Source organism: Sanguibacter sp. TS_SC_8 (genome assembly GCF_055361235.1).
This window is the reverse complement of sequence record NZ_CM143955.1, coordinates 3,603,707-3,661,377: the sequence shown is the minus strand read 5'-3', so window position 1 is coordinate 3,661,377 and position 57,671 is coordinate 3,603,707. Positions and strand designations below refer to the sequence as shown.

General features: G+C 72.3%; 44 protein-coding genes and 1 tRNA gene (2 of these 45 running past the window's edge). 26 read left to right on the top strand and 19 right to left on the bottom strand.

Annotated features, from left to right (window positions below):
- Positions 1–504, bottom strand: partial view of an ABC transporter substrate-binding protein gene (locus ACWA15_RS16445; protein WP_464056584.1) — the 5' portion only. 477 nt of this gene lie to the left of the window's left edge; only the first 504 of its 981 coding nucleotides appear in the window; the start codon lies at positions 502–504; its stop codon lies off the left edge, out of view.
- A gap of 360 nt (positions 505–864) precedes the next feature.
- Here ACWA15_RS16445 and ACWA15_RS16440 point away from each other — a divergent pair, with 360 nt between their 5' ends.
- The gene (locus ACWA15_RS16440; protein WP_464056583.1) at positions 865–1,839 is read left to right on the top strand and encodes a matrixin family metalloprotease; all 975 of its coding nucleotides are present in this window, start codon (positions 865–867) and stop codon (positions 1,837–1,839) included.
- 173 nt (positions 1,840–2,012) lie between these two features.
- On the opposite strand, the gene ACWA15_RS16435 is transcribed toward ACWA15_RS16440, so the two are convergent.
- Complete coding sequence (locus tag ACWA15_RS16435) at positions 2,013–4,622, bottom strand: DEAD/DEAH box helicase (protein ID WP_464056581.1); 2,610 nt, start codon at positions 4,620–4,622, stop codon at positions 2,013–2,015.
- 157 nt (positions 4,623–4,779) lie between these two features.
- Positions 4,780–5,967 carry an ROK family transcriptional regulator gene (locus ACWA15_RS16430; RefSeq protein WP_464056580.1) on the bottom strand — a complete coding sequence of 396 codons (1,188 nt, stop codon included), beginning with the start codon at positions 5,965–5,967 and terminating at the stop codon, positions 4,780–4,782.
- 203 nt (positions 5,968–6,170) lie between these two features.
- Here ACWA15_RS16430 and ACWA15_RS16425 point away from each other — a divergent pair, with 203 nt between their 5' ends.
- From ACWA15_RS16425 to ACWA15_RS16405, 5 genes are all read left to right on the top strand, one after another.
- Positions 6,171–8,360, top strand: coding sequence for an alpha-galactosidase (locus tag ACWA15_RS16425; protein WP_464056579.1), 2,190 nt, complete (start codon positions 6,171–6,173; stop codon positions 8,358–8,360).
- A 96-nt stretch (positions 8,361–8,456) separates the two neighbouring features.
- On the top strand, positions 8,457–9,758 hold the full coding sequence (gene galT / locus ACWA15_RS16420; protein WP_464056578.1) for a galactose-1-phosphate uridylyltransferase: 1,302 nt from the start codon (positions 8,457–8,459) through the stop codon (positions 9,756–9,758).
- Positions 9,755–10,993 carry a galactokinase gene (gene galK, locus ACWA15_RS16415; protein WP_464056577.1) on the top strand — a complete coding sequence of 413 codons (1,239 nt, stop codon included), beginning with the start codon at positions 9,755–9,757 and terminating at the stop codon, positions 10,991–10,993. The genes galT and galK overlap by 4 nt, the downstream gene beginning before the upstream one ends.
- 229 nt (positions 10,994–11,222) lie before the next feature.
- Positions 11,223–13,073, top strand: coding sequence for a ribonucleoside triphosphate reductase (locus ACWA15_RS16410; RefSeq protein ID WP_464056576.1), 1,851 nt, complete (start codon positions 11,223–11,225; stop codon positions 13,071–13,073).
- The gene (locus ACWA15_RS16405) at positions 13,070–13,858 is read left to right on the top strand and encodes an anaerobic ribonucleoside-triphosphate reductase activating protein (protein WP_464056575.1); all 789 of its coding nucleotides are present in this window, start codon (positions 13,070–13,072) and stop codon (positions 13,856–13,858) included. Before ACWA15_RS16410 ends, ACWA15_RS16405 begins: the two co-directional genes overlap by 4 nt.
- A 1,541-nt stretch (positions 13,859–15,399) precedes the next feature.
- On the opposite strand, the gene ACWA15_RS16400 is transcribed toward ACWA15_RS16405, so the two are convergent.
- Positions 15,400–16,038 (bottom strand): RNA polymerase sigma factor, encoded by a 639-nt coding sequence (locus tag ACWA15_RS16400; RefSeq protein WP_464056574.1) that lies wholly within the window; start codon positions 16,036–16,038, stop codon positions 15,400–15,402.
- A gap of 206 nt (positions 16,039–16,244) precedes the next feature.
- Between ACWA15_RS16400 and ACWA15_RS16395 the strand changes: the two genes are divergently transcribed.
- The 4 genes from ACWA15_RS16395 (at position 16,245) to ACWA15_RS16380 (ending at position 20,335) form a co-directional block, all read left to right on the top strand.
- Positions 16,245–18,617: a sodium-translocating pyrophosphatase gene (locus ACWA15_RS16395; RefSeq protein ID WP_464056573.1), complete on the top strand. Its 2,373-nt coding sequence runs from the start codon at positions 16,245–16,247 to the stop codon at positions 18,615–18,617.
- A gap of 49 nt (positions 18,618–18,666) precedes the next feature.
- Entirely contained in the window at positions 18,667–19,122 is a 456-nt protein-coding gene (locus ACWA15_RS16390) for a hypothetical protein (protein ID WP_464056571.1), read from the top strand.
- Positions 19,123–19,836 (top strand): endonuclease/exonuclease/phosphatase family protein, encoded by a 714-nt coding sequence (locus tag ACWA15_RS16385; RefSeq protein ID WP_464056569.1) that lies wholly within the window; start codon positions 19,123–19,125, stop codon positions 19,834–19,836.
- 79 nt (positions 19,837–19,915) lie between these two features.
- Positions 19,916–20,335, top strand: coding sequence for a hypothetical protein (locus tag ACWA15_RS16380; protein ID WP_464056568.1), 420 nt, complete (start codon positions 19,916–19,918; stop codon positions 20,333–20,335).
- 88 nt (positions 20,336–20,423) lie between these two features.
- On the opposite strand, the gene ACWA15_RS16375 is transcribed toward ACWA15_RS16380, so the two are convergent.
- From ACWA15_RS16375 to ACWA15_RS16360, 4 genes are all read right to left on the bottom strand, one after another.
- The gene (locus ACWA15_RS16375) at positions 20,424–21,347 is read right to left on the bottom strand and encodes an energy-coupling factor transporter transmembrane component T family protein (RefSeq protein ID WP_464056567.1); all 924 of its coding nucleotides are present in this window, start codon (positions 21,345–21,347) and stop codon (positions 20,424–20,426) included.
- A complete protein-coding gene (locus ACWA15_RS16370; protein WP_464056566.1) occupies positions 21,344–23,146 on the bottom strand; it encodes an ABC transporter ATP-binding protein in 1,803 nt (600 codons plus the stop codon). The genes ACWA15_RS16375 and ACWA15_RS16370 overlap by 4 nt, the downstream gene beginning before the upstream one ends.
- Positions 23,146–24,153, bottom strand: a complete 1,008-nt coding sequence (locus tag ACWA15_RS16365; RefSeq protein ID WP_464056565.1) for a DUF8171 family membrane protein — start codon at positions 24,151–24,153, stop codon at positions 23,146–23,148. Before ACWA15_RS16365 ends, ACWA15_RS16370 begins: the two co-directional genes overlap by 1 nt.
- Before the next feature lie 94 nt (positions 24,154–24,247).
- Positions 24,248–26,020, bottom strand: a complete 1,773-nt coding sequence (locus ACWA15_RS16360; protein WP_464059546.1) for an HAD family hydrolase — start codon at positions 26,018–26,020, stop codon at positions 24,248–24,250.
- 146 nt (positions 26,021–26,166) lie between these two features.
- Here ACWA15_RS16360 and ACWA15_RS16355 point away from each other — a divergent pair, with 146 nt between their 5' ends.
- A complete protein-coding gene (locus ACWA15_RS16355; RefSeq protein ID WP_464056564.1) occupies positions 26,167–27,135 on the top strand; it encodes a LacI family DNA-binding transcriptional regulator in 969 nt (322 codons plus the stop codon).
- A 12-nt stretch (positions 27,136–27,147) separates the two neighbouring features.
- Positions 27,148–28,725, top strand: coding sequence for a DUF7059 domain-containing protein (locus ACWA15_RS16350; RefSeq protein ID WP_464056563.1), 1,578 nt, complete (start codon positions 27,148–27,150; stop codon positions 28,723–28,725).
- A gap of 87 nt (positions 28,726–28,812) precedes the next feature.
- Here the strand turns inward: ACWA15_RS16350 and ACWA15_RS16345 are convergent, their stop codons facing one another.
- Entirely contained in the window at positions 28,813–30,441 is a 1,629-nt protein-coding gene (locus tag ACWA15_RS16345; protein ID WP_464056562.1) for a sensor histidine kinase, read from the bottom strand.
- Entirely contained in the window at positions 30,438–31,229 is a 792-nt protein-coding gene (locus tag ACWA15_RS16340) for a response regulator transcription factor (RefSeq protein WP_464056560.1), read from the bottom strand. Before ACWA15_RS16340 ends, ACWA15_RS16345 begins: the two co-directional genes overlap by 4 nt.
- Positions 31,230–31,364: 135 nt before the next feature.
- On the opposite strand from ACWA15_RS16340, the gene ACWA15_RS16335 reads away from it, so the two are divergent.
- The 4 genes from ACWA15_RS16335 to ACWA15_RS16320 all read left to right on the top strand — a co-directional run bounded on the left by ACWA15_RS16335 (position 31,365) and on the right by ACWA15_RS16320 (position 37,594).
- Positions 31,365–32,396, top strand: coding sequence for a phosphatase PAP2 family protein (locus ACWA15_RS16335; protein ID WP_464056559.1), 1,032 nt, complete (start codon positions 31,365–31,367; stop codon positions 32,394–32,396).
- Positions 32,397–32,511: 115 nt separating this feature from the next.
- Positions 32,512–35,421, top strand: coding sequence for a type I DNA topoisomerase (gene topA, locus ACWA15_RS16330; protein WP_464056557.1), 2,910 nt, complete (start codon positions 32,512–32,514; stop codon positions 35,419–35,421).
- A 62-nt stretch (positions 35,422–35,483) separates the two neighbouring features.
- Positions 35,484–36,545 (top strand): Gfo/Idh/MocA family protein, encoded by a 1,062-nt coding sequence (locus tag ACWA15_RS16325; RefSeq protein ID WP_464056555.1) that lies wholly within the window; start codon positions 35,484–35,486, stop codon positions 36,543–36,545.
- The gene (locus ACWA15_RS16320) at positions 36,542–37,594 is read left to right on the top strand and encodes a Gfo/Idh/MocA family protein (protein WP_464056553.1); all 1,053 of its coding nucleotides are present in this window, start codon (positions 36,542–36,544) and stop codon (positions 37,592–37,594) included. The genes ACWA15_RS16325 and ACWA15_RS16320 overlap by 4 nt, the downstream gene beginning before the upstream one ends.
- 6 nt (positions 37,595–37,600) lie before the next feature.
- Here ACWA15_RS16320 and ACWA15_RS16315 read toward each other — a convergent pair whose 3' ends face one another.
- Complete coding sequence (locus ACWA15_RS16315; protein WP_464056552.1) at positions 37,601–37,867, bottom strand: hypothetical protein; 267 nt, start codon at positions 37,865–37,867, stop codon at positions 37,601–37,603.
- Between the two features lie 74 nt (positions 37,868–37,941).
- Here ACWA15_RS16315 and ACWA15_RS16310 point away from each other — a divergent pair, with 74 nt between their 5' ends.
- Entirely contained in the window at positions 37,942–38,538 is a 597-nt protein-coding gene (locus ACWA15_RS16310; protein ID WP_464056550.1) for a MarR family winged helix-turn-helix transcriptional regulator, read from the top strand.
- A gap of 317 nt (positions 38,539–38,855) precedes the next feature.
- On the opposite strand, the gene ACWA15_RS16305 is transcribed toward ACWA15_RS16310, so the two are convergent.
- Positions 38,856–39,521, bottom strand: a complete 666-nt coding sequence (locus ACWA15_RS16305; protein WP_464056548.1) for an HAD-IA family hydrolase — start codon at positions 39,519–39,521, stop codon at positions 38,856–38,858.
- Between the two features lie 80 nt (positions 39,522–39,601).
- On the opposite strand from ACWA15_RS16305, the gene tmk reads away from it, so the two are divergent.
- From tmk to ACWA15_RS16265, 8 genes are all read left to right on the top strand, one after another.
- Entirely contained in the window at positions 39,602–40,267 is a 666-nt protein-coding gene (gene tmk / locus ACWA15_RS16300; protein ID WP_464056547.1) for a dTMP kinase, read from the top strand.
- Between the two features lies 1 nt (position 40,268).
- Positions 40,269–41,405, top strand: coding sequence for a DNA polymerase III subunit delta' (locus tag ACWA15_RS16295; protein WP_464056545.1), 1,137 nt, complete (start codon positions 40,269–40,271; stop codon positions 41,403–41,405).
- Between the two features lie 244 nt (positions 41,406–41,649).
- Positions 41,650–43,173 (top strand): alpha/beta hydrolase, encoded by a 1,524-nt coding sequence (locus ACWA15_RS16290; protein WP_464056543.1) that lies wholly within the window; start codon positions 41,650–41,652, stop codon positions 43,171–43,173.
- 108 nt (positions 43,174–43,281) lie between these two features.
- Positions 43,282–43,357, top strand: a tRNA-Thr gene (locus tag ACWA15_RS16285).
- Positions 43,358–43,708: 351 nt separating this feature from the next.
- On the top strand, positions 43,709–45,013 hold the full coding sequence (locus ACWA15_RS16280; RefSeq protein WP_464056542.1) for an ABC transporter substrate-binding protein: 1,305 nt from the start codon (positions 43,709–43,711) through the stop codon (positions 45,011–45,013).
- Positions 45,014–45,122: 109 nt separating this feature from the next.
- A complete protein-coding gene (locus ACWA15_RS16275) occupies positions 45,123–46,058 on the top strand; it encodes a carbohydrate ABC transporter permease (protein WP_464056540.1) in 936 nt (311 codons plus the stop codon).
- Positions 46,055–46,873: a carbohydrate ABC transporter permease gene (locus tag ACWA15_RS16270; protein ID WP_464056539.1), complete on the top strand. Its 819-nt coding sequence runs from the start codon at positions 46,055–46,057 to the stop codon at positions 46,871–46,873. The genes ACWA15_RS16275 and ACWA15_RS16270 overlap by 4 nt, the downstream gene beginning before the upstream one ends.
- A 12-nt stretch (positions 46,874–46,885) precedes the next feature.
- Complete coding sequence (locus tag ACWA15_RS16265) at positions 46,886–48,559, top strand: hypothetical protein (protein ID WP_464056538.1); 1,674 nt, start codon at positions 46,886–46,888, stop codon at positions 48,557–48,559.
- A gap of 37 nt (positions 48,560–48,596) precedes the next feature.
- Here the strand turns inward: ACWA15_RS16265 and ACWA15_RS16260 are convergent, their stop codons facing one another.
- From ACWA15_RS16260 to iolC, 7 genes are all read right to left on the bottom strand, one after another.
- Complete coding sequence (locus ACWA15_RS16260; RefSeq protein WP_464056537.1) at positions 48,597–49,457, bottom strand: TIM barrel protein; 861 nt, start codon at positions 49,455–49,457, stop codon at positions 48,597–48,599.
- Positions 49,458–49,521: 64 nt separating this feature from the next.
- Positions 49,522–50,511, bottom strand: coding sequence for an inositol 2-dehydrogenase (gene iolG, locus ACWA15_RS16255; RefSeq protein ID WP_464056536.1), 990 nt, complete (start codon positions 50,509–50,511; stop codon positions 49,522–49,524).
- A 37-nt stretch (positions 50,512–50,548) separates the two neighbouring features.
- On the bottom strand, positions 50,549–52,054 hold the full coding sequence (locus tag ACWA15_RS16250; RefSeq protein ID WP_464056535.1) for a CoA-acylating methylmalonate-semialdehyde dehydrogenase: 1,506 nt from the start codon (positions 52,052–52,054) through the stop codon (positions 50,549–50,551).
- Positions 52,055–52,110: 56 nt separating this feature from the next.
- Positions 52,111–54,036 (bottom strand): 3D-(3,5/4)-trihydroxycyclohexane-1,2-dione acylhydrolase (decyclizing), encoded by a 1,926-nt coding sequence (iolD, locus tag ACWA15_RS16245; RefSeq protein WP_464056533.1) that lies wholly within the window; start codon positions 54,034–54,036, stop codon positions 52,111–52,113.
- On the bottom strand, positions 54,033–54,980 hold the full coding sequence (iolB, locus tag ACWA15_RS16240; protein ID WP_464056532.1) for a 5-deoxy-glucuronate isomerase: 948 nt from the start codon (positions 54,978–54,980) through the stop codon (positions 54,033–54,035). The genes iolD and iolB overlap by 4 nt, the downstream gene beginning before the upstream one ends.
- Positions 54,981–55,045: 65 nt before the next feature.
- Positions 55,046–55,957: a Cgl0159 family (beta/alpha)8-fold protein gene (locus ACWA15_RS16235; protein ID WP_464056530.1), complete on the bottom strand. Its 912-nt coding sequence runs from the start codon at positions 55,955–55,957 to the stop codon at positions 55,046–55,048.
- Positions 55,957–56,937 carry a 5-dehydro-2-deoxygluconokinase gene (iolC, locus tag ACWA15_RS16230; protein ID WP_464056529.1) on the bottom strand — a complete coding sequence of 327 codons (981 nt, stop codon included), beginning with the start codon at positions 56,935–56,937 and terminating at the stop codon, positions 55,957–55,959. The genes ACWA15_RS16235 and iolC overlap by 1 nt, the downstream gene beginning before the upstream one ends.
- Positions 56,938–57,070: 133 nt before the next feature.
- Here iolC and ACWA15_RS16225 point away from each other — a divergent pair, with 133 nt between their 5' ends.
- Positions 57,071–57,671, top strand: partial view of a GntR family transcriptional regulator gene (locus ACWA15_RS16225; protein WP_464056527.1) — the 5' portion only. The gene runs 137 nt beyond the window's last position; only the first 601 of its 738 coding nucleotides appear in the window; it begins with the start codon at positions 57,071–57,073; the stop codon falls past the right edge of the window.

The window sequence follows — 57,671 nt, the reverse complement described above, 5'->3', positions numbered from 1 at the left end:
GGTGGTGGTCTGCGCCTGGAGGGAGGCGACGTAGCCGCCGGTGGCCTCGTCGGACCCGGCGATGTCGATGGTCTGCGCGATCGACTCGAGGTCCTTCTGCACCTCGGCGAAGCGGTACCCGCCGAGGATGAGGTCGGGGTCGGCCTCCGAGACGAGCTCGAGGTTCGGCTCGCGGTGGGTGCCGATGTCCAGGATGGACTCGTCGGCGATCCAGTCCTCGAAGCCGGTGCCGGGCAGCAGGCCCTTGGGCACGGCGACCGGCGTGATGCCCCAGTCGCGCAGCGTCTCGAAGGAGGTGTTGTCGAGGGCGACGACGCGGACCGGGTTGACCGGGACCTCGACGGTCCCGAGGTTGGACTCGACGGACACGGTGGACGGTGCAGCAGAGGTCGCCGGCGTGGTCGCGGCGGCGTCGTTGGCGCTGGCGCCGCAGCCGGTCAGGAGCAGTGCTCCGGCCAGGAGGGTTGCCGCTCCGACGAAGGTCTTCGTGCTGTGCAGGGTCATGGTGTCTGGAGTCTCCGTTGCCTGAGGTCGATGACGTGGCCTCCGCCGCTCGGAGGACCACCATAGGTGCGCCTAACTAAAGTAAGGCATGCCTTTGTCATGGCGAGCACTTCTCCGCCGGCTGTAACGAGAGTCACACCCCGCCCTGCCCCCTCTCGCCCCCTCCTGCCCGCCCGCCTCCCGCCCGCCTCCCGCCCGCCCTCGCTCCCGCTGAGTGCGCTCGATCGGCTGGACAAATCGCCCGCCGGGCAGCCGTTCGGCCGCACTCAGCGGGGGTGGCGGCTCACGGGGGTGGGGGTTTGTGCCGATGTGGTGGGTGTGATCCCACCCGACGACCTGCCACGTTCTCCGACCGGGCGCGTGCCGCAATGGATCCGTGACGAGATCGCCGGTGTGTCGCCCGTCGCGACCGAATGGCGGACGACGTCGGGCGGACCGGTCTGGGACGGGCGCGGCCGGCGCACCCGGGGCACCCGGGGCGGCCGCCAGCGGCCTCGCAACCGGCGCCCGCGGTGGCTTGCCGTGCTCGGAGTGCTGCTCGTGGTGGGCGCTGGATGGTGGGGGTGGTCCCCCGAGAACCGCCAGACGGCGCGTGAGGTCCTGGCTGAGATGAGAGCGGGCGGTGGGACGGTCGGCGGCCTGCCGCGCACGGCGGCCGACGGCAGCCATCTCCCGCCGGCGGGGCTCGAGGAGGCATCGTCCCGGATCGCCCCGGTGGTCGTGCCGGAGATGTTCAGCGAGCAGTATCTCTTCAAGACTCCCAGCGCCTCTCCCGCCAGCCCGTACGGCTGGTCCCCGTGCCGGCCGATCCACTTCGTCATCGACCCCACCGGCGCCCCGGCCGGCTTCGGTGAGACGGTCCGGGCCTCGATCGCCGAGATCGGTGCGGTCACAGGCCTCACCTTCACCGATGACGGCGACGTCGTCGAGGCCGCCGTCGAGGACCGGGCGGCGCACCTGCCCGAGGTGTACGGCGACCGATGGGCCCCCGTGCTCATCCGCTTCGCCGACGACGTGTCCGTCCCCCGGCTGGCCGGGGACACGGTGGGCCTGGCCAGCAGCACCGGCATCACCAGCCGCACGACGGCGGTCACCCACTACGTCAGCGGCACGGTCTACCTCGACGTCGACCTGCTGCGCATCCCCGGGCAGGGCGACGTGCCCGCGTACCTGCCGGTGCTGCGGCACGAGCTGGGTCATCTGGTCGGTCTGGACCACATCGATGACCCGACCCAGCTCATGTATCCCGCGACCGGGTACGTCTCCACCTTCCAGTCCGGCGACCTCACCGGCCTGTCCCTGCTGGGCCAGGCGCCCTGCGCCCCCGACCTCTGACCGAGCCCCACCCGACTCGACCTGACTCGACTCGGTTCCGCGGGTGCGCGTTTCCCGCCCCGTTTTCGCCGAGAAGGGGGCGGGAAACGTACACCCGCGGGGCTGGGCGGGCTGGGCTGGCCGGGGCCGCGGGTCCGCGGGGCCGCGGGGCCGCGGGGCCGCGGGGCCGCGTCTCAGGGGGACGGAGCGTGGGTGAGCAGGGCGTCGAGGACGCGCACCGCGGCGGCCTTGTCGAGAGGGTGGTTGCCGTTGCCGCACTTGGGGGACTGGACGCAGCCGGGGCAGCCATCGGTGCAGGCGCAGCGGGCGATCGCCTCCCGGGTCGCGAGCAGCCACGCCCGCGCCAGGTGGAACCCGCGCTCGGCGAAGCCCGCGCCGCCCGCGAAGGCGTCGTAGACGAAGACCGTGGCGCGCTCGGTGTCGATGTGCACGTCGGTCGAGACCCCGCCCAGGTCCCACCGGTCGCACGTGGCCAGCAGCGGGAGCAGGCCGATCGAGGCGTGCTCGGCGGCGTGCAGTGCGCCGGGGACGGCGTCGGCCTCCACCCCCGCAGCCTCGAGCACCTCAGCCGAGACCGTCCACCACACCGCCGACGTGCGCAGCGTCCGCACCGGCAGGTCCAGCGCCTCGGTGCCCAGGACATCCTGGGCGGGCAGCCTGCGCCGCTGGAAGCTCACCACCTGGGTCGACACCTCGACCGTCCCGAGCCCCCACTCGACCGGTGAGCGGGTCTCATCTCCGGCGGCGACCCCCCAGTCCGCGCGCTGCTTCTCCTCCACGACCGCGATCGAGGTCACGTCCCGGGACCAGGTGCCGTAGCCCACGTCCTTGCGGGACACGAGCGCGACCGAGCCGACGAGGTCGTAGCTCTCCACGACGAAGCTCTCGCCCTGGTGGACGTACACCGCCCCGGCGTGCACGGAGCCGTCCGCGGAGGACCCGTCGACCGTGCCGAGCAGCCGACCGGTCGCGGACTCCACGACCGAGACCGGGGTGCCGCCCTCTCCGCGGATGTTGGTGAAGCCGGCCGCCGGCTGGTGATGGGTCCAGTACCAGCCCGAGCTCCGACGCCGCAGCGTGCCGCGCTCGGTGAGCTGGTCGAGCAGCACCCGGGCGCCGTCCCCGCCGAACAGCGGCAGGTCCTCGACCTTGAGCGGCAGCTCGGCCGCTGCCGCGCACAGGTGACCGGCCAGCACGTAGGGGTTGGTGGGGTCGAAGACGGTCGCCTCGATCGGGGTGTCGAAGATCGCGGCCGGGTTGTGCACGAGGTAGGTGTCGAGGGGGTCCTCCCGGGCGATGAACGTCACCAGCCCGTCCGACCCGGCGCGCCCGGCCCGCCCGGCCTGCTGCCAGAGCGAGACACGGGTCCCCGGCCAACCGATGATGAGCACCGCGTCCAGCCCGGAGATGTCGACGCCGAGCTCGAGCGCGTTGGTCGTGGCGAGCGCGCGGATCGCCCCTGAGCGGACGGCTCCCTCCAGGGCCCGGCGCTCCTCGGGCAGGTACCCGCCGCGGTAGGCGGCCACCGCGCGCCCCAGCGCCGGGTCGACGGCGCGCAGGTGGTCCGCGGTCGTGGACGCCACGGACTCCGCACCGCGGCGTGAGCGGGTGAAGGCCAGCGTCCGGGCGCCGTGCACGGTGAGGTCGGCGAGCAGGTCGGCCGCCTCCGCCGTGGCGGACCGGCGCGGGCGGGGGCCGTCGCCGCCGGTGTCGACCGGGTCGGCGTCGTCCACCAGGCCCAGATCGTCCAGGCCGGCCGCAGAGCCCGCCGCAGCCCCGGCCCCGCCCGTCCCGCCGGGACCACCCGCACCGACCGACCACGCGTCGTCGGTGAGCGCCGCGACCGCGGCGTCGCCGGCCAGCCGCGAGAAGCCAGCCGTCCCAGGCATCGGCGGCAGCTCGGGCGGCTCCCACAGCGCGAAGGTCTTGCGCCCGGCCGGGGAGGCGTCCTGGGTCACCGCGACCACCTCGGACGGGTCGACGCCGATCAGCCGGGCCGCGCTCGCGGCCGGGTCGGCGGTGGTCGCCGAGGCGACGACGAAGGTCGGCCCGAACCCGCCACCAGGGCGTCCACCCGCGGGCCCGGTCGGTGCGTAGTGCACGGCCAGGCGCTGCAGCCGGCGCAGCACGAGGGAGACGTGCGCCCCGAACACCCCGCGGAAGGCGTGCCCTTCGTCGACCACGACGTAGCGCAGCGAGCGGAGGAACCGGGCCCAGCGGGCGTGGTTGGCGAGCAGGGAGAAGTGCAGGTAGTCGGGGTTGGTGAGCACGACGTCGGCGTGGTCCTGGATCCACCGGCGGGCGGCGAAGGGGGTGTCGCCGTCGCAGGTGTCGACCTGCACGTCGCGGGCGCCGCTCGCGCGCAGCAGGCCGCTGACGGCGTTGAGCTGGTCGGCGGCGAGGGCCTTGGTGGGGCTGAGATAGAGGACCGACCCGCGGTCGCGGGCGGACTCGATGCGGCCCGGGTTGAAGACCTGCCCGGCGCGGTCGGTGCGCACGCCGGTGAGGGCGGGGAGCCAGAAGGCGAGGGACTTGCCCGAGCCGGTCGAGGTGGCCAGCACGGTGTGCTGGCCACGCCACGCGGCCTCGGCGGCCTCGATCTGGTGCAACCACGGCCGCTCGACGCCCATCGACCGGTACCCGGCCACGAGGGCGGGGTCGGCCCAGGTGGGCCAGTCGCCCTGGGTGCCGGAGCGCGCGGGCAGGTGCTCGACGTGCGTGAGCCGGTCCGAGCGACGCCCGCCCGCGAGCAGGACGTCGAGGAGCTCATCTACGCGGGACACGGGGACGATTCTCCCACCCGTCACCTGCCCCGAGCGCCTCCGGCGCCCCCCGCCAGCCCGCTGAGTGCGGCCGAACGGCTGGACAAATCACCCGGGAGGCAGCCGTTCGACCGCACTCAGCGGACGGGGAGGGGGAGGTCGCGTGTGCAGGGCGGCGTCAGCGGCCCAGGATGAGGGACTGGATCGCGGCGACGGCCGCGCCGCGGGCCCAGCGGGCGAGCTCGGGGCTCTGCAGGGCAAGCTCGGGGTCGTGGGTGCGCGGGTTGCGGTCGGCGTGCAGGCCCTCGGCGACGGCGCTCGCGGCGACCTCGGCCAGGCGCACGCCCTCCCCGCCGAGCACGATCCGCTCGGGCATGGTGAAGTTCGCGATCGCGGCGAGCGTCCGCCCGAGCGCCCGGCCGGCGCGCTGCACGACGGCGCCGGCGTCCGGGTCGCCGGCCGCGGCGAGGTCGAGCAGCTGGTCGTAGGTGACCGGACGGCCGAGCCGGTGCGAGGCCTGGGTGACGAGGGCGTCGATGGTGAGCATCGCCGTCGCGCAGCCGGTGTGACCGCAGCTGCCGACCGGTCCCGCAGGGTCGAGGGGCAGGTGGGAGAGCAGGCTCAGGCCAGCCTCGGGGCTGGACACGGCCCGCCCGTGGACGACGAGCCCGTAGCCGATCCCCGCCCCGATCGTGAAGAGCGCAAACCGGTCGCAGCCGTGCCCCTCGCCGAACCAGTGGGTGGCCTCGGTGACCGCGACGATGTCGTTCTCGACGACGGTCCGCAGCCCGGTGCGCTCGGTGAGCAGGGCGGCGAGAGGGACGTCCTGCCACCCGAGGTGGTCGGCCAGGGTCACCCGGGAGCGGCCCTCGACGTGCCCGCCGAGGCTGATCCCGAGCCCGGTGACCCGCGCCCCGGGGAGGTGCTCGGCCAGCCGGGCGACGAGCCGGTCGGTGAGCAGCGCGACGATGTCGAGCGCGTCGTCGAGGGCGTGGGAGGGGAGCGGGGCGTCGTCGGCGGCGATGACGTCCGCGCGCAGGTCGGTGAGCGCGGCGTAGGCGTGGTCGCCGGTGAGCTTGATGCCGATGACGTGGTGGGAGGAGGCGACGACGACGAGCGGCTGGGCGGGGCGCCCCAGCCGGGCGCTCCGCCCGGGTGCGGGTGCGTTCTCGGGGGCGGCCTCGGCGAGCAGGCCGGAGTCGAGCAGCGGCTTGGTGAGACGGGTGAGGCTCCCGGGAGACAGGCCGATCCGCTGCGCGAGGTCGCTGCGCGAGAGCGGGCCGTCGAGCAGCACCGCGAGGGCGATCTGCCGGGTCGGCCCGGACAGGGGCGTCCAGGCGACGGGGACGGGAGCCAGAAGGTTCATGGTGTGAGCGAGTTTATTCCATCTGTCAACTAAGGTGCCCACCCGCACGGCGCCCGATCGCGTGTCCTCCAGGAATCGTTCGGATCTGCCCTGAAAATCGACTCCGATCATTGACACCCCACTAAGTTTCAGCGTAGAACTAAAGCGTTGACAGTGCCGGGGGTGACAGCCCGGAGCGAGCCCAAGACGAAGGAGTCACGCCCGTGATCACCCCAGCACCCGACCTGCTCCACCTGCGCGCGGCGGGGGTGAGCCTCGTCCTGGACTGCGCGGGGCCGCTGCTTCCCCGCGTCCTGCACTGGGGTGCAGACCTCGGCGAGGTCTCCGCCGCCGAGCTCGAGGCCCTGCGGCGCACGAGCATCCCCCAGATCGCGGGCGCGAGCGTCGACCTGCCCGTCCCGCTCTCGGTCGTCCCGGAGCAGTCGGTCGGCTGGCTGGGCACCCCCGGAGTGACCGGCCACCGCCACGGCGCGAGCTTCTCGACAGCGTTCCGCACCGAGCCCGGCGCCGTCACTCTCGGCGCCGGCGAGCACCCCGGCTCCCAGCGGGTCAGCGTCACCGCGACCGACGCCGACGCCGCGCTCTCCCTGGTCCTGGACCTCGAGCTCACCGCGAGCGGCCTGGTGAGGACCCGGGTCGCCGTGACGAGCACCGCGGGCGACGACGTCCCCGAGTTCATGCTGTCCTCCCTCGACCTCTCGCTGCCGGTCCCCACCGAGGCCGACGAGATCCTCGACTTCACCGGCCGCTGGATCCGCGAGCGCGCCGCCCAGCGCAAGCCCTTCACCTTCGGTACGCACCTGCGCGAGGTCCGCAAGGGCCGCGGCCACGACGCGACGCTCATCGTCGCGGCGGGCCGGGCCGGCTTCGGCTACCGCTCCGGGGAGGTCTGGGGCGTGCACGTGGCGTGGTCGGGCAACTCTCGGATCCTCGCCGAGAAGATCCAGGGCGGCGCCCGCCACCTGGCCGCTGGGGAGCTGCTGCTGGCCGGGGAGATCATCCTCGGCGCCGGGCAGACGTACACCTCCCCGTGGGTGTTCGGCTCCTACGGGGAGGGCCTGGACGACATGTCCGCCCGCTTCCACACCTACCTGCGCGCGCGCCCCCAGCACCCGAGCGTGGCCAACGGGCGCCCCGAGCGCCCGGTGCTGATCAACGTGTGGGAGGCGGTCTACTTCGACCACCGCCTCGACAAGCTCGTCGCGCTCGCCGACGAGGCCGCCGCGATCGGCGTCGAGCGCTACGTGCTCGACGACGGCTGGTTCCGCCACCGCCGCGACGACCGCGCCGGCCTCGGCGACTGGTTCGTCGACGAGGACGTCTGGCCCGACGGCCTGAGCCCGCTCATCGACCACGTGCGCGGCCTGGGCATGCAGTTCGGCCTGTGGTTCGAGCCCGAGATGATCAACCCCGACTCCGACCTGGCCCGCGCCCACCCCGAGTGGATCCTCGCGACCGGGAACCGGATGCCGGTCGAGGCCCGCACCCAGCAGGTCCTCGACCTGGGCCACGCCGGCGCCTTCGACTACGTGCTCGAGCGGATCGACGCGATCCTCACCGAGTACCCGATCGACTACATCAAGTGGGACCACAACCGCGACCTCATCGACGCCGGGCACTCCCCGACCGGTCAGGCCGGTGTCCACAACCAGGCCGCAGCGCTGTACCGGCTGATCGACGCCCTCCGCGCCCGCCACCCGCGCCTGGAGATCGAGAGCTGCTCGGGCGGCGGTGGCCGGGCGGACCTGGGCATCCTCGACCGCACCGACCGGATCTGGGCCTCGGACTGCATCGACGCCCTCGAGCGGCAGAGCATCGAGGCCGGCACCGGGCTGCTCGTGCCGCCGGAGATGATGGGCTCCCACATCGGCTCCCCGCACTGCCACACCACCGGGCGCCGCCACGACCTGAGCTTCCGCGCCGGGACGGCGTTCTTCAGCCACCTGGGCATCGAGTGGGACCTCACGAGCGCGAGCGAGACCGACAAGGCCGAGCTGGCCGGGTGGATCGCCCTGCACAAGACGCACCGCCCCCTGCTCCACACCGGCACGGTCGTGCGGGCCGACCACCCCGAGCCCACGAACTGGGTGCACGGGGTCGTGGCGACGGACCTCTCCGAGGCGATCTTCGCCGTCGTACAGCTGTCCTCCGGGCCCAACCAGGCCCCCGGCCGGGTGCGGCTGCCCGGCCTCGACCCCACGCGCCGCTACCACGTCCAGGTCATCGACCCGGCGCTCGCGCAGTCCACGCGGACCGGCGCGGACCGCGTGGAATGGTGGGACGAGGGCGTCCAGCTCTCCGGCCGCACCCTGGACCGGGTGGGGGTGCAGACCCCGATGCAGAACCCCGAGCACCTGGTGCTCCTGCACCTGACGGCTGTCCAGGACGCGTGACCCCGGACGCGTGAGACTGAGATGACGGACGTGACGACGGTGACCCCGGCCGTGACCACTGAGACTGACCACCCGACGACGAATGAGAGCGGCACCATGAGCACCGAGAGCCCGAGCGTCGAGACGCCGAGCACCCCCGCAGTCCGGCGCACCCACGCGAGGCTGGCCGACGGCCGCGACCTCTACTACTTCGACGACTCCGAGCCCTACGTCTCCGGGGCGGCCACCCGCCGCCTGGACGACCCGCGCCCGCTGCCCCCCCGCTTCGACCCGATCACCTCGACCGGGCCCGACGGCGAGACCGTCGTCGCACCCGTCACCGGCCCGACGATGCGCCTGGACGTGCTCACCGGCGAGTGGATCCCGCACGCCGCGCACCGCATGAACCGCACGCACCTGCCCGCAGCGGACTCCAACCCGCTCGCCCCGGCCAAGCCCGGCGCGGCCTACTCCGACGGCGAGATCCCCGCCGAGGACTACGACGTCGTCGTCTTCGAGAACCGGTTCCCCTCCCTCATGCGCGTCCCCGGGACGGTCGACGAGGTGAGCGACCTCGAAGGTGAGGCGCTGTGGAAGGTGCGCCCCGCCGTCGGGCGCTGCGAGGTCATCTGCTTCTCCCCGGACTCCGACAAGTCCCTCGCCCAGGTCAGCCCCACCCGGATGCGCACCATCATCGAGGCATGGGCGGACCGCACGACCGCGCTCGGCGAGGTCGACGGCGTCGAGCAGGTGTTCTGCTTCGAGAACCGCGGCAAGGAGATCGGGGTGACGCTCAGCCACCCGCACGGGCAGATATACGCCTACCCCTACCTCATGCCCAAGACCGACGTCATGCTGCGCCAGGCCCGTGCGCACCGCGCCGCGACCGGGCGCAACCTGCTCCGCGACGTGCTCGACGCCGAGCTGCGCTCGGGTCGGCGGATCATCGCCGAGTCCGCGCACTGGGTGGCCTACGTGCCCGCGGCCGCCCGCTGGCCCGTCGAGGTGCACCTCGCCCCGCGCCGCGACGCGGCCGACCTGCCGGCGCTGACCGACGCCGAGCGCACCGACCTCGCCGCCGTCTACCTCGAGCTGCTGGGCCGGATGGACCGGTTCTTCCCGGCCGCCGAGGACGGCACTCCGACCCAGGCGCCGTACATCGCCGCCTGGCACCAGGCCCCGGTCCGGGAGGGCCGCGACGACCTGCGCCTGCACCTGCAGCTCTTCTCGATCCTGCGCGCGCCGGGCAAGCTCAAGTACCTCGCCGGCTCCGAGTCCGGCGGCGGTGCGTGGATCTCGGACACGACGCCGGAGCGCATCGCCGACCGCCTGGTCGAGGTCGCGTCGGCGGACTGGGCCGATGTGGCCGGCGCTGGCGCCGAGTCCGACGCCGGCCAGGCAACCGGTGGCCACGCATGAACGCGCTCGACGTGGAGTGGCTCGACGCCTGGTCGGTCGAGGAGGGGTCCGCGCGCGCCGCGGCGCTCTTCGAGGTGACCTTCGGCGAGGCCCCGGCCGGGGTGTGGTCCGCGCCCGGGCGCGGCAACCTCATCGGTGAGCACACCGACTACAACGGTGGGCTGGTGCTGCCCTTCGCGCTGCCGCACCGCACCTACGCGGCCATGCGGGCGCGCGCCGACGGTCAGGTCCGCCTGGTCTCCGCGCAGGAGTCCGGCCTGGTCCGGGAGATCGCCCTGGCCGACGTCGCCCCCGGCGCGGTCGAGGGCTGGATCGGCTACGTCGTCGGCGTCGCCTGGGCCCTCGCCCAGGAAGGACTGACCCTCGGCGGCTTCGACGTGGCCATCACGTCCTGCGTGCCCTACGGCGCGGGCCTGTCCTCCTCGGCCGCGCTCGAAGGCTCGGTCGCGATGGGCCTGGACGCCCTGTACTCCCTCGGGCTCGGCAGCGACGACGCCGGGCGACAGCGCCTGGTCGCGGCGTGCATCCGAGCCGAGAACCAGATCGCCGGCGCACCCACCGGTGGCATGGACCAGGCCGCCGCGCTGCGCACCCAGGCGGGCCACGCCCTGCTGCTCGACTGCGCCAGCCTCGAGGTGCGTCAGATCCCCTTCGACCTGGCGGCCGACGGGCTCGCGCTGCTCGTCATCGACACCCGGGCCGAGCACCAGCTCGTCGACGGCCAGTACGCCGCGCGGCGCACGACCTGCGAGGCCGCCGCGGCCGTGCTGGGCGTGGGGACGCTGCGCGAGGTGACTGACCTCGCCGCCGCGCTGAGCACGCTCAGCGGACCCGACGCCGTCGCGGCGCTCGTGGCCGCAGGGCAGGACCCGCAGGTGACCGCCCGCCGGGTGCGCCACGTCGTCACCGAGATCGCCCGCGTCGAGGAGGTCGAGCGGCTGCTCGACGCCGGCCGGACGGCCGAGGTGGGTCCGGTGCTCACGGCCGCCCACGCCTCGTTGCGCGACGACTACGAGGTGAGCTGCCACGAGCTCGACGTCGCCGTGGGCGCGGCGATCGCCTCGGGCGCGCTCGGCGGCCGGATGATCGGGGGCGGCTTCGGCGGGTCCGCGATCGCCCTGGTGCGCGCCGAGGACGTCGAGCAGGTCGCCGGGGAGGTCGCCGCCGCGTTCAGCGCGGAAGGCCTCACCCCGCCGGCCTTCCTCGTCGCGGTCGCCTCCGCCCCGGCCGCCTGACGGTCGCCGCTGCCGGCTGGCCCTACGGGGCGTGCTCTTGACGACAGGGCGTGCCGTCAACAGCACGCTCCGTCGTCAACAGCACGCCCCGTACCGCTGAGCGCTCCCCGCCGGCGGGGACGAAGGTCCCCGGAAGAACCCCGACCTGGCGGGAAGGATTGACGTCTGGTGAATCCACCCAGCTGGCCACCTACCAGCCGGCCAACTAGACGTATCGGATCAAGTCCCCATGGTGACCATTGACGTCAGCAGCACGATGCAGGAATACCTGGACCGCACCGACTGGCGGGTCAACGCCAACGCGAACCAGGGGTACTCCTTGGGTGGGCTGATCCTCAACACCGCGGGCAAGGTCACCGCCAACTACTGGCTCTCCGAGGTCTACCCCGAGGCGGTCGGCGCCGCGCACCGCTCCGGTGACCTGCACATCCACGACCTCGACGTGTTCGGCGGGTACTGCGCCGGGTGGTCGCTGCGGATGCTGCTCACCCAGGGCTTCAACGGCGTCCCGGGCCGGGTCGAGTCCAACCCGCCCAAGCACCTGTCCTCGGCGATGGGGCAGATCGTCAACTTCCTCGGCACCATGCAGAACGAGTGGGCCGGCGCGCAGGCGTTCAGCTCCTTCGACACGTACATGGCCGCCTTCGTCCGCAAGGACGACGTGCCCTACGAGGACGTCAAGCAGGCCGTCCAGGAGCTCGTCTACAACCTCAACGTGCCGTCCCGCTGGGGCACCCAGACCCCGTTCACCAACCTCACCTTCGACTGGACCTGCCCGGCCGACCTCGCCGACGAGGTCCCGTTCATCGGTGACCAGGTCATGGACTTCACCTACGGTGACCTCCAGATCGAGATGGACATGATCAACCAGGCCTTCATCGAGGTGATGACCGAGGGCGACGCCTCCGGGCGGGTGTTCACCTTCCCCATCCCCACGTACAACATCACCGAGGACTTCCCCTGGGAGTCCCCGAACGCGACCCGCCTCTTCGAGATGACCGCGAAGTACGGGCTGCCCTACTTCCAGAACTTCCTCAGCTCCGAGCTCGAGCCCGGCATGGTCCGGTCCATGTGCTGCCGCCTCCAGCTCGACCTGCGCGAGCTGCTCAAGCGCGGCAACGGACTCTTCGGCTCGGCCGAGCAGACCGGTTCGATCGGCGTCGTGACGATCAACTGCGCCCGCCTGGGCTACCTGCACAAGGGCGACGAGCCCGCGCTGCTCACCGCCCTGGACACCCTGCTGGACCTCGCCAAGGACTCCCTGGAGATCAAGCGCGAGGTGGTCCAGCACTACATCGACGCGGGACTGTTCCCCTACACCCGTCGCTACCTGGGCACCCTGGACAACCACTTCTCGACCATCGGCGTCAACGGCATCAACGAGATGATCCGCAACTTCACCGCCGACCCGTGCAACCGCGACTGCAACCACGCCGACGACGACGTCACGACCGAGGCGGGGCACGCCATGGCCGTGCGCCTGCTCGACCACGTCCGCACCCGCATGGTCGAGTTCCAGGAGGCCACCGGCCACCTCTACAACCTCGAGGCCACCCCCGCGGAGGGCACCACGTACCGCTTCGCCAAGGAGGACCGCGCCCGCTTCCCCGGGATCCTGCAGGCCGGCACGGAGGACAACCCGTACTACACGAACTCCTCCCAGCTTCCGGTCGGCTTCACCGCCGACCCCTACGAGGCGCTCATGCGCCAGGAGGAGCTGCAGAGCAAGTACACCGGCGGGACGGTGCTGCACCTGTACATGTCGGAGCGGATCTCGACCGCGCAGGCCTGCAAGGAGCTCGTCAAGCGGTCGCTGAGCTCCTTCCGCCTGCCCTACATCACGATCACCCCGACCTTCTCGATCTGCCCCAGCCACGGATACCTCCAGGGTGAGCAGCCCACCTGCCCGCGCTGCGCCCTCGAGCGCCCGGGCGCCGAGCCGACGGTCTGCGAGGTCTGGACCCGGGTCATGGGCTACCACCGCCCCGTGAGCTCCTTCAACATCGGCAAGAAGGGCGAGCACGCCGAGCGGCTGATGTTCCAGGAGGCGCGGGCACGCACCTCCCGCGTCCTGGCATGACCGTGCCCGGCGCTGACGACCTCGCGATCGCCGGCGTCGAGCCCTTCTCTGCGTGCGACTGGCCGGGCCACCTCTCGGCCGTGGTGTTCCTGCAGGGCTGCCCGTGGCGGTGCACCTACTGCCACAACGCCTCGATCCTCGATCCCCGTGCCCCCGGGCAGGTCACGTGGGACTCAGTCCGGGAGCTGCTCTCCTCCCGCCGGGGCCTGCTCGACGCCGTGGTGTTCTCCGGCGGGGAACCCACCCGCCAGGGCGGCCTGGCCGACGCGATGCGTGAGGTCCGGGGGATGGGATTCGGCGTCGGGCTGCACACCGGCGGGGTCTACCCGCGCCGCCTCGCCGAGGTGCTGCCGCTCGTGGACTGGGTCGGCCTGGACATCAAGGCGCCAGTCGGCAAGTACGCCGCGATCACCGGCGTCGCCCACAGCGCCGACTCGGCCTTCGGCTCCCTGCAACGGGTGCTCGACGCCGGCGTCGCCGTCCAGGTGCGCACCACCCTCGACCCGATGGTCCTCGACGCCGACGACGTGGCCCAGATCCGCGAGACCGTCACGTCCCTGGGCGTCACCGACTTCGTCGTCCAGGAGGTGCGCACCGACGGCGCGAGCGAGGTCTTCGTCGAGCACCTCACCCGCCACCGCCGGGCGCACCCGGCCCACCGATCAGTCGAAGTGGCAGCCGACGTGGGCCGTCACGACACCGGCGACCGGACCATGCAGCGGTTCCCAGAGGGCGGTGAAGGTGTCGGCTTCAGCGCGGGTGCGGAACATCACCCCTATCCCTGAGCCGTCCATCAGGTCCAGCATCTCGGGGGTGACGCCCGTGACGCCACCGAGCCCTTCAGGGTCGGGCTGGCAGCTGAACGGGATGTTCCCGCCGAGGTAGCCGAGGTCGGCGAGACGGTCCTGGGCGGGGATGAGCTCAGGAGAGTTCTCGAGGGGCCACGCGCGGGCGCTCACCGCCAGCCACACGACCGTCTCGGGATCCACGTTGTCCCCACGGAAGGCGGTCGCCTCGTCGAGGTCCGTGGGCCACCCGGCAGCGAGCCCAGGGTGCCCCACGGACTGCCCGCCCGCGTCCATCCACAGCGTTGCAACCTGGTCGATGGCCGTGTACTTCTCTGGCCTGGTGGGCAGGTCGCCGGAGTCGTAGTCGGCGTACGGCACCCGCTGCGTGATGGTGAACTCCTGAGAGGCCCAGATCGAGTAGCGCCCGGGCGGGAGGGGAGCGGTGGCGTCGGTGCACAGGGTGTGCCGCAGGACCCCGGTCGTCGCCAGGTCGGTGAGCGCCGGCCCACCCATGTCGAAGGGCACGACGTCTTCGGAGACAGAGTCGACGGAGCCGACGACGACGCCGTCCTTGACCGCGACGAGGTGGGGTCGGGTAGCGGTCCCGATGAGCTCCTGGCCGCTGACGTTCGTGGCACTGATCCCCACAGTCTCACCCAGGGGCAGGTCCGCATCGGTCCCGCGGAGCGTGATCTGGAGCGGTCCCGAGGGAGCGTCCAGGACCGCCCCGCACTGCGGGAACACCGCATCGGGGTCGGCCGAGGGGAGGATCAACGGGAGCGTGGGCTCGCCGGTCACCGTCCCGTCCGCGTTCGACGTCCGGACCTTCCACGGCCCGCCGACCACGTCGGTCGTGGCGTTCGCGTCGTCAGCGGCGACCGTGATCGCCCCGTAGGCGTCATAGTCGCCAGCTGGTACCGAGGCGGGAGTCGTTCCATCGGCGTCCGGGCAGGCGACCACCCGGTCCTCGAGCAGGGTCTGGATCTCGTTGGCGGCGAGCGTCGACCCGGCCGAACCGCCTACCGGCACCTGTCCGACGACGGGAACCGCGACCACCACGCCGTCCTTGACCAGGTAGATCCCCGGGTTCTCTCCGGTCGTGAACGTGACCGGCTCGGCGCTCACGTTCCGCAGGTACATCGGGATGATCGAGGCCGCATCGGTGTTGATGGTGAATCGGGCATCCCCCTCGGCGTCGGTCATCTCGTTGCCCAGCATGAGCGCCCCGGAGGAGTTGGTGAGGTCACCGACCTGCCCGCCGCACTGCAGTCCTGTCAGGGGAGCGGGGGATTGGATGCTCGGGAACGGACGGTCGGGGAAGGTCGAGACCTCTTCGTGGCCGAAGTAGCCGATCGCGGCGGCTGTCGCGGCACCTGCGGCGGCGACACCGGCGATCGTGAGAGCGGAGACCGTGACTCGGCGGCGCCGGTGCAGGGCGGCGACGCGGTTCGTCGCACGCCCCGCGAGGAGCGTGGCGGGGGTGGCGTGGTCGGCTCCGGCGTTGGCGAGGTCCCGCAGTGCCGTGCGCAGGTCCTGGTTCATGGGTTCCTCGGCTTCGCGGTCGCGGTGGAGGTGGAAGTAGGCGGGGGCAGGGGCGGTCTGAACTTCTCGACCGCGCGCAGGTCGGAGACCACCGGGCGCGGCGAGGGCGGGCCCGCGCCGGGCGTCTTGCTCTCGGCCTCCGCAGCGTCACCGAGCGGACCGAGCAGGCCGTGCAGCGCCGCGTGGGCGTCGAAGAGGTGACGCTTGACGGTCCCGTCGGCGCAGCCGAGCGCCGCGGCGATCTGGGGGACGGTGAGGTCCTCGAAGTAGCGCAGCACCACGCAGGCCCGCTGGCGGGGGCTGAGCTTGTCGAGGGCGACGGCGACGTCGAGATGGGCCGAGACCTCGAGCTCGTGGCTCTCCTCGCGGTCGGCGATGCCCACCAGGTGCTTGATCCCCGACCAGCGCCGACGCCTGCGGTAGACGTCGAGGTAGATCGTGAGGATCGCGCGGCGGACGTAGCCCTCCGAGACCGAGGCGTCGGGTGTCGAGCGCGGGACGAACACCTTGACCAGGGCGTCCTGGACGAGGTCCTCCGCTTCCCGGGTGTTCCCGCACAGCAGGTAGGCGTACCCGATGAGCGCGCGGTGGCGCGTGCGCACCAGCTCGTGCAGATCGTCGTTCCAGTCCGGCATGGGGGCCCTTTCGTGGTCGTCACCCGTCACCCATCATGACGAACGGGCAGGTCAAAACGTTGGGGTGGTCCAGCGGAGGGCCCGCGCGCGCCGGCGACCGCCCCCGCTACACCTGCGTCTCGGGCGTTCACTGCGTAGACTTCCCGGCATCATCGCCGCGGATGTGACCTGCATCACACGGTGCGTGCGCTCGTCAAGGAGGACGAATGCTCGAGCTCGGATCATCCAGTGTCACGATCGTCGCCGTCATCGCCGTGATCGGCGCCCTCTGCCTGGTCGTGGCGGCCGTCCTGCGCAGACAGGTCCTCGCGGCGCCGGAGGGCACCGAGAAGATGCAGGACATCGCCCTCGCGATCCAGGAGGGAGCCTCGGCCTACCTCAGGAGACAGTTCCGCACCCTCGCCCTGTTCGCGGTGATCGTGTTCGGGCTGCTGTTCCTGCTCCCCGGCGACGGCGGCATCCGGATCGGTCGGTCGGTCGCCTTCCTCGTCGGGGCGGGGTTCTCCGCCTCGATCGGGTACCTGGGCATGTCTCTGGCGGTGCGCGCGAACGTGCGCGTGGCGGCGTCGGCCATGCGGCCGGGGGCACGGGAGGAAGGTGCCCGGATCGCGTTCCGCACCGGCGGCGTCGTCGGCATGTGCGTGGTGGGGCTGGGACTGCTGGGAGCGGCCGGGGTGGTGCTCGTCTACCGCGGGGACGCGCCCTCGGTGCTCGAGGGCTTCGGTTTCGGGGCGGCGCTGCTGGCCATGTTCATGCGGGTGGGCGGCGGCATCTTCACCAAGGCGGCCGACGTCGGCGCGGACCTGGTCGGTAAGGTCGAGCAAGGCATCCCCGAGGACGACGCGCGCAACGCGGCCACGATCGCGGACAACGTCGGCGACAACGTCGGCGACTGCGCGGGCATGGCCGCGGACCTCTTCGAGTCCTACGCCGTGATGCTCGTCGCGGCCCTCATCCTGGGCAAGGCGACCCTCGGCGAGGCGGGCCTGGTCTTCCCGCTCATCGTCACCGCGATGGGCGCCTTCGTCGCGCTGCTCGGGGTGTTCATCACCCGGGTGCGCGGGGAGGAGAACGGCCTGCGCGCGATCTACCGCGGCTTCTACGTCTCGGCGCTGCTGGGGGCCGTGCTCTCCGCGATCGCCGCCTTCGTCTACCTGCCGGCCACCTTCGCGGAGTCGCCAGGCACCGCGGACCTCACCGACGTGACGAGCGACCCGCGGGTGCTGGCGAGCCTCGCGGTCCTCATCGGCGTGGTGCTCGCGGGCATCATCTTGTGGGTCACCGGATACTTCACCGGCACGACGTCCAAGCCGACGCTGCACGTCGCGGCGACGTCGCGGACCGGGGCCGCGACCGTGGTGCTCTCCGGGATCGGGGTCGGCTTCGAGTCCGCGGTGTACACCTCCGGGATCATCGCCGCGGCGATCTGCGGGGCGTTCCTGCTCGCCGGCGGGTCCATCTGGCTCTCCCTCTTCCTCATCGCCCTCGCCGGCTGCGGGCTGCTCACCACGGTCGGGGTGATCGTCGCGATGGACACCTTCGGGCCGGTCTCCGACAACGCCCAGGGCATCGCGGAGATGTCCGGGGACGTCGACGCCGCGGGCGCGCAGGTGCTCACCGACCTCGACGCCGTGGGCAACACGACGAAGGCGATCACCAAGGGCATCGCGATCGCGACCGCTGTGCTCGCCGCGACGGCGCTGTTCGGCTCCTACGCCGACGCCGTGAGCGTGGCGGTGCGCGACATCGGCGCCGGCGCCGCCACGACCGGGCTCATCCCCTCGATGCTCAGCTTCGAGATCATCTCCCCGGTGACCCTGGTCGGGGTGATCCTCGGCGCGGCGACCGTCTTCCTCTTCTCCGGCCTGGCGATCGACGCGGTGACGCGCGCGGCCGGCGCGATCGTCTTCGAGGTGCGGCGCCAGTTCCGCGAGCACCCGGGGATCATGACCTACCAGGAGCGGCCCGACTACGGCCGGGTCGTCGACATCTGCACCCGGGACTCCCTCCGCGAGCTCGCGACACCGGGCCTGCTCGCGGCCTTCGCGCCGATCGCGGTGGGCTTCGGCCTCGGGGTGGGGCCGCTCGCCGGCTTCCTCGCCGGGGCGATCGGGGCCGGGGTGCTCATGGCCGTGTTCCTGGCGAACTCGGGCGGGGCCTGGGACAACGCGAAGAAGATCATCGAGGACGGCAAGTACGGGGGCAAGGGGTCACCCGCCCACGAGGCCGTGGTCATCGGGGACACCGTCGGGGACCCCTTCAAGGACACCGCAGGACCGGCGATCAACCCGCTGATCAAGGTGATGAACCTGGTGGCACTGCTCATCGCCCCGGCCGTGGTGACGATGAGCGTGCCCGCGGACGCCAACCACGTGCTGCGGATCGCGGTCGCGACGGTGGCTGCGGGCATCGCCTTCACGGCGATCATCCTCAGCCGGCTCCGGGTGGCCCGGATCGACGCCGCGACGGTCGACGAGGCGCCGGGGGAGGCGCGCGTGCGGCCGGTGGGGGCGCAGTCCCAGTCGCAGTCCCGGACGCAGCAGGGGAGCGAGGAGAACTCCACGCAGCAGGGGCAGTAGGTGCCCGCCCCGGTTGCGCCGGGGCGGGACCGCGCCCACGCTGCGAGGTATGAACCTCTCCCATCGCGGACCGCGGACGGCAGCACTGATCGGCGCGGCGCTGGTGTGCGCCGGTCTCGTCGGATGCACCGGGACGCGGTCTCCCGCGATCGTCTGCCCGGCCGGTCGGGACGTCCGCGACCTCGAGTCCTCGGCGTCGGCGGCGATCTCCACCGAGGCGATCGCGGCCGTGAACAACCTCGCCATGATGATGGACGAAGGTCGCCCGCCGGAAGAGATCCAGGCACACTGGGACACCGTGAACGACTTCATGAAGAGTGCCAACACCGAGCTCCAGGCCTTGGGTGACCCGACCGACCAGGTCGCCTTCGAGCGGGTCTGGGGCCCGTTGGCGCAGGAGATGGACAGCAGCGACGGGAACGTCGGTGCGGCGGTCGACGCGATCGTGGTCTACACCGACGAGCACTGCAGCGTCACGTCCGCCCGCACGGACGGGGCCTCCTGAGTGCGCCTGCTCAGCTACAACATCAAGAGTCTGCAGATCGACGCGGATGCGGTCCGTGACGTCATCGTCGAGACCGCCCCCGACGTCGTCGCCATCCAGGAGGCCACCCGCTACATGACCGGGGGCCGGCGGCGGATGCGCCGCCTCGCGGCCGAGACGGGCATGGTCTGCGTGGTCCCCGGCGGCAGCCCCTTCGGGGCATACACGACCGCGCTGCTCGTCTCGGCCGCGCTGGCACCGTCCGTGGTGAGCACGCGGGGACGGCCGCTGTCGTGGCGCTGGTGGCGTCGCCGGGACCGGGTGGCGTGGCCCACGCGGCGCGGCTGCGCCGTCGTCGACCTCGGCGACGTGGTGGTCATCTCAGTGCACCTGGGGCTGGTGGCGCGCGAGCGCGCGGAGCACTGCGTCGAGATCGCCGCGCTCGTGGAGCGGTTCGGCGCGCACCGGTGCATCGTCGCGGGCGACCTCAACGAGACCCCGGACGGGCCGTCCTGGGCGTCCTTGGGTCGCCGGCTGCGGGACGTGGCCGCCGGGTCGACCGAGGGGACCTTCCCCGTCCCGACCGGCCGACGCCGCATCGACGGGGTGCTCGTCGGCTCCCAGATCGTGGGAGGTCAGGTGAGCGTGGTCCGGACCGCGGCGGCGCTGGCAGGCAGCGACCACTTCCCGGTGCTGTGCGAGGGTCTGCAGGTGGTCTCGGTACCCAGGGGGTGAAAAAGTGCGACGGGCATGGGCACTAGTACCCTGGCGCGCCGTTTGCCCCGACCGCGCCGGACCGTGGAGTATGACTGTCATGACTACACACATGAAGCGCAAGTCCGCCGTCGCAGGTACCGCCCTTCTTCTGGGCGCCCTGCTCGCTGGGTGCAGCGGCGGCGCCTCGGTCGAGGAGTTCTGTGCCGACGGAAAGACCCTCCAGGACGGCGAGTTCCTCGACGACGTCGACCCCGCCGACGCCGACGCCCTCGACAAGGCCGTCGATGACGGGCTCGCCCAGATCAAGGCGATCGACGCCCCCGACGAGATCTCCGACGACTGGACCACCCTCACCGACGCCATGGACGAGTACCTCACCGCCATGAAGGACGTCGACGTGACCTCTGAGGAGGGCATGGAGAAGATGACCGAGATCTCGGAGGTCATGTCCTCGGACGAGGTCAACGAGGCCGGCGACAACATCGACACGTTCATCGCCGAGAACTGCGAAGCCTGAGCCTTTTTGTCCCAGCGCTTCACCTGACTGGAGGCGGCCCCCGTGCGGGGGCCGCCTCCAGCTGTCTGTGGGCGTCGGCCCCGGGCCTTCAGCCGCCCAGCACCGGCCAGGTGGTGCCCACCCCGAAGGCCGCCACGACGACGACGAGCGACCCGGCCAGCAGGACCGCGTCGCCCGCGCCGAAGCGCAGGTGGGCGAGGCGGATCCGGCGGCCCGCGTCGTCGCGCCGCTCGGTCGTGAAGCCCTTGGTCTCGAGCGCCTCGACCGTGGTCCGGGTGCGCTTGGCGGTGTTGAGCATGAGCGGGTAGAAGGACTCGACGACGATGAGCGAGACCCGCCGGGCGGTGCGCCAGCCGAGCAGCCCGTGCCGGGTGGGGCGGGGCCCGCGCAGGCGGTGCCCGTCGACGATCGTGTGGAACTCGTCGATCAGCAGCGGCAGCATCCGGTACCCGTAGCTGACCCCGAAGCCGAGCATCGCCGGGGCGCGCAGCGCCAGGAGCGCGTCGGAGAGCTTCTCCGGGTCGAGGGAGACGAAGGCAGCCATGCTCACCAGCGAGACCGTCCCGAGCTTGAGGGTGATGACGGTCAGCCCCTGGATCGCGGTCGCGTCTCCCTGCAGGAACCACACGAGGGCGAGGAGGTAGAGGCACTGCCCGGCGATCCCGAGCGTGAAGACCCCGAGCAGCAGCGGCCCGATCCGGGCCGCCAGGGCGGTCCCGGCGGCGAGGGTGAAGAGGAGGGCGAGGACGGTCGTGTCGTAGGTGAGCCACGGGGCGAAGGCGCACAGGGCGTACCAGAACAGGACCGCGCGCGGGTCGCGGCGGGCGAGGAAGCCGCCGCGGGTCGCGTAGGCCACCCGCATGAGCTCGAGCTTGATCCACTCGAGGGAGAGCCGGTCGCCCTCGGCCCGCCGGTGCCGGGTCTGCCGGCCCGGAGCGGGACGGCCGGGAGCGGGGCGGCCCGGGGCAGCGCCCGCGGCCAGGGCCGCGGGGGTGTCGACGACGCTGGTCATGGGAGTCTCCGGCTGGCGGTCGCGGGGGCAGTGAGGGAAGTGAGGGCGGGGACGGCGGGGCGTGCGGTGAGCCGGGCGGCGAGCTCGGGGACCGAGAGCGGGATCGGGTCCAGGCCGAGGGCCGCTCCGAGCTGGACGACCTGGGGCGGGACGAGGCGGGCGCGCTCGAGCAGGTCGGGTCGGGTGAAGAGGGTGCGCGGGTCGGTGTCGGCGATCACCTTGCCCTGGTCCAGGACGACCACGCGGTCGGCCCACTCGGCCACCAGGTGCATGTCGTGGGTCGCGATGACCGTGCACCGGATGTGCTCGGCGAGCGCGGCGAGCATGGAGATGACGTCGTCGCGGCTCCGCAGGTCCAGGCTCGAGGTGGGCTCGTCCAGCAGGAGCAGGCGGGGGCGCATCGCGAGCCCGACGGCGAGGGTCGCCCGCCGCTGCTGGCCGCCGGAGAGCAGGCGCCCGTCCCGGTCGGCCAGCGCGGTCAGGCCGACGCGGTCCAGCACCTCCTCGACGAGCTCGGCCGCGCCCGGAACCCGGCGTCCGACCGGGTGCATCGCGACGTCGGCGCGCACGGAGTCCTTGAGGAACATCTCCTCGGGGCGCTGGTGGAGGTAGCAGACGGTGTCGGCGAGCTCGGCGGCCGAGACGGTCCGGGTGTCGGTCCCGTTCACCGTGACGCTGCCGACGTCCGGGACATCCAGCCCGGACAGCAGCTTGAGCAGGGTGGACTTCCCGGCGCCGTTCGAGCCGACGAGGGCGACCCGCTCGCCCTCGCGTAGGTCGAGGTCGAGGCCCTCGATGACGGTGGAGCGGGGCCCGGAGAGGGAGCGGTAGGTGCGGGTGACCTGGCAGACGCGGGCGACCATCTCACCGAGCGGCGCCCGGGTCGGGTCCGTGCCCGCCGGGCCCGTTCCGGCGCCGTCTGCTCCGGCGAGGTCAGGGCCGGCGAGGTCCGCGCCGGAGGTGATGCCGCGCTCGCCCAGCCAGGCGAGCGCAGCCGGGACGGTCGAGGGGACCGGGCCGTGCGGCTCGAGGGCCCGGGCGACCGCGGTCACCTGCGGGGCCGGGATGTCGGCGGCCTCGAGCTCGTCGGTGCGGGCGAGGGCCTCGGCGACGGGCAGGTGCCAGCGCGGGACGCCGTCGGCCATGAGGACGACCGACCGGGCGTACCGGGCGACGAACTCGGCGTGGTGCTCGACGACGACGATCGTGATCCCGAGCTCCCGGTTGAGCCGGGTCAGGTGCTCGTAGATCTCCTGGGCGCGGTGGGGATCCACCTCGGCCACCGGCTCGTCGACGACGAGGACCGACGGGGTCAGCGCGAGCGCACCGGCGATGGCGGTCAGGTGCTGCTGGCCGCCGGAGAGCTGCCACGTGTAGCGGTCGGCGAGGGAGGTGATGTCGAGGGTCTCCAGGGCGTGGGCCGTGCGCTGCTCCCAGTCGGGGAGGCCGAAGTTCACCGGGGCGAAGGAGACGTCGTCGCGCACGGTGGGGCGCACCAGCTGGTTGCCGAAGTCCTGGAAGACGTACCCGACGTCGTGGGAGAGCTCGGCGACGCCGACCTCGGCGGTGTCCCGGCCCAGGACGTGCACGGACCCGGTGAGGTCCCCGGACCAGAAGTGGGGGACGAGCCCGTTGAAGGTCTTGCACAACGTGGTCTTGCCGGACCCGTTGCCGCCGACCACAGCGACGAAGTCACCCGTCTCGATCTGCAGGTCGACCCCGCGCAGGGTGTCCTGCTCGGCGCCGGGGTAGCGGAAGGTGAGTCCGCGGACCTCGATCGCCATGGTCGGCGCGGGCATCAGCGAGTGCCCTGGTCGGAGCGCGTGGTCGTGGCTGCGGCGGAGCGGCGCCGGGCCAGGGCCACGACGAGGCCGACGGCGGCGGCCACGGCCAGGGCCGCGATGGCCAGGGCCACCCAGATGAAGGTGGACCCGTACTCGTCGACGAAGTCCGGCTCGAAGGCGCCCAGCGTCATGATGCCGCCCTCGCGGCCGACGAACTCCTCCCACTGGGAGACGATGCCGATCCCGACGGCACCGAGCAGGGCGAGGAGGCCGATGAGCCAGAACGGGGTGCCGCGGGGGCCGACGAGGCGCGGAGGGTTCTTGGGGTCGCGCGGACGCATCCCCATGAGCGGCTCGATCTTGCCGTAGAGGCGCGGGGCGAGCCACATGGCGGGCAGGGCGCCGAAGAGCACGCCGGTGATGAGCAGCGCCATGACGAGCTCGAGCGACTCCGCGACGAGCACGGCCCGGAACAGCCCGTCCGACTCCTCGAGCGTCTCGGGGTCGATCCCGACGCCGACCTTGGCCAGGTCGATGATCGCGGAGGACACCTTGTCGATCGCCACCAGGGTGAAGGCGGCGACGGCGAGCTGGCGACGGTTGCGGGGGTCGCGCACGATGCAGCCGGCGATGTAGATGCCGAGCACCAGCTGCAGGAAGCCCTCGAGCTCACCGAGGCCGCCGAAGTCGCCGAGCAGGATGTCGGAGAAGATCATCTCCCCGAGCGCTGCGCCGACCGCGACCCACAGCGGGCAGAACAGGGCCGCCAGGACGACGGGGATGAAGGCGAAGTAGGCGACCTCGAACTCGAGGGGGCCGACCTGGACGCTCGGCACGATCCCGGTGACGATGTCGGAGATCCCGAAGAGCGTCATGGACAGCACGAGGACCATGAGCTTCTGTGAGCTGGAGATGTTGTCCGGGTCGTGCATCCGTCGGGGGGTGGTCCCCGGCGTGGTGGGCGCGGACGTGGTGGGCGGGGACTGACGGGCCGGGGCGCTGGTGCTCGCGGAGCCGTTCATGGCGTGCCTTCCTGGGGCAGTCGGTGCAGGTGGTGGTGCGGGAGGGTGGTGCGGGAGGGTGGTGCAGGTGGGTGGTGGTCGACGGTCGGGAGGATCAGGGGGTCACGGCGAGCGCCGCAGCCCACAGGGACAGCAGATCCCCGACCTCGCCGACGACGTGGTCGGGGGCGAGGACGCCGCTAGCGGCCTCGAGGGTCGCGTCCGGGCTCGAGCCGCCGCGCACGAGCACGACCGTCCCGACGCCGGCGCCCCGGGCCGCGAGCACGTCGCGGTGCGGCTTGTCCCCGACGAACCAGGCGCGGGCCGGGTCGGCGCCGAGCGCGGTCAGGGCGGTCGTGGCGGTCACCGGGTCGGGCTTGCGGCGACCGAGCTCGTCGGAGTAGACGTGCACGCCCACGAGGTGGTCGATGCCGTAGGCCTCGAGCTCCTCGCGGACCGCCCGACCGCAGACGGTGTTGGAGACGATCGCGACCGGAACGCCCAGGTCACGGGCCGACTCGAGGACCTCGCGGACCCCCGGGCGCAGCGTCGGGCGGCTCTTGGACCGGGCGTAGTCGAGCACGAGGGAATGGGCCTCGGCGCGCAACCAGTCGGTGATCCCGTCACCGAGGTGCGCCAGTGCCGGGCCGACGAGCTCGACCCAGAACGTCGTCGCGTCGATCTCGACCACGTCCGTCCCGTCGTCGCGCCCCTCGTGGCGGTCCTTCCAGGCGCGGTGGTGCACCCGTGCCCCGGCGACGGCGTCGGCGGCCGCGTCGGGGGTGAGCGAGTACCCGGCGGCGGCGAGGCGGTCGGAGAGGTGACGGGCGAAGGCGAGGCGCGCGGCGTCGTCGGGCGCGGAGGTGACGATCACGCCGCCGTGGTCGAGCAGGAGGGCGGAGGGGCGCCCGGCGGGCGCGGGCGGCATTGCTGGAGCTGGCGTTGCTGGGGCCGGGGCAGCCGGGGCAGCCGGGGCCGCGGGTGCGGCGTGAACGGCGGCCGGCCGGGCTGCCCGCAGCAGGTCGGCGATGCCCTCGGGGGTGTCCAGGACGGCGTCGGCGGTGTCGGTGACGGGGTAGGGCGGGGTGTCGCTGCGGTGGTGGCGGGTGAGGATGACGGCGCCGACGCCGGCGCGGCGCCCGGCGACGACGTCGCGGTCCAGGGTGTCCCCGACGTACCAGGTGCGGTCGGGGGTGGTGCGCAGGGCGCGGGCGGCCATCGTGATGATGCCCGGGTGCGGCTTGCGGATGCCGACCTCGTCGGAGTAGACCTGCACCCCGAAGGCCTCGGCGAGGCCGTGCGCGGCGAGCAGGGTGCGGTGGGCGCGCCCGGAGTGGGCGTTGGAGACGATGCCGAGGGAGATGCCGAGCTCGGTGGCCGTCGCGAGCAGCTCGGGGATGCCCGGGCGGACGGTGTGCTCGCTCAGGGTCGCGGTGAGGCGGGCCAGCAGGATGCCGGCGCTGCCGGCGAGGACCTCGCGGGCGGCGAGCGGCAGCGGCGAGGCGAGGAAGTCGTGCCATATCGTGCGGTGGTCCATCTCGGGGGGCGTCAGGCGCCGGCTCGAGGAGTTCTTCCAGTCCTTGAGGGCGGCGACGCCGCCGCGCAGGACCGGCTCGAGCTCGGCCGGGGAGTGCGTGTGGCCGGCGCGGGCCAGCACCTCGCTCAGGTGCGCGGCGACCTCGCCGTACCCTTCGGGGCGCTTGGTCGTCTGGAAGATGACACCCCCGAAGTCGAGGAGCAGCGCGTCGGGCCGGGTGCCCAGGCCGGACGCGCCGGCGAGGTGGGCGAGGTCGGCAGCGCCAGCAGCGCCTGCAGCCCTGTCGATGGCAGGGCTGGACGGGGCATCGGGGCGGTCGGGCCGGGGTGCGGGGCGGGTCACGTCGGTCATGGTCACGAGAGCACCGTAGGTACGCACGGCGACGTCCCGGCGACTCTCAGGTGTCCGTCGCACAAACACGGATCGAACTTCTGGAACGTTCCAGTCCTGGTGGTCCGTGGCCGCGGACGCGCTGTGTGACGGGGGAGAATGGACCCGTGACCCCACGCCCGACCCTGCTCGACGTCGCCGCCCACGCCGGCGTCTCCAAGTCGCTCGTCTCCCTCGCCCTGCGCGGGGATCCCGGCGTCAGCGAACGCACCCGCGCGCGCATCCAGCTCTCCGCCGACCACCTCGGCTACCGCTCCAACGCCCTGGCACGCAGCCTCAAGCAGGGCCGCACGATGCTCATCGGGGCTGTCATCTCGAGCCTGGACAACCCGTACCACACCGAGATCGTCGCTGGCGTGGAGGAGGCCGCCGAGGCTGCCGGGTTCTCCGTGCTGCTCGTCCACGGCTCCCGGGACCGCGGTCACCTGGCCCGCCACCTGGACACGCTGCTCGGGCTGAACGTGGACGGACTCGTGGTCGTCAGCTCCTGGCTCGAGGAGGAGCAGCTGCGGGCGGCGGCCCGCCGCGCCCCGGTGGTCATGGTCGGTCGTCCGCTCGGACCCGTCGACGGCGTCGACACGGTCACCAACGACGACGTCCGCGGCGCCGCGCTCGCGGTCGACCACCTCGTGGGGCTCGGCCGCACCCGGATCGCCCACGTGAGCGGTAGCAACCGGCCGGCCGGCCGGGCCCGCCGCGACGGCTACGAGCAGGCGATGGCCCGGCACGGGCTGGCCGGATTAGCGCGCGTGGTCGGCCCGGATGCCCTCGGCGACCTCCTCGCAGACGCCTATCAGGGAGTGTTCGCCCGCAACGACGTCGAGGCCTTCGACGTCCTCGACCAGGCGCACGGCCTCGACCTGTCCGTCCCGGGCGACCTGGCCGTCGTCGGCTACGACGACTCCTCCCTCGCGCTGCGGGCGCGCCCCCGCCTCACCAGCGTCCACCAGCCCCGGGGCCGGATGGGGGCGCTCGCGGTCGAGCTGCTGCTCGAGCGGTTGGCCGGGCGCACCGAGGACCGCCACGAGGTCCTCGAGCCCCGGCTCGTCGTGCGCGGCTCGACGGTCGCCGGGTAGGAAGATAGGGGCATGCCCCTCGGTGACCCCACGATCGACCCTCGCCTCCTGCCCCTGCTGCGCGACGACCTCGCGGCAGCCTCCTACACGGTCGACGGCGTGGAGGACCTCCTCGGTCCGCTCGCCGCCGCGGCCCTCCACCGGGAGCAGGCGGTCCCAGCGCTGCGGGTCGCGCGGGCCGCGCTCGCCGGAGGGAGCCCCGAGCCCCGCGCGGTGCTCACCGCACTGTTCCTGCTCGGGATGGAGGTCACCCGCGCGGACCTCGACGCGGCCTTGCCGGCGGTCAGGGCCGACGGCGCCGTCCGCCTGGGCCTGGTCGCGGCGGCGGGCTCCGGACCCGACGACGGCGTCCGCGCCCTGCTCGACCTGCGCCCCTACGCCGCGCACGACGCGACCGGGCCGGTGTCCTGGTGGCTGGCCTCGGACCTGGGCGAGCTCGTGACCGGGCGCCGCCTGGCCGCTGACCACGTGCTCGGGGCCGGCGGCGCCTCGATCACGCTCGCCCAGGTGACCATGCGCACCCCGGTCGAGCGGGTGCTCGACCTGGGCACCGGCTGCGGAATCCAGGCCCTGCACGCCTCCCGGCACGCCGGGTCGGTCGTGGCGACCGACATCTCCCGGCGGGCGCTGGCCTTCGCCGAGTTCAACGCGGCCCTCGACGGGGTACGTCTCGACCTGCGCGAGGGGTCGATGCTCGAGCCCGTCGCGGGGGAGCTCTTCGACCTCGTCGTGTCGAACCCGCCGTTCGTCATCACCCCCCGGGCCGCGGGCGCCGGGGTCATCCCGGACTACGAGTACCGCGACGGCGGCCGCGCCGGGGACGACCTGGTGCGGGACCTCATCCTGGGCGTCGGCGACGTGCTCGCCCCGGGCGGGGTCGCCCAGCTCCTCGGCAACTGGGAGCACCGCCGCGGGGAGGGGTGGACCGAGCGGGTCGGCGGGTGGCTGGACGAGGCAGGGCTGGACGGCTGGGTCATCCAGCGTGAGGTCCTCGACCCGGCCGAGTACGCCGAGACGTGGATCCGGGACGGCGGCACCACCCCCGAGCGCGAACCCGCGGAGTGGGCCGCGTCCTACGAGGCGTGGCTCGACGACTTTGCGACCCGCGACGTCGAGGCGGTCGGCCTCGGGATCGTCACCCTGCGCAAGCCCACCGGTCAGGGCACGAGCCTGCGCCGGCTCGAGGAGCACACCGGCTCGGTCCGCCAGCCCCTCGGCGCCCACCTGGCCGCCTCCCTCGCGGCCCACGACTGGCTCGCGGCCCGCGACGACGCCGCGCTCGCGGCTGCATGCCTGACCGTCGCCCCCGACGTCAGCGAGGAGCGCTACCTCACCCCCGGAGCCGGGGACCCGAACGTCGTCATCGTCCGCCAGGGCGACGGGCTCGGCCGCGGGATCCAGGCCTCGGCCGGGCTGGCCGCGCTGGTCGGGGCGAGCGACGGGGAGCTCACGGTGGGCCAGCTCACGACGGCGATCGCCTCCCTCTTCGAGGTGCCCGCCGGTGAGCTGGCCGGTGAGCTGCTGCCCGCCGTGCGCGGCCTCGTGCGCGACGGTTTCCTCACCCCCGCGGAGCTCCTCCCGGCCCCCTGATCCCTCGGCCGCAGTCCGCCCACCCCCTCCGCTGAGTGCGGCCGAACGGCTGCCCAAACCGGACATCAGGCAGCCGTTCTCCCGCACTCAGCGGGGTGTGGCGCGGGGCAGGCTCACCTCGAAGGTCGCCCCGGTGCCCGGGGAGGGGGCGGACCGGACGGTGATCTCCCCGCCGTGCGCCGACACGATGGCCTGGACGATCGCCAGCCCGAGCCCGGTCGAACCGCCGCCGCGGTTGCGGGCAGAGTCCCCGCGGCTGAAACGCTGGAACAGCGACGGGGCCAGGGACGGCGAGACGCCCGGTCCGTCGTCGGACACGGCGACGACGACCCGGTCGCGGTCGGGGCGCACCGACAGGACCACGGTGGTCCCGGGCGGAGTGTGCACGCGGGCGTTGCCGAGCAGGTTGGTGAACACCTGACGCAGGCGGGCCTCGTCACCGGTGACGACGGCGTCGGTGGTCTCGACCGGCGCGGCCCCGTCGTCGTCGTCGGGCAGCTCGAGGCGCCACAGGTGGGCGCGGCTCGCCGCGTGGGCGTCCGCTGCCGCGTCGATCGCCAGGACCGTGAGGTCGACGTCGGCGCGCTCGAGCGGGCGCCCCGCGTCCAGCCGGGCGAGCAGCAGCAGGTCCTCGACCAGGGCCCCCATCCGCAGCGCCTCGGACTCGATCCGGTCCAGCGACCGCAGGGTGTCGGGGGGCACGACGTCGGGGGACCGGCGGACCAGCTCGGCGTACCCGCGGATGGAGGCCAGCGGTGTCCGCAGCTCGTGGCTCGCGTCCGCGACGAACTGGCGCACCTGGGTCTCGGACTCGTGCCGGGCCGCCAGGGAGCTCTCGACGTGGCCGAGCATCCGGTTCAGGGCCGCGCCCACGGTCCCCACCTCGGTCCGCTCGTCGGTGTCGCCCGGATCGACGCCCTGGATCCGCACCACCTCGCCGCGGTCCAGCGGCAGCTCCGAGACGCGCATGGCGGTGTGCGCCACCCGCTCCAGCGGCCGCAGCGAGCGCCGCACCAGGAGGGTCGCGGCCGCTGCGGCCACGCCGGCCGCGGCGGCGATGAGCATGATCTCCACCACGACGTAGGACTGCAGCGGTTCGTCGGCCGTCGTGGTCGGCACGGCCGTGATGACCCGGTCGCCGCTCGCGGTCGTGGCGGAGATCGCCCGGTAGGACCCGAGGTCGCTGAGGTGGACCGGGTGGATGCGCCCGTCGGTCGGGACCGCCGTGAGGTCGGCGAGCTGGGCGTCGGTCAGGTCGGTCATGGTGCCGGAGTCGTCCGGGTAGGCGGCCTGGACGATGTCCTCCCCGGAGAAGAACACGTCGATGGTGCCGGCGCCCTGGCCCGGGATCTGCCAGGGGAGCTGGTCCTGGCCGGGGATCAGGTCGGAGGGCAGGTCGGGTAGCTGATCAGGTGCCTGGAAGGTGGGTGACTCCGTGAAGGTGGGTGACTCCGTGCCGGACGGACGGTCCAGCCCCCGGGGCGGGCTCGTGGCACGCTCGTTCGCGGACTGCAGCTGGGAGTCGACCTGGTCGAGCAGCTGGCTGCGCAGCGCGAGGGTGGACACGACCGCCAGGACCGCGCAGATGAGGAGAACCAGGCTGATGACGAGGGCGACGAGCTGGCGGCGCAGGGTCCACGGACGTCGTCGGCGGTCCACCGACGCCGACGCCGACACCGGGGCGGTGGTGGATGCAGCGGCCGGAGCCGGGCTCACGCGGCCGGTCCGGTGGGCTTGAGGACGTACCCCACCCCGCGCAGCGTGTGGATCATCGGTTCGCGTCCGGCGTCGATCTTGCGCCTCAGGTAGGAGATGTAGAGCTCGACGATGTTGGCCTGCCCACCGAAGTCGTACTGCCACACCCGGTCGAGGATCTGCGCCTTGGACATCACTCGGCGGGCGTTGCGCATGAGGTAGCGCAGCAGCTCGAACTCCGTCGCGGTGAGCGCGATCTCCACCCCGGCCCGGGTGACCTCGTGAGAGTCCTCGTCGAGCACGAGGTCGCCGACGACGAGGGTGGCGTCCTCGCGTGCCGCGTTCGCCCCGGCGCGGCGCAGCAGCCCGCGCAGCCGCGCGACCACCTCTTCGAGGCTGAAGGGCTTGGTGACGTAGTCGTCACCGCCCGCGGTGAGTCCCGCGACGCGGTCCTCGACCGCATCTCGGGCGGTGAGGAAGAGCACCGGCACGGCCGACTGGTGCGCACGGATGCGGTGCAGCACCTGCAGCCCGTCGATGTCCGGCAGCATGATGTCGAGCACGATCACGTCGGGGGACACCTCCCGGGCGAGCGTGACCGCGCTCTGCCCGGTGAGCGCGGTCGAGACGTCCCAGCCCTCGTAGCGCAGCGCGGAGGTGAGCAGATCGGCGAGGTTCGGCTCGTCGTCGACCACGAGGACCCGAAGCGGGCTGCCGTCGGGGCGTGTCAGGCGCGGCTGCGCCGCCTGGGTGAGGCGCGGCTGCCCGGGGCGGGGGGCGTCGGCGGGCGCGGAGGTGGGGGTGACCATGTGTTCATGGTGCACCCCGCCCTCGGGGCGCGCCTGAGCGCCACCTATGAGCAACCTGTGAATCGAGGCCTATCGTTCCCACCTTTTCGACGTGATCTTCGCCGGACCGCCACAGGTCTGGCATACCGTTGCCTGGTGAGACCCGACGACGCGACCCGACTGCTGCCTGTGACCGATCACCCGGAGTCCCCCTCGCTCGCGGCCCCGACCAGCCCGAACACCGCGCCCACTGTGCCCACCCCGCCCACCCCGACTACTGCGGCCCCCGCGGTGCGGGTCGGCCCCCGCGTGCTCGCGGTGCTCATCGCGCTCGCGGCGGCGGTCGCCACCGCCGCGATCTGGCGCGCCTTCGTGGGGACGCGGCTGGGTCAGATCGTCGAGGAGATCACCTACGAGGGCGCGGTCCACGGGCGGAACCAGCTGTGGACCGTCGCGGAACCGCTGCTCGATGTCGTCTCGATCACCTTCGTGGTGGCGGGCACCATCGCGGCGATGGGCGTCGCCCTCGTCCGGCGTCGGTGGAGCCTGGCCGCGCAGGTCGCGGTGGTCGTGGTCGGCTCGAACGTCACGACCCAGCTGCTCAAGAACGTCGTCTTCGACCGTGCGGACCTGGGCACCGAGAGCTGGTGGGGCAACTCCCTGCCGAGCGGCCACACGACCGTGGCCGCCTCGGTCTCGGTCGCGCTCGTGCTCGCGGTGCCGCGCGCGGCCCGGCCCGTCGTCGCGCTGCTCGGTGCGGCCTACACCGCCGCGACCGGCGTCTCCACGCTCGTGGGGCAGTGGCACCGGCCCAGCGACGTCGTCGCTGCGCTCACCGTGGTGCTCTGCTGGGGGGCCCTGGCCTGCGCCCTGACCACCCGGACCGCGCTCGACCCGGCCCGCCCGGCCGCGGCCGGCTCCAACCGCTACGCACAGCGCGGTTCGGGCTACTCCTGGACCCTCACGGTGCTCGCTCTGGTCACGATCGGCTGCGCCGCGGCGGCGGGGTGGGCGCTCCAGAAGACGGCCTCGGTCGTGGAGTCCGGCGCCGCGGTCACCCACAACGTGGAGGTCGTCGCGTACGTGGGCGGGGCATGCGGCGTGGTCGCCGCGACCGCCGCGGTCTTCGCCCTGCTCCTGGCCCTCCGTCAGGCTGTGGCGCGTCCCACTGCAGGCCTTTCGGTGTGACGAGCGTGCGCTGAGGCCGTAGGCTGCCGAGTTGAACGCCTCTCGCAGCAGACGCTGCTGCTGACCGAGCGCCGATCGATACCACGCAGTCCCCGTCACGGAAGCAGGCCCTTGTATGTCCGCAGGTCGCAAACTCGTCATCGTGGAGTCACCTGCCAAGGCACGCACGATCGCCGGCTACCTCGGCGACGACTACGAGGTCGAGGCGAGCGTCGGTCACATCCGCGACCTGCCCCAGCCCTCGGAGATGCCGGCGGACATGAAGAAGGGGCCCTTCGGCAAGTTCGCGGTCAACGTCGACGGCGGCTTCGAGCCGTACTACGAGGTCTACGCGGACAAGAAGAAGAAGGTCGCGGAGCTGAAGAAGCTCCTCAAGGACGCCGACGAGCTCTACCTCGCAACCGATGAGGACCGCGAGGGCGAGGCCATCGCCTGGCACCTGCTGCAGGAGCTCAAGCCCAAGGTCCCGGTCAAGCGCATGGTGTTCCACGAGATCACCCGCGAGGCCATCAACCGGGCGCTGGAGAACACCCGCGAGCTGGACACCCGCCTCGTCGACGCCCAGGAGACCCGCCGCATCCTGGACCGTCTCTACGGCTACGAGGTCTCGCCCGTGCTGTGGCGCAAGGTCCGCCAGGGCCTGTCCGCCGGGCGCGTGCAGTCGGTGGCCACCCGCCTGGTCGTCGAGCGCGAGCGCGAGCGGATGGCCTTCGTCTCGGCGAGCTACTGGGACGTCTCAGGAGAGTTCACCACGCTCGCCGGCCCCGACGCGGGCGAGTGGTTCTCCGCCAAGCTCACGCAGGTCGACGGCGCGCGTGTGGCCTCAGGCCGGGACTTCACCGACGCCGGCGTGCTCAAGTCGCCCGACGGCGTCGTGCAGCTCGACGAGGTGGCCGCCGCCGCGCTGGTCACCGCGCTGGCCGACCAGCCCGCCCGGGTCCGCAGCCTGGAGACCAAGCCGTACACCCGTCGCCCGGCGGCTCCGTTCACCACCTCGACGCTCCAGCAGGAGGCATCCCGCAAGCTGCGGATGTCCTCCCGCCAGACCATGCGCACCGCGCAGTCGCTGTACGAGAACGGGTACATCACCTACATGCGTACGGACTCCCCGGCGCTGTCCACGCAGGCCACCGACGCCGCGCGGCGTCAGGCCGCCGAGCTGTACGGGCCCGAGTTCGTCCCGTCCGCCCCGCGCGTCTACACCTCCAAGAACAAGGGCGCGCAGGAGGCCCACGAGGCCATCCGCCCCGCCGGGGACGCCTTCCGCACCCCGGCGCAGGTCTCCCGCGAGATCAGCGGCGACCAGTTCAAGCTCTACGAGCTCATCTGGAAGCGCACGGTCGCCTCCCAGATGGCCGACGCCCGCGGGTCGACCGCGTCGCTGCGCCTGGCCGTGACCGGCACCCTCGGTGCCGACGCCCCGACCATCGGACGCACCGCGCCCGGATCGCCGACCGAGGCCGTCTTCGCGGCGTCGGGCACAGTCATCACGTTCCGCGGCTTCCTCGCCGCCTACGAAGAGGGCCGCGACACCGAGCGCTACGACGCCGAGGGCGCGAAGAAGTCCGACGACGACGCCCGCCTGCCGCAGATGGCCGAGGGCGACGACCTGTCCTCGCGCGACCTCGCGGCCGACGGCCACGCGACCTCCGCCCCGCCGCGCTTCACCGAGGCGAGCCTGGTCAAGGCCCTCGAAGAACGCGGGATCGGTCGCCCGTCGACGTACGCCTCGACCATCTCGGTCATCCAGGACCGCGGCTACGTGCTCAGCCGCGGCCAGGCCCTCGTGCCCAGCTGGCTCGCCTTCGCTGTCATCCGGCTGCTCGAGGAGCACTTCGGCCAGCTCATCGACTACGACTTCACCGCCGCGATGGAGGCCGACCTCGACGCGATCGCGGCCGGGGAGACCGAGCGGGTCGCGTGGCTGACGAAGTTCTACTTCGGCGACGACGGCTCCGGGATCCCCAGCGGCGAAGGCCTGCACGAGCTCGTCGAGAACCTCGGCGACATCGACGCCCGCGAGATCAACTCGATCGCGATCGGCGAGGGCATCACCCTGCGGGTGGGACGCTACGGCCCCTACATCGAGGACACCGCTGCTGAGGTCGCCGAGGGGGAGAACCCCCCGCGCGCCTCCGTGCCCGACGAGGTGGCTCCCGACGAGCTGACCGTCGCCAAGGCCCGCGAGCTCCTCGAGACGCAGGGCGAGGGCGACCTCATCCTGGGCGAGGACCCCAGCACCGGGACGACCATCGTGGCCAAGGGCGGGCGCTACGGTCCGTACGTGACCGAGCTGCTGCCCGAGCCAGAGTTCGAGGAGGGCCTCTCGGCCGCCGCGCTCAAGCGGGCCAAGGCCGCGCTGCCCAAGCCTCGCACCGGCTCGCTGCTCAAGACGCAGTCGTTGCAGACGATCACTCTCGAGGACGCGCTGCAGCTGCTGTCGCTGCCCCGGGTGGTGGGCGTGGACCCCGAGACCGGTGCGGAGATCACCGCGCAGAACGGCCGGTACGGCCCGTACCTGAAGAAGGGCACAGACTCCCGGACGCTGGCGAGCGAGGAGGCCATGTTCACGGTCACCCTCCCCGAGGCGCTCGAGATCTACGCCCAGCCCAAGCGCGGCCGCGGGGCCACCGCCGCGCCGCCGCTCAAGGAGCTCGGCGAGGACCCGACGTCGGGCAAGCCGATCGTCATCAAGGAGGGACGATTCGGGGCCTACGTGACCGACGGGACGACCAACCGGACGCTGCCCAAGGACATCACCATCGAGGCGATCACCCACGAGCAGGCGGTCGACCTGCTCGCTGAGAAGCGCGCCAAGGGGCCGGTCAAGAAGACGACCCGGGCGGTAGCGGCGAAGAAGGCCCCGGCCAAGAAGGCGCCCGCGGCGAAGACGGCTGCGGCCGCCAAGACGACCACGGCGAAGACTGCCGGTGCCACGACGGCGAAGGCTCCGGCGAAGAAGGCGCCCGCGAAGAAGGCGCCCGCGAAGGCTCCGGTGAAGAAGGCGGCACCCGCCGCGGAGTGATCGGCGGGCGGCGTGTCGTCCCCGGTGACGACCCTGTCAGCGGTGTCGGCTAGCGTTGTTCCATGACCTCCCACACTGATGTGACGACCTCCCCCCTCCCGGTGCCCGGTCCGCACGAGGCACCCGCCCTGCGCTGGGGCATCCTGGGCGCGGGCTGGATCGCCGGTTCCTTCGCCGAGGCCGTGACCTCGGCGACCGCGTCCACGGTCGTCGCGGTGGGGTCACGCTCAGCGGACAAGGCCCGCGCCTTCGCCGAGGCGCACCTGGGCGCCGACGCCGCAGGAGCGCACCTGCACGACTCCTACGAGGCGCTCGTCGCCGACCCGGACGTCGACGTCGTCTACGTCGCGACGCCGCACTCCCACCACCGCGAGCACGCCCTGCTGGCCATCGCCGCGGGCAAGCACGTGCTCGTGGAGAAGGCGTTCGCCCGCAACGCCGCCGAGGCGGCGGACGTCTTCGAGGCCGCACGCACGGCTGGGGTGTTTGTCATGGAGGCCATGTGGACCCGGTTCCTGCCGCACATCGCCGCGATCCGCGCGGTCCTCGCGAGCGGGGAGATCGGCGACGTCATCACGCTGACCGCGGACCACGGACAATACTTCGACGTCCCTGACTCCCACCGCCTCCTCAACCCCGACCTCGCCGGCGGTGCGCTGCTCGACCTCGGGGTGTACCCCGTCTCCTTCGCCCACGACATCCTCGGTGTGCCCGAGTCGATCACCGCGGTCGGCGCGCTCACCTCGACCGGGGTCGACGGGCAGGTGTCGATGATCCTCGGCTACCCCGGTCGCGCGCAGGCCGTGCTGACCACGACGCTGTGGGCCGCGACACCGACGGCCGCCACGATCACCGGGACCAAGGGACGCATCGAGATCGACGGCTATTTCTACGCACCGACCGGCTTCCGCGTCGTGCTGCGCGACGGGACGCGCCGTGAGGTGCCGCGCGCCGAGGTCGCCGGGCTTGCCTACGAGGCGGCCGAGGTCGCCACCCGGGTGCAGGCCGGGGACACCCAGTCCGAGCGGATGAGCTGGCAGGGCACCCTCGACGTGCTCGCGGCCATGGACGAGATCCGCCGGCAGGTCGGCGTGATCTTCCCCGGCGAAGGAGCAGCAGCATGACCGTCCAGCCCGTCCTCGTCTCCGGGGTCCTGCCCGACCCCCGCGACGCACCCCCGCTGCGGTGGGGTGTGCTCGGCGCGGGCTACATCGGTGGGTCCTTCGCCGACGCCGTCGCTGCGCACACGTCCGGCACCGTCCTGGCCACCGGGTCGCGCGACGTCGCCAAGGCCGTGAAGTTCGCGGCCGAGCACGGGATCGAGCGGCCCTACGGCTCCTACGAGGAGCTCGTCGCCGACCCTGACGTCGACGCGATCTACATCGCGACCCCGCACTCCCACCACCACGACCACGCGCTGCTCGCGATCGGGGCCGGCAAGCACGTCCTGGTGGAGAAGGCCTTCACGCGCAACGCCTCCGAGGCGCGCGCCGTGGTCGACGCCGCTCGCGGCGCCGGGGTGTTCTGCATGGAGGCGATGCTGACCCGGCACCTGCCGCACGTGGCGGCGCTGCGGGAGATCATCCGCCGCGGTGACATCGGCGAGGTCCGCGAGGTCCGCGCGGGCTTCGACGTCGACATCCCCTTCGACGCCCAGCACCGGATGTTCAACGCCGAGCTGGCCGGTGGGGCCCTGCTCGACCTGGGGATCTACCCGCTGGCCTTCGCGGTGGACCTGCTCGGGTCTCCCGACGAGGTGCGCGCGACCGGTCTGCTGACCTCGACCGGGGTCGACGCGCAGGACACGATCGTGCTGCGGTACGGCAACAGTGCCCTCGCCACGCTCAGCACGTCCGTGCGCACGCACGCCCCGAACACCGCCACGATCGTCGGGTCGACCGGGCGGATCGACATCGCCGAGCGCTACCTCATGCCCACGACCTTCATCGTCACCGGAGCGGACGGCATCCCGCGGGAGTACGACGGGCGGGTGCGTGGCGCCGACGGTGAGCTCTTGGACGAGGGCAAACAGTTCGAGGCCGCCGAGGTGGCCCGCTGCGTCGCGGCCGGGCTGACCGAGAGCCCGCGGATGACCCTCGACCAGAGCTTGGAGCTCATGGAGATCATGGACAGCATCCGCGCGCAGATCGGCGTGCGCTACCCGGGGGAGTGAGGCGGGCTACGCGGCGTCGGTCGGGTCGGTCGGGGAGCTCGGGTCCGGCGCGACCGGCGTCACGACGACGTAGCTGTTGCCGTCCGGGCCGACCACCCGGGTCAGCTCGGTGCGCAGGGCGACGTCGCGGCCACGTTCGGCCTCGGTGACCGCGCGCACGGGAGCGGTCGAGTCGCCGACCTGGGCGGGTCCGAAGATCGGCAGCAGCCCTTCGGTGATCCGCAGTCCCGCGGACCGCTTGTCTGCGCGCTTGAGCGGGCGACGTCCGAACATCTCAGGTTCCCAACTTCTTGGTGCACAAATGATTCGTGTACCAAGGATACCCGCGACGTGCCTACGATGTCACCGTGACGCCTTCGCAGACCACCACCGACCCGGTCGAGCCGAGCGACGCTGTCGACTCCGGCGACCACGACAGCGACCGTGACCGTGACCGTGACCGTGACCGTGACCGGAACCGGGATCGGGGCTCCGACCGGGACCGCGACTCCGCGGCCGACCTCGGGGTCAACCCGCTCGCGCTGGAGAGCCAGGTCTGCTTCGCCCTCTCGGCTGCTGCACGCGCGATGGTGGCGATCTACCGCCCACTGCTGGAGCCGCTGCACCTGACCCACCCGCAGTACCTCGTCATGCTCGCCCTGTGGCAGCACGGGGACCTGTCGATGAGCGAGATCTCCGGCCTGGTGCACCTGGACCCGGCCACCGTCACCCCGCTCGTGCGACGTCTGGAGGCCCTGGTGTACGTCGCCAGAACCCGCTCGAGCAGCGACGCCCGAGTGGTGACCATCTCCTTGACCCCGGCCGGACGGGAGCTGCGGGCGGTGGCTGAGGGCATCCCCGCGCAGGTGGTGGCGCGCACCGGGATGTCCGTCGCCGAGCTCACCCAGATCCGGGTCGCCGCCACCAAGGTCGTCGACGCCGGCCAGCGCGCCGGAGTTCTCTGACCGCCAGTCCGTGAGACAGGCGTCCCCTCCCGCGCGGCGACTCCCTCGTGCGGTCCCTCCCGCGAGGCGAACCTCGCCTCAAGCTCGTGAACCCCGCGCCGAGCTCGTGACCCGTTCGCCGAGCTCGTGACCCGTTCGCCGAACTCGTGAATCGTTCGCCGAGCTCGTGAGCCAGGCCCGTTCTGCGGCCCGTCCGGTCGCTCATTCACGAGTTCGGCGAGCCATTCACGAGTTCGGCGAGCCGAGCGCGAGTTCGGCGCCCCCGGCGCCCCGGCGCGCACCGGGGGGACGCGGGAGGGTGGAGTCGACTCTCGTTCCTAGAGGTCGACGACTCGGAGCGTGCCGTCGGCCTCGAGCGCGACGGCCACCCGGGTGAGTCCGGGTGCGTGAGCGTCGGCGTCGAGCTCTCCCAGGTCGTGGGTCCCGTCGACGGCGAGCGTCGCGCACCCCGCGGCCCGCCCCGAGGCCAGGCCGGCCGGGGCGTCCTCGACGACGAGGCAGCGTGACGGGTCGAAGCCCAGCAAGGCAGCCCCGAGCACGAAGGGCTCCGGGTCCGGCTTGCCGAGGGTGGTCTCGTCGGAGGTCACCACGACCGGCGGGATGACCAGGCCAGCCGCGGCCAGGCGGGTCAGGGCGAGGTCGCGGGTGGCCGAGGTGACAACCGCGTGCCGGTCCTGGGGCAGAGCGGCCATCAGGGCCACGGCCCCGGGAAGGGCGAGGACGCCGTCGGAGTCGGCCAGCTCGAGGGCGTTGATCCGGGCCAGGGACGCCTCGACCTGCGCGGGCGGCACGAGCTCCTCGACGAGGTCACGGGCCGGGCGCCCGTGGGAGATCCGGAACGTCGTGGCGTCGAGACCGTGCTCGCCGGCCCACTGCGCCCACGCGCGGTCCACGGCGGCGATCGAGCTGATCAGCGTCCCGTCCATGTCGAAGAGGATGGCGTCGAAGGTGCGGTCGGCGAAGGCGAGGCCGGGAGTGAGCATGCCCACGACCCTACGTCGCCCGCCGAGGGCGAGTCACGACGCCCGACCGGAAGGTCAGTGGTCGCAGATAGGCTGGGCCCGTGAGTTCACAGGAGCAGTCAGGGGTCTTCATCTCCTTCGAGGGCGGCGACGGCGTCGGCAAGTCGACCCAGTCGCGCCTGCTGGGGGAGTGGCTGCGAGAGGTCACCGGTCGTGACGTCGTCTGGACGCGGGAGCCCGGCGGGACCGAGCTCGGGCTGGTGCTGCGCCAGGCGGTCCTGCACGGGGACCACATGGACCCGCGCACCGAGGCGCTGCTCTACGCCGCCGACCGCGCCCATCACGTCGCCTCCGTCATCCGCCCGGCGCTGAGCCGCGGGGACGTGGTCATCACCGACCGCTACCTCGACTCCTCGATCGCGTACCAGGCCGGTGGGCGGACCCTGGCGATCGACGAGGTCGAGAACCTCTCGCTGTGGGCCACCGAGGGGCTGCTGCCCCAGGTCACCATCCTGCTCGACCTCGACCCCCGGCTCGGCGCCGCGCGCCTCACCGAGGCACCGGACCGGTTGGAGCGCGCCGGCGACGAGTTCCACCTGCGCACCCGCCAGGCCTTCCTCGACCGCGCCGCCCTGGACCCGGGCCGCTGGGTCGTGCTCGACGCCGGCGCACCGATCGAGACGATCGCCGCGCAGATCCGCGACGCCGTCACCACCCGCCTGGGTCTCACCCCACGCCCCGCCCCCCGCACCACCCAGGTCGGCTGACATGTCGGTCTGGGACGACGTCGTCGGGCAGGAGACCGCGGTCGCGGTGCTGCGCGGGGCGATCGCGGACCCCGCGGCCATGACCCACGCCTGGCTGCTCACCGGGCCGCCCGGGTCCGGGCGCTCCAACGCGGCGCGCGCCTTCGCCGCCGCGCTGCAGTGCGAGCAGGGCGGCTGCGGCCACTGCCAGGCCTGCACGACGACGCTCGCCGGCACCCACGCCGACCTCACCGTCGTCGCCACCGAGAAGGTGACGATCGCGATCGACGAGGTGCGCTCGCTCATCATGTCCGCCTCCCGCACCCCGTCCCAGGGCCGCTGGCGGGTCATCCTCATCGAGGACGCCGACCGCATGGCCGAGCGCACCACGAACGTGCTGCTCAAGGCGATAGAGGAACCGCCGCCGCGGACCGTGTGGCTGCTCTGCGCACCGAGCCCCCAGGACGTCATGGTCACCATCCGGTCCCGCTGCCGCGGCGTGAGCCTGCGCATCCCCCCGGTCGCGGACGTCGCGGCCCTGCTCATCTCCCGGGACGGCGTCGACCCGGCGACCGCGCTGACCAGCGCGCGCGCGGCGCAGTCGCACATCGGCCTCGCGCGGCGCCTGGCCCGGGACGCAGGCGCCCGGGACCGGCGCTCGGCCGTGCTCGCCATCGCCCGGCGCATCCGCGGTGTGCCCGACGCCGTGATCGCCGCCGGCGAGCTCGTCGAGGTCGCCCAGACCGAGGCGAAGGCGGCGACCGAGGAACGTGACGCGACCGAGAAGGCAGCCCTGCTGCGCTCGCTGGGGGCCGAGGCCGGCCAGACGCTGCCGCCGTCGCTGCGGTCCCAGGTCAAGCAGCTCGAGGACGACCAGAAGCGCCGGGCCACCCGGCGCCAGCGGGACGTGCTCGACCGCTCCATGATCGACCTGCTCTCCCTCTACCGCGACGTGCTCATGGTCCAGCTGCAGGCCGGCGTCGAGCTGGTCAACGTCGAGCTCGACGAGACGGTGCGCACCCTCGCGGAGGAGTCGACCCCGGAGCAGACGGTCCGCCGGTTGGACGCGATCGGCGTGGCTCGCACCCGCCTCGGCGGGAACGTCTCGCCCGTGCTGGCGCTCGAGGCGATGGCGATCGCGCTGCGCCCCCAGGGCTGAGACCAGCTGAGAGCAGCCCGGACGTGTCCGGACACGGCCCAGACAGGGTCTAGAGTGCGGGTTCTTTCCAGGACCTCCCCACCCGGGAGTGACACCCGACCTCTAGGTTCGTTACGTTTGTCTCGTGACCTTCGCCCGTAGCGCCTCGACGGCGCCCGCAAACTCCGTGCCGCTCTCCGACCTGGCGGCTTCGCCGTCCACCGGGAGCGCGCCTCACCGGCCGTCGAGCCGTCGAGGCCGCACCGTGGCAGTGCTGGCGGGAACCGTGCTGGTGCTCGCCGGCTGCACCGCACCAGCGGCCAAGGTCCAGACCGGGGTCACCCCGAGCGACCCCGGGACCGCCACGACCGCGCCGGATCCCGGCGCCGACGGGATCCCGGCCGAGCTGTTGCCCTACTACGACCAGACGGTCGACTGGACCGAGTGCGGGTCGAGCTTCGAGTGCGCCGACATCATGGTCCCCCTCGACTGGGACGAGCCAGCCGGGGACACGATCACGATCGGCGCCAAGCGTCACCTCGCCGACGAGACGCGGATGGGCACCATCCTCATCAACCCCGGCGGGCCGGGCGGCTCGGGAGTGGGCTTCGTCGAGTACACGCCGTTCTTCTTCGGCACCGCGCTGCTCGACAACTACGACATCCTCGGCTTCGACCCGCGCGGTGTCGGGGAGTCCAGCCCGGTCTCGTGCCTGACCGCCGCCGAGCGCGACGTCGCTGACGCGAAGACGTACACGATCGACGACGCGGGCCTGGCTGCCATGGAGGCTGACGCCACCGCCTTCGGCGAGGCGTGCCTGGCCCAGACCGGCGACGTGCTGGGTGAGGTGGACACCCAGAGCGCCGCCCGGGACATGGACGTCATCCGGGCGGTGGTCGGGGACCCGCAGCTCAACTACCTCGGCTTCTCCTACGGGACCCAGCTCGGGGCGACCTACGCCGGGATCTTCCCCGAGAAGGTCGGGCGGATGGTGCTCGACGGCGCGATCGACCTGCGCCTGACCTCCCACGAGCAGAGCCTGCAGCAGGCGGTCGGCTTCGAGAACGCCCTGCGCGCCTATGTCACCGACTGCCTCGAAGGCAGCGGGTGCCCGCTGACCGGGACGGTCGACGAGGCCATGGGCCAGGTCGAGGCGCTCTTCGAGCAGATCCTCGCGAACCCGTTGGCCACCGACGACCCGGCGCGCCCGCTCACCCAGACGCTCGCCTTCTACGGGATCGCACAGCCGCTGTACGCACCGGAGCTGTGGAGCACGCTCACCGCCTCCCTCACCGACGCCGTCAACGGCGACGGGACCGCGCTGCTGGCCAGCGCCGACTCCTACAACTCCCGCAACCCGGACGGAACCTACGCCGACAACCAGGGTGAGGCGTTCCGGTCGATCAACTGCCTCGACGGCCGCGGAGAGACCGACCGTGCGGTGATGGACGCCGAGGCGGCCGAGATCCTCGCGGCCGCGCCGACGATGGGTGGCTACTTCGGCTACGGCGGCCTCGGCTGCAAGAACTGGCCGTTCCCGCAGGTGGAGCAGAACTTCGACCTGGCCGCCCAGGGAGCGCCGCCGATCCTGGTGATCGGGACGACGAACGACCCGGCCACCCCGTACGTGTGGGCCCAGGGGCTCACCGAGCAGCTCGACTCAGGCGTCCTCGTGACCTACGAGGGCGAGGGGCACACCGCCTACGGCAGGTCCAACGCCTGCATCCTCGACACGGTCGACGACTACTTCGTCGACGGGACGGTGCCCGCGTCGGACCCGATGTGCTGATCGGTGCGGCTCGACGCGGCCCATTTTGGTGTAGGGCGATTCCGCTTGTAGAGTTAGCGCCGGTTCTTCACCTGGGTCAGTGACTCGCTCCGGACACAGGAGAAGCCCGCCGCCTTAGCTCAGTCGGTAGAGCGTCTCACTCGTAATGAGAAGGTCAACAGTTCGATTCTGTTAGGCGGCTCCATCGCTGCAGGCCAGGCCCGACGGGCCTGGCCTGCAGTCGTTTCGCCACCTCCAGGGCCGCAGGGTGCTGAGTCCCGTGAACCCCAGTCCGACACCGCCCAGCAGTCGCCCCGCACCGGACCCGGGGTCCCCAGAACGGTCTCCGGCTCACCCCTCGAACGGGCGGAGATGTCCCAGATCCGGGTAGATCAGTACCGAATGATCACGCGGCTTGTCGTATATATGTCCGGTACTCCTAACAAAGGTTGACGCCGGGAAAACGCTCGCCTAGCCTATGAGCAGCCGCTTACGGGAAGTGGCTGACGCATGACGACGGGGTCCCCCAGCTGAGGCGACCCGTGAAGGAGACACAATGAAGCGTTCTCACGGAACTCGGCGCAACGGTGCGCTGAGCGTTGGTGCAGCGGGACTGGTGCTGTCGCTCGTGGCGGCCTGCAGCTCGGGCGGAACCGACGACGACTCGTCCTCGGGCGCGGGTGGGGAGACGATTCAGTTCTTCCTCTCCGGTGACGCCAACCAGGGCGGCGGCTTCGCCCACATGGCCGCGAAGTACAAGGAAGAGACGGGCGTGACGGTCGAGATCGTCGACATCGCGAACTCCGACCTTCCGACCAAGCTCAAGAACGCCGCGCAGGCCGACGACATGCCGGCGCTCGCTCGCGTGGGCGCGGTGGACCCGGTGTGGAAGGACCTCACCGTGGACCTGTCCAGCGTGACCGAGGGCAGCGACATCGCGGTGGACCTCGCGGCGGTGGACGCCGACGGCAAGGTCCTGGCCGTCCCCACCGACATCACCGCGGTCGGTCTCTTCATCAACAAGACGCTGTTCGACGAGGCGGGGGTCGCCTACCCGACCAGCGCGGAGGACATCTGGACCTGGGACGAGTACGTCGCCGCTGTCAAGGACGTGCAGGCCAAGACCGGTACCTCCTACGGCATGGTGATGGACCGCTCCAGCCACCGCCTCAAGGCGTTCCTCTACCAGTTCGGCTCGGAGTTCTTCCAGCCGGACGCGGACGGCACGTTCTCCAACAACGACGAGACCAAGGAAGCGTTGGAGTACTTCTCCACGCTCAACGACGACACGTTCATGCCTCGCTCCGTCTGGCTGGCCGACGGCGACCCGAACGCTCTGTTCAAGAGCGGCGACGTCGTGTCGTACATGTCTGGGTCCTGGCAAATCGCCGACTTCACGGCGAACATCGCCGACTTCGAGTGGGCGTCCGTCCGGCTCCCCATGCAGCCGGTCCGCGCCACCAACTATGGCAACGCGGCCAGCATCGTCGTCTTCGACGGCACCGGCCAGGAAGACGCAGCTGTCGACTTCGTGACGTGGCTGTACGAGCCGGAGAACTACACCGAGCTCGCCGAGACCTCGGGCTTCCTGCCCGCGATCGAGGGCCTCGAGGTGGAGTACTCCGCCAATGCTGAGGACTACGAGCTCTACAACGAGGAGATCGCGGCGTCGCCCCCGATCGTCGGCGAGATCAAGGCCAACGAGCTGGCCTACGAGATCCTGGGCGTCACCACCGAGGGCGACCCGGTCCGTGACGAGGTCGTCAAGTACCTCAACGGTGAGCAGGACGTGGACACCACGCTCCAGAACATCAACGACCAGCTCAGCGACCAGCTGGGCGCTCTCCCGACGAGCAAGTAGTCGACGGGGCTGGCGCGTCTGGTGACGCGCCAGCCCTTCGTCTGCGGGGGCCTGCACCGACGCCGGCACCGGCTCGCTCCCTGCTCCCCTCCGTGAACTGAGGACAGCGATGACTGCACTATCACAGCCGATAGCCACGACCCAGGCGCCGTCGCCAGGGCCGGTTCGCCGCCGAGTCCCCCGCGGTCGGACCCTCGTCCCGCTCGCCTTCATCTCCGTGGCGCTCGTGCTCTTCCTGACCTTCTTCGTCTGGCCGGGGGCGCTCGGGCTCATCTACTCCTTCACCGACTACCGCGGTGTGGGCGACATGAACTTCGTCGGCACGGAGAACTACTCCAAGCTGTTCGCGGACGAGGCCTTCTACGGCGCGATGACCCGGACCTTCCTCTACACGATCCTTGCCGTGCCGCTGCACTACGTGGTCGCGCTCGGCATCGCGATGCTGCTGGTGTCCTCCCTGGCCAAGGGCAAGTCGACGGCTCGGGTGATCTTCTTCCTCCCGTGGCTCATCTCGCCCATCGTGGCCGGTGTCATCTGGCGGTGGCTGTTCGGGGAGAACTTCGGGATCGTCAACTACGTCATCGAGCTCTTCGGCGCTGACGGGTTGAGGTGGCAGACGAACGCGACGCTCGCGCTGGTGCTCATCCTCGTCGTCGGCACCTGGGGTGGCACGGCCTTCAACATGCTGCTGTTCATCGCGGCGATCCGGAACGTGCCCAAGTCCTACCTCGAGGCCGCCTCGATCGACGGGGCGTCGTCCTGGCAGAAGTTCCGCAGCATCACGCTCCCCCTGATCGGCCCCACCTCCTTCATGGTGATCCTCTTGACGACGATCGGATCCATGAAGGAGTTCGCCATGATCCAGGCCTTGAACGACGGCGGACCAGGCACCCAGAACATGTTCATCGTCCAGTACATCTACCGCACGGGATTCGAGCGGGCCAACATCGGCTATGCCAGCGCGGCGTCGATGGTGCTCATGGTGATCCTCGTGGTCATCGCGCTCATCCAGATGAGGTTCGACCGGAAGCGAGACCTCTCATGAAGTTCGGCCGTTCCTTCCCGAGCACCGCCGTGATGTGGCTGCTCGCCCTGGTCTACCTGTTCCCCGTGCTCTGGTTCGTCCTGAGCTCGTTCAAGCCCGGCTCGGAGCTCTTCAGCCTGCCGCTCTCCATCCTGCCCGAGACGTGGACCACGTCGGGCTACCAGACGGCATGGGACAGGTTCGACTTCCGCCAGTACTTCCTCAACACCTCGATCGTAGCGGTCGTGACGACCTTCCTCACCGTGGTGGTCAGTGGCGTGACCGGCTACGCCCTCGCCAAGTACGACGCCTGGTGGCTGCGGGTCTTCTTCATCTGCATCCTCGCCACGACGATGCTCCCCACCGAGGTCATCATGCCGTCCTCGTTCGCCGTGGTCCGCGACCTCGGCCTCTACGACACCCTGGCCGGCATCATCGTGCCCTCGATCATCACCGCGACCGGGATCTTCATGTTCCGGCAGTACTTCTCCACCATCCCCAACGAGCTCATGGAAGCGGCCCGGATCGACGGCGTCGGGGAGTTCGGCCTGTTCTGGCGCATCATGGCGCCGCTGGCCAAGCCGATCGCCGTGGTGCTGGCGATCTTCTCCTTCCAGTGGCGCTGGAACGACTACATCTGGCCGCTGCTCATCCTGCGCGACCCGGACCGCTACACGCTCCAGGTGGCGCTGCGCAGCATCGTGGGAGCCGACAACATCGACTGGTCCGTGCTGCTGGCCGCCTCCGTCATCTCGTTGATCCCGATGATCTTGCTGTTCATCGTCTTCCAGCGGCAGATCATGAGCGCGGACATCAACTCCGGCCTCAAGGACTGAGAAGGAGACACCGTGCTGGCGACCCTGAGAGATGCCGCTCGCGACCACCTCGCCGCGCTGGGCGACCCGGGTGACCCCGCCGCCGCCGAGCAGCGCAGCCGCGGGCACCGCGGTGTGATGAGCATGGTCAAGGCCGCGGTCGTGGTGGGTGTGGCCGACGCCGCACCCACCCCTGAGCGCATCGCCGCGGCGTCGGGGTGGCTGGCCGAGCTCGAGGAGCTCCAGGACCCGACGGGCCTGTTCTCCTCCAGCGACAACCTCGCCTCGCCGCCCGACACCGCGTTCACCCTCACCGACATCGGCCTCGTCCTCGCGCTGCTGCGAGACCACCCGTGGCCGGGTGACCTCGCCGACCGGCTCGAGGGCGTGCTGCGCCGAGCGCTGCCGGCCGTGGTGGCCGGCGGCGTGCACACCCCCAACCACCGCTGGGAGATCGCGGGGACGCTGGCCCAGGCCGGTGCGCTGCTCAAGGACGTGGCCGCCACCGATCGTGCGCTCGAATGGCTGCGCGAGGGGATCGACGTCGACGACGACGGCATCTACTCCGAGCGGAGCCCCAACTACGCCGCGCACGTCACGAACCCGTCGCTGCTCACGCTGTCCGAGGTCCTGGACCTGCCTGACCTGCTCAGGACCGTCCACACCAACCTGCACGCCCAGCTCGACCTCACCTCCCCGGACGGATCCGTCGAGACGATCTGCTCGCGCCGCCAGGACCAGACCGGGGAGCCGTTCCCGCTCGGGCCTTTCCTCTCCCAGCTCGCCCGGTTCGCCGCGGCCTGCCCGCGCTGCCGCCAGGCGACCGCCCGCGCCGGTGCCGCGGCCCGCGTCGACCCGGTGGACGCGGTGGTGCGCGCGATGCTCGACGACGACGTCCGCGACGGCTTCGAGGCCGCCCGGCACACGGCGTCTCCTCCGGAGGCCGGTGAACGCTCGTTCGCGTCCCTCCACCTGCTGCGTCGCTGGCGCGGCCGCGACTGGACCACCGTCTACGCCGGCTCGGACGTCCCCGCCGCCGGTCGGGTGGCCTCCGGCCTGGCCTGCAACCCGACCTTCCTGCGGCTCGGGCTGGGAGACGTGGGCGTGGACTCCGTGCGCCTCTCCCGCGACTTCTTCGGCCTCGGGCCGGTGCGCCCCACCACGATGGACCGCCGCGGGGACCGCGTCACGCTGCGCGAGGAGGTCTCGGCCGGCTACTACCAGCCCCTCCCTGCCGAGCGCCGGCGCCCCGGGGGCGACTACGCCCTCGAGTTCGAGGGCAGGTTCGCGGCGTCGATGGCCTTCAGCGAGCGCGCGGTCGACCTGCTGCACCTGCGCACGACGATCGACGTGGACCTTGTCGACGACGGTGTCACCCTCACGGTCGAGACCGACGGCACGGTGGCGGCCCACGTCCTCGAGCTGGCCTTGCCGGCCGGTGGTGAGCTGGCCGGCGCCGTCGAGCTCGGCGCGGGGAGATTCCACCTGCGCAGCGGCGAGGCGACGTTCACGCGCGGAACCGACACGCTGGTCATCGGCACGGTCGCCGATCCCGGTCCGGAGAGCACCGGAGTCAGCGCCGCGGCCTACCGGCCGGGGGAGGCGTACACGTTCCTGGGCGGGACGGACGCCGTCGGCGGGATGCGTCTCTACGTCACGTGGACCTCACCGGGCACGACGGCGCTGACCATCCGACGGGCCGCCTGACCCGTCGGACGGTCTGCCCGTCGGAGGTCCCTGACGCTCAGGCAGCCAGGGACCGCAGGTACGCCATCGAGGTGCGCACGTCGCCTGCGGGACCCTCGCCGTCGGGCGCCGCCGCCAGGATGGTGTCCTGCTCGAGCACGTACCAGCCGTCGAAGCCGACCCCCTCGAGGGCGCGCACGATGCGGGGCAGGTCGACGTCGCCCTGACCGAGCGGGACGTAGATCCCGGCGCGCACCGCGTCGGTGTACGTGAGCTCACCGGAGCGGACCTTGGCGGCCAGGTCGGCGCGCACGTCCTTGGCGTGGACGTGGTTGATCCGCGACGCCCAGCGGTCGGCGAGCTGCGCCGGGTCGCACCCGCCGATGAGAAGGTGGCCGGTGTCCAGGCACAGCGGGATGGTGCTGCCGTGCAGGACCTTCTCGACGTCGTCGGCGGTCTCGACCATCGTGCCCACGTGCGGGTGGAGGGTCGCGCGGATCCCCCGCGCGGCCGCGACCTGCTGCAGCCGGTCGAGGTTGGCCAGCAGCGTGGCCCAGCCGGCGGCATCGAGAGTGGGGCGGGCGTCGTAGCCGTCCGTCCCCGTGGCGGCAGCCAGGACGAGCACGTCCCCGCCTGCGGCCTCGAAGCTGTCCAGCTCGAGCTCGACGGCGGGAGCGGGATCGTGGGACGGGTCATGCAGGAGGACCGGCACGAAGGCGCCGACCGCCTGGAGGCCGAACGGCGCGATGGCGGCCGCGCGGTCGGCGGGGGCGAGGGGCAACCAGCCCTGGGGGCCGAACTCGGTCGCGGTCAGGCCGAGGTCGGCCATCTCGCGCAGGACCCGGTCAGGGTCGAGCTGGAAGCCCCACCCCGGTACCTCACACACGCCCCAGCTGATGGGGGCTCCGGCGATGTTCATGTGACTAGCTCCTTCGATGGGGGTGCGTGGGGTCGTGCAGAGTCGTGCGGGGATGCGTGCGGGGTCAGGCGACGCGGACCGTCTGGCCGGTGCTCGCCGAGAGGGTGGCGGCGTCGGCCAGGACGAGCGCCTCGCGCCCGTCCGCGAGCGAGGGGCTAGGGGCCACGCCGTCCCGGATCGAGGTGACGAAGTGCTCCAGCTCGGCCGCGTAGGCCTTGGTGTAGCGCTCGAGGAAGAAGTCGAGGAACCGCCCGTTGGCCCCCGACGTCCCGGCGTCGTTGAACCGCACGGCCGTGGCCGTGTGGTTGAGCGCCTCGAACGACCCGAGCGGCCCGAAGGCCTCCAGGCGCTGGTCGTACCCGCTCGCGCAGTGCCGCGAGTTGATGATCGTCGCGACGGCGCCGCTCGCCGCGGTGAGGGTGAGCACCGCCGCGTCCCAGTCGCCGGCGGCCTCGATGTCGGCGTCGAGATGCTGCCCGACGGCGTGCACGTGGGTGATGTCCCCGAGCATGAACCGTGCCATGTCGAGGTCGTGGATCGTCATGTCGCGGAAGATCCCGCCCGACCCGGCCACGTAGGAGGCGGGCGGGGCCGCCGGGTCGCGGCTGATGATGGTGAGCTGCTCCAGGGGCCCGATCGCGCCGCCGCGCACGCGGGCGTGGATCTCGGCGAAACCGGGGTCGAACCGCCGGTTGAAGCCGACCATGACGCGGTGCGCCTGGTCGCCGACGGCCTCGACACAGGCATCCACCCGGGCGAGGTCGAGGTCCACGGGCTTCTCGGCCAGCACGGCCTGGCCCGCGGCGACGGCCGCCATGATCTGCTCCACGTGGAAGCGGGTGGGGGAGCCGACGATGACGGCGTCCACGCGGTCGTCCGCGAAGACGTCGTCCACGACGGCGCTCGCGCGGGCTCCGGAGGTGCCCGCCAACCGGTGGGCCGCCGCGAGGTCAGGGTCGGCCACGAGCACCAGCTCGCAGTCGGGGCGCTGCGCGATGGACGCGGCGTGGACGGCGCCGATGCGCCCGGCGCCGATGATGGCAATTCTCAGCATGGAGGTCTCCAGTGACTTCACGTCGGGACGGGGAGGGCTACTTCTGCGAGTCCGCAGAGAAGTGGAAGGAGGCGGCGGTGCGCGCGGCCTCGCGGTGCGGCCAGCGCTGGGTGGTGACCTTGCCGCGGGTGTAGAACCGCACGCCGTCGGGCCCGTACACGTGGCTCTCGCCGAAGAGCGAGTCCTTCCAGCCGCCGAAGGAGTGCCAGGCCACGGGCACCGGGATCGGGACGTTCACCCCGACCATGCCGACCTTGACGCCGCGGCGGAAGGTGCGCGCGGCCTCACCGGAGGCGGTGAAGATCGCCGTGCCGTTGCCGTAGGGGTTGGCGTTGATGACGTCGATCGCCTCGGCCAGGTCACGGACCCGCACGATGTCCAGGACCGGCCCGAACACCTCCTCCACGTACACGGTGTGCTCGGCCTTGACGTGGTCCACCAGGGTCGGTCCGACGAAGAAGCCGCCCTCGTATCCGGGCACGGTGATCCCGCGGCCGTCCACCACCACGGTGGCGCCCTCGGCCTCGGCCGTGGCGATGAGGCCCTCGATGCGTGCCTTCGCCGCGGCCGTGATGACTGGCCCCATGTCGGCGCCGTCCTGGTCTCCGGCCGTGACCTTGACCGCACGCGCCTTGTCGGCGAGCCGGGCCACGAGGGCGTCGGCGATCGAGTCCTCCACGACCGCGACGGACAACGCCATGCACCGCTCCCCGGCGGCCCCGAAGGCAGCGGCGGTGAGGTGGTCGACGGCGTCCTCCAGGTCCGCGTCGGCCAGCACCACACCGTGGTTCTTGGCCCCGCCGAGGGCCTGGACCCGCTTGCCCTGGGCCGACGCGGTCGCGTGGATGTACCGGGCGATCGGCGTCGAGCCGACGAAGGAGATCGCGGCGACGTCGTCGTGGTGGAGGAGGGCGTCGACGACCGTCTTGTCGCCCTGGACCACGCTGAACACGCCGTCGGGCAGACCGGCCCGCTTCCACAGGTCGGCGAGGAAGAGGGCGGCGCTGGGATCACGCTCGGACGGCTTGAGGATGAAGGCGTTGCCGCAGGCGATGGCCACCGGGGCCATCCACAGCGGCACCATGACGGGGAAGTTGAACGGGGTGATCCCGGCGACGACGCCGAGCGGCTCACGCACCGAGAACACGTCGATGCCGGTCGCCGCCTGCTCGGAGTACTCACCCTTGAGGAGGTGCGCGAGGCCGCACGCGAACTCCACGACCTCCAGGCCGCGCCCGATCTCGCCCTTGGCGTCGGAGACGACCTTGCCGTGCTCCCGGCTGACCAGCAGCGCCAGCTCGTGGGTGTTGGCCACGAGCAGCTCGCGGAAGCGGAAGAGCACCCCGGACCGCTTCGACAGGGAGAACTGCGACCACGCCGCGAAGGCGGCCGAGGCGGAGGCCACGGCGACGTCGACGTCGGCGGGGGTCCCCAGCTCGAGCTGCGCGATCACCTCACCGGTGGCCGGGTTGAACACGGGCTGGGTGGCGTCGCCGGAGGCGGCGCGGGTGGCGCCGTCGATCCAGTGGCTGATGGTGGTCACGGGTGCTCCTTGGTGAGTGTGACGGACGGGCGGAGGCTGTCGAAGGTGGTGGAGGCTCACAGGTAGGGACGCTGCGCGGTGCGAGCCTGGTCGTACTCCTCGCGGGCGCGCTGCGTGCTGGCCAGCGTGGACACCTCGGCGACGGGGACGTCCCACCACGCCGACCCCGGGGGGTTGGGGCCTTCGAGGTCGGTCTCGATGTGGATGACGGTCGTGACGTCGGAGGCGGCCGCGTCGAGGTAGGCGGCACGGAAATCCTCGATCGAGGCGGCCCGCAGCACGCGTGCCCCGAAGGAGGCGGCGTTCGCGGCCAGGTCCACCGGGGGGACGGCGCCGTCATGCAGGCGCCGGGCCCCGCGCAGGCGGAAGCTCGTGCCGAAGCGCTGCGAGCCGCGGGACTCCGACAGCGCCCCGATGGAGGCGTACCCGTGGTTGTCGAGCAGCACGACGATGACCTTGATGCCCTCGGACACGATCGTCGCGAGCTCCTGGGGGAGCATCTGGTACGTGCCGTCACCCACGATCGCGACGACCTCGGACTCGGGCCGGGCGAGCTTGGCGCCCAGTGCCGCGGGGATCTCGTACCCCATGCAGGAGAAGCCGTACTCGAGGTGGTACTGCACCGGGCTGGAGGCGCGCCACAGCGCCTGCAGGTCGCCCGGCATGGACCCGGCGGCGTTGATGAGGATGTCCTCGGGTCCCATGAGGTCGTTGAGGGCCCCGAACACCTCGGTCTGGGCCGGCAGCGGGCCGTGCCCGCGGTGATAGCACTCCTCCGTGACGCGCTGCCAGGCGGCCACCCGGTCGGTGACCTCCGCGCGGAAGCCCTCCTCGGTGCTCCACCCGGTGAGTGCCTGGGTGAGTGCCACGAGGCCGTGGCGGGCGTCGGCCACCACCATCTCGGCGGAGTGCTTGGCGGCGTCGACGGCGGCGACGTTGATGTTGACGAAGCGGACCGAGGGGTCGGCGAACACGGTGCGGCTCGCCGTCGTGAAGTCGGTGAAGCGGGTGCCGATCCCGATGACGACGTCGGCGCTCGCGGCCAGCGCGTTGGCCGCGTCGTTCCCGGTGGACCCCACCCCGCCGACGGCGAGCGGGTGGTCCCAGCCGATCGCGCCCTTGCCGGCCTGGGTGTCGGCGACGGGGATCCCGGTGGCGGAGGCGAAGGTGCGCAGCGCCTCGGATGCCTCGGAGTAGACGACGCCGCCGCCTGCGACGACGAGCGGGCGCCGGGCGGACCGGATCACCTCGACGGCGCGGGCCAGGGCTGCGGGCTCGGGCACCGGACGCGCCACGTGCCAGACGCGGTCACGGAAGAACTCCTGCGGCCAGTCGTAGGCCTGCGCCTGCACGTCCTGCGGCAGGGACAGCGTGACCGCTCCGGTCTCGGCCGGGTCCGTCAGCACCCGCATCGCCTGCGGCGCGCTCGAGAGCAGCATCTCCGGGCGCCAGATCCGGTCGAAGTAGCGCGAGACCGGTCGGAAGGCATCGTTGACGCTGACGTCCGGGCCTCCTGGGTGCTCGAGCTGCTGCAGGACCGGGTCGGGGAACCGGGTGGCGAACACGTCGGAGGGCAGCAGCAGCACGGGGATGCGGTCCACGGTGGCCAGCGCTGCACCTGTGATCATGTTCGTGGAGCCGGGACCGATCGACGCGGTGCAGGCGAAGGTCTGCAGGCGGTTGGTCGTGCGGGCGTAGGCGACCGCGGCGTGCACCATGGACTGCTCGTTGCGAGCCATGAAGTACGGCAGCTCGTCGGGTCCGTGCTCGTCGCCGTCGAAGCCGGCGTCGACCGCCTCGAGGTGGGCCTGGAGCAGGCCCTGCCCGAGTCCGGCGACGTTCCCGTGCCCGAAGATGCCGAAGGCGCCGGCGAAGAGCGGGCGGGTCGTGCCGTCGCGCTCGCTCCACTGGTGGGCGAGGAACCGGACGAGAGCCTGGCCGACCGTGAGGCGGACCGTGGCGGATGCGGTGGGCGTGGTCATGCCTGGTCCGTCCCCTTCGAGGGTGTGGTGTCGGTGGCGGCTGGGACGCTGGGGCTGGTCAGCGGCAGCCGGGGGTCGAGGTCCTGGTGCTCCCACGACTCGCGCACCCAGTGCAGGTGCGGGTCGTCGGTCGAGAGCCAGGTGCCGTCCTGGGCCGGGCCGGCCATGACGTTGAGGTAGTAGAGGTCGTAGCCGGGGGGCGCGGTGCACGGGCCGTGGAAACCGTGCGGCACGAGCGCGACGTCGCCGGTGCGGACCTCGGCCAGCACGTCGATCGGGCGCTCGGGCGTGCCGTAGGTGCGGTGGTAGCCGACGCCGGGGCCGTGGGGGCCGTCCGCCACCTCGAAGTAGTAGATCTCCTCGAGCACGCGCTCGTCCCCGGAGTGCACGTCGTGCTTGTGGGGCGGGTAGGAGGACCAGTTGCCGCCCGGCGTGACCACCTCGCACACGAGCAGGTGGTCGATCGCGACGTCGGTGCCGAGGGTGTAGTTGTTGACCTGCCGGCTCGCGGCGCCCGCCCCGCGCAGGTCCACCCGTATGTCGCGCGCAGCGACCACGCGCAGCGGGAGGGACCGGGTCGCCCGCGCGGTGGCGAGGGCGATCCTGCTGCCCGACGCCGAGCCGGCCGGCGCGGTGACGGTCACCGTGGACCCGAGCGGGAGGTAGACGAAGTCGGTCGGTCCCGCGAAGACGTCGGGGCGACCGGTCAGCGTGAGGTGGGTCGCGCCGTCGGGCGTCTCGACGACGAGGTCGGCGCCGCCGCGCAACGGGATGAGAGCGGCCTCGTCGCGCTCCAGATGCCACGTCCGGGAGACGCCGGGGGCGAGGGTGACGACCCGCAGCCCGGAGTAGTCCCAGCCCGCGCTCTCGGGCGAGATGTCGGTCACGACCGTCCCGGAGGTCGCGGCGCGGACGACGTACCGCTCGGTGTCGCTGCTCGTCATGGTGCTCCTTGCCGGTCGAAGGTCTGCGCTGGAAGGGGGGCTCAGGTGGGGCGCGTCGGACGCGGTCACAGCAGGCTGACGGCGGCGTCGACCGCCCCGGCGACGTCGTCGTCGGGGGGGTAGAGCAGGGACCGGCCGATGACCAGGCCCTTGACGCCGGGCAGGCGCAGCGCCGCCCCCCAGCCGGAGAGGGCCGCGTCCTGGTCCCGGCTGACCTCGCCGCCCAGGATCAGGGCGGGCAGCGTCGAGGCCGCGACGACCCGCTCCATCTCCGCCACGACCGGCAGCTTGAGCCACGTGTAGGCGGAGGTGCTGGCCAGGCCGGAGGCGATCGCGACCGAGGCGATCACGGCGTCGGTGGTGAGCTGGTTGACGAGGGCGCCGTCGACGCGCCGGGCGAGGAAGGGCTCGACCAGGGCGATGAGCTGGTGGCGTGCCAGGCCGTCGACGGCGCGTGCGCACGCCTCGAGGGTGAGCGCCGAGGCCGGGTCGTCCAGGCAGATCCGCAGCAGCATCTTGCCGCCGTCGAGACCGGCGCCCGCGATCCCGCCCGGGTCGTAGCCGGTGAAGCGGTCGTCGACCTCGAAGGTAGATCCTGCGAGACCGCCGCGGTTCATCGACCCGAGCACGACCTTCCCGTCGAGGGCGCCGCGCAGCGTGAGGTCCTCGATCATGTCCGCGGTGCCGAGGAACCCGTGGACCCCCGGGCGGGCCAGGGCGTCCTGGGTGCGGTCGAGGAGGTCGCGTCGGTCGCCCATGGCCACGGGCCGTCCCCCGATCGCCAGCGCGCCGCGGGCCGGGTGGTCCGCGGCGATGATCATGAGCTTGGCCCCGGCCGGGACGCCGGCGAAGGCCGGGCGCGCGGTGAGGGCGGCCGCGACCGCGGCGGGGCGGGTGAAGCGCAGGTCGGTCAGGTCGTCGTAGCGGTCGCGGCGCAGGGTGGGGTGCAGGGTGGCGCGCTCGGGCAGGGTGGTCATCACAGCCCCTCCGGGACGCGGCCCAGGGCCAGCACCCGGTCGATCTCGTCGGAGGTGGGCATCGCCGTCGAGCACTCCAGGCGTGAGGCGACGATCGCGCCGGCCGCGCTCGCGAAGGCGATGGTGCGGTGCAGGTCCCACCCGGCGAGCAGGCCGTGGCAGAGCGCCCCGCCGAAGGAGTCGCCGGCGCCGAGGCCGTTGACGACCACGCAGGGTGTGGCCGCGACCTCCACCCGCTCGTCGGCCGTGCGGGCCAGCACGCCCCGGGGACCCTGCTTGACGATGGCGATCTCCACCCCGGACTCCAGCAGCGCGCTCGCCGCGCGTTCGGGATCGCTCTCCCCGACGGCGATCTCGCACTCCTGCAGGTTCCCGACGGCGACGCTCACCTGGGGCAGCACGGCCTGGACCGCGGCGGTGGCGTCCTCGGGGCGGTCCCAGAAGATCGCCCGGTAGTCGAGGTCGAGGATGGTGGTGGCGCTGCCCCGTGCGGCGAGGGCCCCCTGGTGGGCTCTCAGGCTCGGCTCGCGGGACAGGCCCGTGGCGGTGAGCCACAGGATCCGCGCCTGCTCGATCGCGGGGAGGTCGACGTCCTCGATCCCCAGCCGCAGCTCGGGGGAGGGGGTCGCCCGGTAGAAGTACAGGGGGAAGTCGTCGGGCGGGAAGAGCTCGCAGAAGGCGACGGTGGTGGCGACGCCGGGCAGCGCGAGGACGCCGTCGGTGTCGACGCCCAGCCGGGCCAGCTCACGGCGGACGAACGACCCGAAGGGGTCCTGACCGACGGCCGTGACCACGCGCGCGCGAGCCCCGAGGCGGGCGGCGGCGACGGCGACGTTGGTGGGGCTCCCGCCGAGGAACTTGCCGAAGGAGACGACATCCTCGATGCCTACGCCCGTCTGCAGCGGGTACACGTCCACGCTGCTGCGGCCGATGGTCACGACGTCGAACGCGTCGAGCACCGGATATGCCGTTGGCATCATGCCGACTCCTATGTCTGGCCCCGTGATGAGTGGCTCCAGTTAACCCTATGTCCTGACATATGTTCAACCTGCACTTCTGCTGTCGCGTGCCCTATGATGCAGGCAGTTCACACCGGAGCCGAGGAGTGTCAGCGTGGCTGAACCATTGCGTATCGACCTGGACCGCTCGAGTCCGGTGCCGCTCTATCACCAGATCTCGACAGCCATCGAGTCCCGCATCGACGGCGGTGACCTCACGGCGGGTGCCTTCCTGGAGAACGAGATCGCCCTGGCCGCCCGGCTCGGCATCTCGCGTCCGACGGCGCGGCGGGCCCTGCAGGAGCTGGTCGACAAGGGCCGGCTCGTGCGCAAGCGCGGGGTCGGCACGCAGGTGGCACCCGAACGCATCCGTCGGTCCGTGGAGCTCACGTCCCTGCATGCGGACCTGGAGCGGGCCGGACGCCGCCCGACCACCGCGCTGCTCTCCTACGAGACCGTCGCGGCCGACGCGGACGTCGCCGCGGCGCTCGAGGTGCCTGAGGGGGAGGAGGTGGTGTGCATCCGTCGCCTCCGCTACGCCGAGGAGGAGCCCCTCGCGCTCATGACGAACTACCTGACCCGGACGCTCGCCCCGAGCGAGGCGGAGCTCGCCGAGCACGGCCTCTACGACGCGCTGCGCGCCCGTGGGGTGCAGCCCCGGGTCGCGCGGCAGCGCATCGGAGCGCGGGTGGCGACCGCCCAGGAGGCGCGGTCCC

Bases quoted from the DNA above. Each gene is read 5' to 3' on its own strand.
- ACWA15_RS16360 (WP_464059546.1), bottom strand. From the start codon at position 26,020: ATGACCGACGTGACCCGCCCCGCACCCCGGCCCGACCGCCCCGATGCC.
- ACWA15_RS16430 (WP_464056580.1), bottom strand. From the start codon at position 5,967: ATGAACCTTCTGGCTCCCGTCCCCGTCGCCTGGACGCCCCTGTCCGGG.
- galT (WP_464056578.1), top strand. From the start codon at position 8,457: ATGAGCACCGAGAGCCCGAGCGTCGAGACGCCGAGCACCCCCGCAGTC.
- ACWA15_RS16325 (WP_464056555.1), top strand. From the start codon at position 35,484: ATGACCTCCCACACTGATGTGACGACCTCCCCCCTCCCGGTGCCCGGT.
- ACWA15_RS16350 (WP_464056563.1), top strand. From the start codon at position 27,148: ATGCCCCTCGGTGACCCCACGATCGACCCTCGCCTCCTGCCCCTGCTG.
- ACWA15_RS16365 (WP_464056565.1), bottom strand. From the start codon at position 24,153: ATGAACGGCTCCGCGAGCACCAGCGCCCCGGCCCGTCAGTCCCCGCCC.
- iolC (WP_464056529.1), bottom strand. From the start codon at position 56,937: ATGATGCCAACGGCATATCCGGTGCTCGACGCGTTCGACGTCGTGACC.
- ACWA15_RS16370 (WP_464056566.1), bottom strand. From the start codon at position 23,146: ATGCCCGCGCCGACCATGGCGATCGAGGTCCGCGGACTCACCTTCCGC.
- galK (WP_464056577.1), top strand. From the start codon at position 9,755: ATGAACGCGCTCGACGTGGAGTGGCTCGACGCCTGGTCGGTCGAGGAG.
- ACWA15_RS16405 (WP_464056575.1), top strand. From the start codon at position 13,070: ATGACCGTGCCCGGCGCTGACGACCTCGCGATCGCCGGCGTCGAGCCC.
- ACWA15_RS16320 (WP_464056553.1), top strand. From the start codon at position 36,542: ATGACCGTCCAGCCCGTCCTCGTCTCCGGGGTCCTGCCCGACCCCCGC.
- ACWA15_RS16305 (WP_464056548.1), bottom strand. From the start codon at position 39,521: ATGCTCACTCCCGGCCTCGCCTTCGCCGACCGCACCTTCGACGCCATC.
- ACWA15_RS16275 (WP_464056540.1), top strand. From the start codon at position 45,123: ATGACTGCACTATCACAGCCGATAGCCACGACCCAGGCGCCGTCGCCA.
- ACWA15_RS16270 (WP_464056539.1), top strand. From the start codon at position 46,055: ATGAAGTTCGGCCGTTCCTTCCCGAGCACCGCCGTGATGTGGCTGCTC.
- topA (WP_464056557.1), top strand. From the start codon at position 32,512: ATGTCCGCAGGTCGCAAACTCGTCATCGTGGAGTCACCTGCCAAGGCA.
- ACWA15_RS16280 (WP_464056542.1), top strand. From the start codon at position 43,709: ATGAAGCGTTCTCACGGAACTCGGCGCAACGGTGCGCTGAGCGTTGGT.
- ACWA15_RS16390 (WP_464056571.1), top strand. From the start codon at position 18,667: ATGAACCTCTCCCATCGCGGACCGCGGACGGCAGCACTGATCGGCGCG.
- ACWA15_RS16315 (WP_464056552.1), bottom strand. From the start codon at position 37,867: ATGTTCGGACGTCGCCCGCTCAAGCGCGCAGACAAGCGGTCCGCGGGA.
- ACWA15_RS16380 (WP_464056568.1), top strand. From the start codon at position 19,916: ATGACTACACACATGAAGCGCAAGTCCGCCGTCGCAGGTACCGCCCTT.
- ACWA15_RS16410 (WP_464056576.1), top strand. From the start codon at position 11,223: ATGGTGACCATTGACGTCAGCAGCACGATGCAGGAATACCTGGACCGC.
- ACWA15_RS16235 (WP_464056530.1), bottom strand. From the start codon at position 55,957: ATGACCACCCTGCCCGAGCGCGCCACCCTGCACCCCACCCTGCGCCGC.
- iolB (WP_464056532.1), bottom strand. From the start codon at position 54,980: ATGACGAGCAGCGACACCGAGCGGTACGTCGTCCGCGCCGCGACCTCC.
- ACWA15_RS16375 (WP_464056567.1), bottom strand. From the start codon at position 21,347: ATGACCAGCGTCGTCGACACCCCCGCGGCCCTGGCCGCGGGCGCTGCC.
- ACWA15_RS16395 (WP_464056573.1), top strand. From the start codon at position 16,245: ATGCTCGAGCTCGGATCATCCAGTGTCACGATCGTCGCCGTCATCGCC.
- iolG (WP_464056536.1), bottom strand. From the start codon at position 50,511: ATGCTGAGAATTGCCATCATCGGCGCCGGGCGCATCGGCGCCGTCCAC.
- ACWA15_RS16295 (WP_464056545.1), top strand. From the start codon at position 40,269: ATGTCGGTCTGGGACGACGTCGTCGGGCAGGAGACCGCGGTCGCGGTG.
- ACWA15_RS16260 (WP_464056537.1), bottom strand. From the start codon at position 49,457: ATGAACATCGCCGGAGCCCCCATCAGCTGGGGCGTGTGTGAGGTACCG.
- iolD (WP_464056533.1), bottom strand. From the start codon at position 54,036: ATGACCACGCCCACCGCATCCGCCACGGTCCGCCTCACGGTCGGCCAG.
- ACWA15_RS16340 (WP_464056560.1), bottom strand. From the start codon at position 31,229: ATGGTCACCCCCACCTCCGCGCCCGCCGACGCCCCCCGCCCCGGGCAG.
- ACWA15_RS16400 (WP_464056574.1), bottom strand. From the start codon at position 16,038: ATGCCGGACTGGAACGACGATCTGCACGAGCTGGTGCGCACGCGCCAC.